The sequence below is a fragment of the Methylobacterium sp. E-025 genome (genome assembly GCF_022829705.1).
Classification (GTDB): domain Bacteria; phylum Pseudomonadota; class Alphaproteobacteria; order Rhizobiales; family Beijerinckiaceae; genus Methylobacterium.
This window is the reverse complement of sequence record NZ_JAKSYR010000171.1, coordinates 1-54,186: the sequence shown is the minus strand read 5'-3', so window position 1 is coordinate 54,186 and position 54,186 is coordinate 1. Positions and strand designations below refer to the sequence as shown.

Genomic DNA, 54,186 nt, shown 5'->3' with positions numbered 1-54,186 from the left:
GGCCCTGGCGCTGCTTGCCGCGGCCGTGCTGGCGATGTGGCTGGTGGAAGGCCGGCGCGGGCGGGCGGCGTAAACGACGAGTTCTCGCGTTGATATCGAAGCATCAGCGCGTTTCCCTCCCCCCTCTGCGGGGGAGGGTGGGCCTCGCGTCAGCGAGGGTCGGAAGAGGGGAGCGACCTCTCCGGACAACGCGCTCCCCTCTTCCGACACGCTTCGCGGGCCACCCTCCCCCGCAGAGGGGGAGGGAAGAGGCGGTGGCTTCACTCCTGCTCGCGCCGAGGATCACCTCAGCAGCCGCTCAGCCGCGCAGATCCGAAAAGAACCGCGCGATCTCGGCTGCTGCCGCGTCGGGCTTCTCCCGATGCGGGAAGTGCGCCGCGCCGGGGAACGGCGCGAGGTCGAGGTTAGAAAAATAGTCCGGCAGGCGGTCGGTCCAGGCGTAGGGGAAGAGCGGCGAGGAATCGCCCCAGCGGATGCAGGTCGGGACCGCGATGGGCTTCGGCGCGGGCGCCTCGCCGCGGATCATCGCGAGCCGCCCTTCGTTCTGGCTGAGATACCAGTCGAACCCGCCCTGCAGGTTGCCGGGCGCGAGGAAGTTGTCGACGAAGGCGTCGAGCACGTCGTCGAAGGCGTGCTCGTTCGGGCCGGACCAGTGCCGCAGGATGCCGCCGATATAGGTCCGGCAGGCCTCCCGCGAAGAGCCGACGAGATCGGCCGCGTAGGGCATCAGGTGGAAGGACTGGTACCAGATCTCGCGCAGCTTCTCGGGCGCGCCGAGGCGCGGGCCGATGCCGCCGTAGGGGCAGTCGAAGAAGAACAGCTTCCGCAGCCGCTCCGGCGCCATGTGCCCGAGCCCCTGCGCGACGTAGGCGCCGACGTCGTGCGAGACCACGCCGACGCGGGCGACGCCGAGCGCGTCGAGGAGGGCGAGGATGTCCTGCGCGTGGACCTTGACGCCGACCCCGTCGTTCGGCGCCGCATCGGGCTTCCCGGTCGCGCCGAAGCCGCGCAGGTCCGGCGCGATGCAGGTGAAGCGGTCCGACAGCCGCGCCATCACCGGCTCCCAGGTCAGCCAGAATTCCGGCCAGCCGTGAAGCAGCAGCAGCGGCGGGCCGCTGCCGAGCCTGGCAACGTGCATGTCGAGGCCGTTCAGCGGGATGGTGTCGTGGCGGATGCTCGGCATCGGTGTTCCTGTCCTGATCGGCTCCAACGCGCCGGAGGCCGTCGGGTTGTCGCCGGGCCGGCAGGGCGTGCGCGGACGCGCCGGGTTGGCGTGGCGGTGCGGTCCGTCCTAAGCAGGCGGGAACGGCCCGCCGAACGGCCGATGACCGACGAACCGGAGACTGCCCCCTCGTGACAGCGCATCCCGTGATCGGACGATTGTTCGCAGGCACCTTGGCCGCCGCCCTGGCGTTCGCCTGCCTCGCAGGACCCGCGGGCGCGCAATCCGAGCCGGCGCCGCCGGCGGCGGGTGCCGGCTGGGTGCACGCGGTGACGCTGATGGGCCAGCCGAAATACGGCCCGGACTTCAAGCATTTCGACTACGCCGACCCGGCAGCCCCCAAGGGCGGCCTCGTGCGCCTCGGGGCGCAGGGCGGGTTCGACAACTTCAACCTCGTGGTCTCGGGCCTGAAGGGCGACCTGGAGGGCGGGATCGCGCTGCTCTACGACACGCTCACCACCGAGTCGCTGGACGAGCCCTTCACCTCCTACGGGCTGCTCGCCGAGGCGCTGCGCGTCGCGCCCGACCTCGGCTCGGTGACCTACCGCCTGCGCGAGGCCGCGAAGTGGCACGACGGCGTCGCGATCACCACCGAGGACGTGGTCTGGTCGTTCGAGACCTTCAAGGCGAGCAGCCCGTTCTACGCCGCCTACTACCAGACCGTGGCCAAGGCCGAGGCCACGGGCCCGCGCGAGGTGACCTTCACCTTCTCCGAGACCGGCAACCGCGAGCTGCCGCAGGTGATCGGGCAGCTGCGCGTGCTGCCCAAGCACTGGTGGACGGGCAAGGATGCGCAGGGGCGCCCGCGCAACGTCACGGAGACGACGCTGGAGCCGCCGCTCGGCTCCGGCCCGTACAAGCTGGAAAAATTCGATCCCGGCCGCTCGGCGACCTACACCCGCGTCGCCGACTACTGGGGCAAGGACCTGCCCGTGAATGCGGGGCGCAACAACTTCGGCACTCAGCGCTACGAGTACTTTCGCGACGGGACGGTGCTCGTGGAGGCGCTGAAGGGCGACCTCTACGATTTCCGCGTCGAGAACATCGCCCGCAACTGGGCCACCGCCTACGACGACGTCCCCGCGGTGAAGGACGGGCGCCTGATCAAGGAGGCCTTCCCCGATCGCGGCAACGGCAACATGCAGGCGTTCATCTTCAACACGCGCAGGGACAAGTTCAAGGACCCGCGGGTGCGGCGCGCCTTCAACCTCGCGATGAACTTCGAGGAGATGAACCGCGCGTTGTTCTACGGCCTTTACAAGCGCATCGACTCGTACTTCTACGGCTCCGAGCTCGCCGCCTCCGGCCTTCCCGAGGGCGAGGAGAAGGCGCTGCTGGAGACGGTGAAGGACAAGGTGCCGCCCTCCGTCTTCACCGCGCCCTACAAGAATCCGGTGAGCGACACGCCCGAAGCCGTGCGCACGAACCTGCGCGAGGCGGTGCGCCTGCTGCGCGAGGCCGGCTACGAGCAGCGCGACGGCCGGATGGTGAACAAGGCCACGGGCGAGCCGCTCACCGTCGAGTTCCTCGAGTTCCAGAACACCTTCGAGCGGGTGATCCTGCCGTTCTCGGCGCAGCTGAAGCTCATCGGCATCGGCACCACCCTGCGGGTGATCGACCAGGCGCAGTATCAGAACAGGATGCGCAACTTCGAGTTCGACGTCACCACCGGCTCCTGGCCGGAATCGCTTTCCCCCGGCAACGAGCAGCGCGAGTACTGGGGCTCGGCCTCCGCCGACAAGCCGGGCTCGCGCAACCTCATCGGCATCAAGGATCCCGCGATCGACGCGCTGATCGAGACGGTGATCTTCGCCAAGGACCGACCGGGCGTCCTGACGGCGACCCACGCCCTCGACCGGGTGCTGCTCGCCCACGAGTTCGTCGTGCCGCAATGGGCCTCGAACGTCTCGCGGACGGTGCGCTGGAACCGCTTCGCGCACCCCGCCGTGCTGCCGCTCTACGGCTCGTCCGGCTTCCCGACGACCTGGTGGTACGACGCGGCGGCGGCCGCCAAGACCGGGGCGCCGCGTTGAGCGGCGTCTCCCGCCGCACCCTGGTCCTCGGCGCGGGCGCGCTGACGGCCGGCGTAGCCCTTCCCCGCGCGGCGGCCGCGGAGACCCAAGCTTCGCACGGTCTGTCGAGCTTCGGCGAGCTGAAATACCCCAAGGACTTCCAGCGCTTCGACTACGTGAACCCGATGGCGCCCAAGGGCGGCCGCTTCTCGTCGCAGCTGAGCCAGACCTTCGGGAACCAGGCGCCCGACACCTTCAACACCCTGAACGCCTACGTGCTGCAGGGGGAGGGGGCCGCCGGCATGAACCTCACCTTCGATAGCCTGATGGTGCGGGCGCTGGACGAGCCGGACGCGCTCTACGGCCTCGTGGCGCGCGCGGTGACGGTGTCCGAGGACGGGCTGGCCTACACCTTCGCCCTGCGCCCGCAGGCGCGGTTCCACGACGGCTCCAAGCTGACGGCGAAGGACGTCGCCTTCAGCCTCACGCTGCTGCGCGAGAAGGGCCACCCGGAAATCTCGGAGGTGATCCGGGACATGACGGATGCGCGGGCGCTCGACGACGAGACCGTCGTCGTCAGCTTCGCCCCCGGCCGCGCCCGCGACCTGCCGCTCGCCGTGGCGCAGCTGCCGATCTTCTCGGCGGCCTACTACGCCAAGCGCGACTTCGCGGCCTCCAGCCTCGAGCCGCCGCTCGGCTCGGGGCCGTACCAGGTCGGCCGCGTCGACGTCGGCCGCGCGATCGAGTTCGAGCGGGTGCGCGACTACTGGGCCGCGGACCTTCCGGTGATGGTCGGGCAGAACAACTTCGATGCGATCCGGTACGAGTATTTCCGCGATCGCAACGTCGCCTTCGAGGCGTTCAAGGGCGGCGCCTTCACCTTCCGCGAGGAGTTCACCGCGCGGGTCTGGGCCACCGGCTACGACTTCCCGGCGGCGACAGAGGGCCGCGTGGTGCGCACCACCGTGCCGGATGCCCGTCCCTCCGGGACGCAGGGCTGGTGGATCAACACCCGCCGGCCCCAGTTCCGCGATCCGCGGGTGCGCGAGGCGATCGGCCTGTGCTTCGACTTCGAGTGGACGAACAAGAACATCATGTTCGGCGCCTACACGCGCACGGCCTCGTTCTTCGAGAACTCCGTCCTGAAGGCGACCGGCACGCCGTCCCCGGACGAGCTGGCGCTGCTCGAGCCCCTGCGCAAGGACCTGCCGGCGGAGGTGTTCGGCGAGCCTTGGACGCCGCCGATCTCGGACGGGTCGGGGCAGGACCGCACGCTGCTGCGGCGGGCCGACGCGCTGCTGCGCGAGGCCGGCTGCACCCGCGACGGCGGCCTGCTCACGCTGCCCGGCGGCAAGCCGTTCGAGATCGAGTTCCTCGATTCGAGCCCGGCGCTGGAGCCGCATACCCATCCCTTCATCCGCAACCTCGGCCTGCTCGGGATCAAGGCGACGATCCGCACGGTCGACGCCTCGCAATACCAGTCGCGTCTCAAGGACTTCGACTTCGACATGACCTCGCGGCGCTACGCCAGCGGCGTCACGCCCGGGGCGGAGCTGCGCGAGACCTACGGTTCGCGCTCGGCCGCCACGGCGGGCTCCAACAACCTGTCGGGCATCGCGAACCCGGCGATCGACGCGCTGCTCACCGCCATCGCCGACGCGAAATCCCGCGACGCCTTGAACGCCGCGTGCCGGGCGCTGGACCGGGTGCTGCGCGCCGGGCGCTACTGGGTGCCGATGTGGTATGCCGGCACGCACAAGCTCGCGCTCTGGGACGTCTACGGCCATCCGGCGGAGGGCCCGAAATACGATCTCGGCGCCCCGGCCGTGTGGTGGTTCGACGCCGACAAGGCCAAGCGGATCGGCCGGAACTGACGCGCGGCGCCGGACCGCCGAGCCCCGGCCCTCGGGGCGTCGGCGACACAGGAGACACCTTCGTTGCTCGGCTACATCCTGCGCCGCATCGGCCTGATGATCCCGACCCTGTTCGGGATCATGCTGATCACCTTCACCATCGTGCAGTTCGCCCCGGGCGGGCCGGTGGAGCGGGTGCTCGCGCAGATGCAGGGGCAGGGCGACGGCACGCTTTCGCGCGTCACCGGCGGCACCGGCGACCTCGGCGGCGCGAGCCGGCCGGCCTCGGGCGGCGAGGCGAGCTCGCGCTACCGCGGGGCGCAGGGGCTGAGCCCCGACTTCATCGCAAAGCTCGAGAAGCAGTTCGGCTTCGACAAGCCGGCGCCCGAGCGCTTCGCCAAGATGCTGTGGGACTACGTCCGCTTCGATTTCGGCCGCAGCTACTTTCGCGACGTCACGGTCATCGAGCTGATCAAGGAGCGGCTGCCGGTCTCGATCTCGCTCGGCCTGTGGATGACGCTCCTGTCCTACGCGATCTCGATCCCGCTCGGCATCCGCAAGGCGGTCTCCGACGGGGCCCGCTTCGACCGCTGGACCTCGTTCGTCGTCATCGTCGGCTACTCCGTGCCGGGCTTCATGTTCGGGCTGATGCTGATCATCCTGTTCTCCGGCGGCTCGTTCTTCCAGTGGTTCCCCCTGCGCGGGCTGACCAGCGAGGGCTGGGAGACGTTCTCGACCTGGCAGAAGATCGGCGACTACGCCTGGCACATGGTGCTGCCGCTGACCGCCCTGGTGATCGGCGCCTTCGCGACCTCGACGCTGCTGACCAAGAACTCGTTCCTCGACGAGATCCGCAAGCAGTACGTGCTCACCGCGCGGATGAAGGGCCTGTCGGAGCGACGGGTGCTCTACGGCCACGTCTTCCGCAACGCGATGCTGATCGTCATCGCGGGCTTTCCCGGCGCGTTCATCTCGGCCTTCTTCACCGGCTCGCTGCTGATCGAGACGATCTTCTCGCTCGACGGCCTCGGCGAGCTCTCGTTCCGGGCGATCGTCGGGCGCGATTATCCGGTGGTGTTCGCCACCCTGTACATCTTCTCGCTGCTCGGGCTGGCGGTGAACCTGCTCTCCGACCTGATCTACGTCTGGATCGACCCGCGCATCGACTTTTCCGCCCGCGCCACCTGAGCGGCAACGATCAGGTCAGCGGCGACCAGGCCTCGGGGAGGCCGATGCTGGAGACGGCCTCGACGATGTGGTCGGGGCCGCCCTTCGGCGGCCAGTGCCCCGAGCCCTGCGCCGCGCGGCGCAGGGACGCCCGCTCCCCAAGGCTCGGGAAGCCCCAGATGTGGGTGATCCGCGGCGCGCCGTCGAGCGCGTACAGGTTAATCACGAGGTGGTCGGTGTAGGGCTTGGCCGGCGGCACGGCCGCCTCCCAGGCGTCGAGCGTCGGCGGCAGGCCGCCCGGCTTCAGGCGGTAGGTGCGGAACTCGTAGACGCCGCCGCGGGCGCCGGTGCGCACGGGCGGCAGGAACGGGAAGGCGGCGTAGCTGTCCATCTCCAGGGCGGTCGCGACACCGCCGGCGTTGAACGGGCTCGCGCTCATGAGAGCGCGACGGCGCTCGGCGCTCATGGCCTCCGGCGCCTCGAAGCCGCGCAGGACCAGGAGCCGGCCGAGCATCCCGATCTCGGTGCGCCAGCTCCCGAGCACGCTGCCGCCGGCCTCGGGCGCGCCGACCCAGGCTGCCGCCCCCTCGGAGGCGCGATCGAGCGCGTTCAGGGGGCATGAGAGCGCGGCGAGTTCGTAGAGCATGCCCATCGGCCTCCGGCTGATCAGCCGGGGATATGGGGCCGCGCGCCGTGCGGGCCCAGCACCCGCCCGACCGTCGCGCGCAGCGCGTGGCGGCTGCGATACCCCACCGCCGCCGCGACGTGCCCGGCCGGGCGTCCGTCGGCGGCGAGGGCCAGCGCGCGGATCACCCGCGCCCGCGCGCGCCAATCGCCGAAGCTGAGACCGGTCTCCTGGCGGAACCCGCGGGTCAGCGTGCGCCGGCTCGCGCCCGCGCGCGTCGCCCAGGCATCGAGGTCGTCAACCGAGCCCGGATCCTCGATCAGCCCGAGGCAGACCCGGCGCAGGCGCGCGTCGCGCGGCAGCGGAAGCGCCAGCGGCGTCTCCGGGGCCCGGCCGATCTCGTCGAGCACCAGGGCGGCGAGATGCCCGCCGCGGCCGGCCTCGTCGTAGAGCACCGGCTCCTCGGCGAGCGCCGCCAGCGCCGCGACTAGGAGCGGCGACACCGCGATCACCCGGCAGCGATCGAGAACGGCGAAGGCGCGCGGATCGAGATAGGCCGAGCACATCGCCACCGCCCCGTGCATCGCGACCGCATGCGGCAGCCGCGGCGGGATCAGCAGCGCGTGCCCCTCGGGCACGACCCAGGTGCCGTCGTCGGCCGAGGCCATCATCAACCCGGCGGTGGCGTAGAGCAGCTGTGCGCGCGGGTGGAAGTGCCGGTCGGTCCGACTCGCGGCGGCGAAGGCCTTGGGCATCACCGCGACCGACCGGGGCACGTCCTGGTAGTCGGCGGCATCGGTCGAGCGCGGCGGCATCGCGCATCCTCGCAAAGGGTCGCTTTCCGTCCGCGCATGCACGGGCGCGTCGAAGAATGGCCCGGCAGCGTACATTTGCGGCCCGACACCGTCCATCGGGTCAGGGTATGAGGCGGCGGTCCCGAAGGATACGCCGCGATGAGCCCGGACGATCTCTCCAGCCGCACCCTGCGCTTCGTCAACGTGGCGCACGCCCTCGACCACTTCGTGCTGCTGATCTACCCGACCGCGGTGATCGCCATCGCGAGCCAGACCGGCCTCGGCTACGGCGAGCTGATCGGGCTCGCAACCGGCGCCTTCGTCGCCTTCGGGCTGTGCTCGCTGCCGATGGGCTCGCTCGCCGACCGTTTCGGGCGGCGCAACATGCTCGCTGTGTTCTTCTTCGGCTACGGGCTGTCCTGCCTCGGGGTCGCCAGCGCCGCGACGCCGACCGCGTTCGCGATCTGGCTGTGCGTGCTCGGCCTCGCCTCGGCGATCTACCACCCGGTCGGCTCGACCATGCTGGTCACCCACGCGCGGCGCCTCGGGCACGACCTCGGCATCAACGGGGTCTGGGGCAATTTCGGCGCCGCCAGCGCCTCGGGCGCGACGGCGCTGCTCGCCACGACGCTCGGCTGGCAGGCCGCCTTCGTGGTGCCCGGCCTCGTGTGCCTCGCCTGCGGCACCGCCTTCGTCGCGATGGTGCCGGGGGACGGGGACGGCGAGGCGCGCAAGGCCGGCGGGGCGGCAATCATCCCGGTGACGCGGCCGATGGCGCTTCTGGCGATGTTCGGCGTGGCGATCTTCGCCGGCGGCATCACCTTCAACGTCACCACGATCTCGCTGCCGAAGGTGATCGACGAGGGCGTCGGGCAGGCCCTGTCGCTGACCCTGATCGGCTCGATCGCCACCGTGGTCTTCGTCTTCGGCGCGCTGACCCAGCTGCTGATGGGCCGCCTCGTCGACCGCTTCGGCCTGCCGAGCCTGTTCCTCGGCCTGTCGGTGCTGCAGCCGCTCGGCCTCGGCCTCGCGGCGGCGTCCTCCGGCCCCCTGTTGCTGCTCGGGCTGGTGCTGGCGATCGCCGCGATCTACGGGCAGGTCGTCATCAACGACGCGATGATCGCGCGCTACGTCCCGGCGCACCAGCGCGCGAAGGCCTACAGCCTGCGCTACTTCGTGGGCTTCACCGCGAGCGGCTTCGTGGTGCCCCTGATCGCCCTGCTGCACGACCGTGGCGGCTTCGGCCTCGTGCTCGGGACGGCGGCGGCCTTCGGCGGCCTGATCTGGGTCGCCGCCTTCGGGTTCTACCGGCTGGTGCGGAGCGACGCGCAGCCCGTTCTCGCCGCCGCCGCGTAGCGGCTGCGGGCGCCGTCGAAACCTGTTACGCCGAACCTCGTGCCAGCCCTCTCCCTCGTCATCCGCCCCGAGAACCCCGACGATGGCGACGCCATCGAGCGTCTGCACGCCCGCGCCTTCGGGCCCGGGCGCTACGCGCGCACCGCGTTCCGGCTGCGCGAGGGCTCGGCGCACCGGGCCGACCTCAGCGTCACGGCCTCGGTCGGCAGCTTCCTCGTCGGCTCGGTGCGGATGGCGCCGGTGACGGCCGGCGGCGCCGGCTTCCTCGCGCTGGGGCCGCTCGCCGTCGATCCGAGCTTCTCCGGGCGCGGCGTCGGCACGGCGCTGATGCGGGCGAGCCTCGCCGCGGCGACGGCGGCCGGCGAGGGCCTGGTGATCCTGGTCGGCGACGCGCCGTTCTATGCCCGGTTCGGGTTCTCGCCGGTGCCGGCCGAGCATCTGGTCCTGCCCGGCCCGGTCGACCCGGCCCGCTTCCTCGCCCTCGAGCTGAAGCCGGGCTTCCTCGCCACGGCCCGCGGGGCGGTCGCGGCGATCCGCACCGGCTGAAGCCTCGCTTAGAGCCGCGCGATGTAGGCGGCGAGGTCGGCGATCTCGTCGTCCTTCAGCGTCTGTGCGACCTCGTTCATCGCCGGGTCGTAGCCGGGCCGGGCGTTCGAGCGATACGCCGTGAGCGCCGCCTTGAGGTAGTCCTCACGCTGGCCGCGGATGCGCGGGAGCGCGTCGCGCCCCGTCAGCTCGGCCCCGTGGCAGGACTTGCACTGGTGCTTGGACACCAGCGCCTGCGCCCGCGCGAGGAGTGCCGGATCGGGCGGGCCGCCGGCAGGGACCGGTGCGGGCAGGGCGCCCACCGCGTCGGCGAAGCCGCGCAGGTCGTCGTCGGACAAAGCCGACGCCATGTCGTTCATCGGCGGCGCCTCACGCTGCCGCTCCCGGAACTGGAACAACTGCGTGACGACGTAGTCGGGCATCTGCCCGCCGAGCGAGGGCACGCCCTCGGTCCCGGAGGTGCCGCGCTCGCCGTGGCAGGCGAGGCAGGGCACCAGCCGCTCCCCCAGCGGGGCGGACGTCGCCGTCCCGAGGAGGAGCGTCGCGAGGAGGAGGGCCGGGGCGATCGCGCGGCTCATTGCGCGGCGCTGATCCGGTAGATCGCGCCGTTGTAGTCGTCCGAGACCAGGAGCGCCCCGTCGTCGGCCACCAGCACGTCGACGGGGCGGCCGACATACTTGTTGTCCTGCAGGAAGCCGGAGAGGAACGGCGCCACCGAGGCAACCTTGCCGTCGGAACCGAGGCGGGCCACCACCACGTCGCCGCCGAGCTTGCGCGTTCGGTTCCACGAGCCGTGCCGGGCGATGAACATTGCGTTCCTGTAGTCCGCCGGGAACATGGCGCCGGTGTAGAAGCGCAGGCCGAGCGAGGCGGTGTGGGGGCCCAGCAGCGCCGCCGGCGCCGTGAACTCGGCGCAGGAATGGCCCCAGCCGTATTCCGGATCGGTGAAGGTGCCCTGGTGGCAGTACGGGAAGCCGAAATGCTGCTTGCCCGGCTCGGTCAGCACGTTGAGCTCGTCGTTCGGGATGTCCTCCGACACCCAGTCGCGGCCGTTGTCGGTGAACCACAGCTGCTTCGTGATCGGGTTCCAGTCGAAGCCGACGGTGTTGCGCACCCCGCGGGCGATCACCTCGACATTCTTGCCGTCGAGGTCCATCCGCCGGATCTGGGCGTGGGTGTCGGGGGGCATCGTGATGTTGCCGGGCGATCCGACCGGGACGTAGAGCTTGTCATCGGGGCCGATGGCGATGAACTTCCAGCCGTGCGCCTCGTCCTTGGGCAGGTCGTCGTAGACCAGCACCGGCTTCGGCACCTCGTCGAGATGCGCCTCGATGCCGTCGTAGCGCCAGATCTTCGAGAGCTCGGCCACGAACAGAGATCCGTCGTGGAACGCGAGCCCGTTCGGCCGGTGCAGGCCGGTGGCGATGGTCTTGACCTCGCGCTTGCCGTCAGGCCCGACCTTCGCCGGGATCGCGTAGACCTTGCCGACCGCGCGGGTGCCGACGAACAGAGTCCCGTCCGGGCTCTGGCGCATCGAGCGGGCGTTGGCGAGCCCGCTGGCATAGACCTCGATCTTGAAGCCGTCGGGCACCGTCAGCTTGTCGAGCGGGAGCTTACCCAGCGGCGTCGCGAGCGGCGGCCCGGAGATCGGTGCGAGCTTGGCGGCGTCCCCGCCCTCGGGGCGCCCGTAGAGGGCGGAGCCCTTGTCGACGGCAGGGGCCGCGGGGGCGGCGGCAGCCGGGGCGGGGCTCGCCGGCTGCTGCGCCAGGGCGCCTTGCGCGGCGAGGCAGGTCGTCAACGCCAGCGCGGCGAGGCTTCGGCTCAGGACGGGTGTCACGCGGCGTCTCCCGGGCTCGGCGGGATCTCGGCGCGTTGCGCCGGCCCCCGCTCGTCATCGGATCCGTTATTCACGCTCCGACCGGCGAAGGCGAGCGCCCCGGGAAACAGGTTCCCCGCACCGTCACCACCGGTTGCATCCCGGCGCCGCTGCGGCGTGTCGAGCGGGCGCGGATGTCTCACCGAACCGGTTCGCGGGCCGGCGGCCCGCCCGGCGCAACCTTGCCTTTTGGCACCCGATCCCCGAGAAACCGGCTGATCCGGAAGCGTGAGCGCGGCCTCGGCGGGCGTCTCGCGGAACCGGCTCGTTCGAACCGCGTCGAGGAACCCGTCTCCATGCTCGATTACGCGCAGGCCCGACGCCTGATGGTCGACTGCCAGCTCCGGACCTTCGACGTGAACGACATCGCGGTGCTGGACGCGTTCGACGCGGTGCCGCGCGAGAACTTCGTGCCGCCGGGGGCGGAGCCCTTCGCCTACATCGACCAGAACCTGAAGCTCGGCGGCAGCGACGGCGACCTGCGCTACATGCCGGCCTCGATGCTGCTCGCGCGGATGATCCAGGCGCTGCGCATCGGCGGCGGCGTCCGGGCGCTCGATGTCGGCACCGGATACGGCTACGCCGCCGCCGTGATGGCGCGCCTCGGCGGCCGGGTCACCGCCCTCGAATCGGACCCCGCCCTGGCGGAGGCGGCGCGCGAGCGCCTCGACGGGACGCAGGTCGAGGTGGTGGAGGGGCCCCTCGCCGCCGGCTTGCCGAAGGCCGGCCCGTACGACGCGATCCTGATCAACGGCCGCGTCGAGGTGCGCCCGCAGGCGCTGCTCGACCAGCTGAAGGACGAGGGCCGCCTCGTCTGCGTCCTCGGTCGCGACAAGTCCGCCAAGGCGACCCTGTTCGTCCGCGCCGGCGACGCCTTCGGCGCACGCCCGCTGTTCGACGCGGCGCTTCCGGGCCTGGCGGCGTTCCGCGAAGAGGCCGGCTTCGCGTTCTGAGCGGTCGGCGCGCTCTCGGCATCGCGCTCCGATCGCGCGGGGGGGGGTGTCGCTTTTATGCGCCACGTCCCGACGATTCGAGGGATGGGCCGTCCTCGCCCTGGGCCACGTCTTCGTGAATGGGTTAAGGTCTGCCCCGGGGCGGGCGTGACCGGGCCGGCGCTCATGCGCCGTGGCCGTCGCAAGACGGGCAAGATGGTCTTCGAGAAACCGCAAGGGCTGATCGACGTGACACAACGCAAACCTGCGACGCGCCCCGCGCTTCGGCTGGCCGGCCTCGCCGTCGCCGCCGGGCTGACGGCCGGTCCGGCAGCGTCCGAGACGCTGGAATCGGCGCTCGCCAAGGCCTACGGCGGCAACCCGCAGCTCAACTCCAGCCGCGCCGGCGTCCGCGCGACCGACGAGGGCGTCGCGATCGCGAAGTCCGGCTATCGCCCGACCGCCAGCATCAGCGCCGACATCGGCTCCCAGTACCTCGAAGGCCGCGTCTCCGGAGCGCAGCTCGCGCAGACGACGACGCCGGGCGGTGCGGGCCTCACCGTCAACCAGACATTGTTCAACGGGTTCCAGACCGACAACAACACCCGCCGCGCCGAGTCGAACGTCTACAGCCAGCGCGAAAGCCTGCGCTCCACCGAGATGTCGGTGCTGTACGGCGGCGTGCAGTCCTACATGAACGTGCTCAGCAACACCGCGACGCTGGAGCTGAACCGCAACAACGTCGAGGTGCTGGAGGAGCAGCTCCGCCAGACCCGCGACCGCTTCAACGTCGGCGAGGTCACCCGCACCGACGTCGCCCAGGCCGAGGCGCGCCTCGCCGGCGCCCGCTCGCAGGTCAGCGTCGCGGAATCGGCCCTGCGCACCAGCATCGGCACCTATCGCCAGAACATCGGCGTCGAGCCGCGCCAGCTCGCCCCGGGCCGCCCGCTCGACCGCTACGTGCCGGCCAACCTCGATTCGGCCATCGCGATCGGCCTGCAGGAGCATCCGCAGATCCTCTCGGCGCTGCACGCGGTCGACGCGGCCGAGGCGCAGGTCAAGGTGCTCGAGGCCGCGCTGTATCCGACCGTCGGCCTGCAGGGCAGCGTGCAGCAGCGCTACGACCAGACCTTCCCCGGCGACAACTTCTTGTCGGCGTCGATCGTCGGGCGGGTGACGATCCCGCTGTACCAGGGCGGCCAGGAATACGCGCAGATCCGCCAGCAGAAGGAAGTCGTCGGCCAGACCCGCATCCAGGCCGACCTCGTCCGCGATCAGGTCCGCGCGCAGGTGGTCGACTTCTGGGGCCGGCTCGAGGCCGCCAAGGCACAGGTGATCGCCGCCCAGGCCCAGGTCCAGGCCAACGAGGTCGCGTTGAACGGCGTCCGCGAGGAAGCCCGCGTCGGTCAGCGCACGACCCTCGACGTGCTCAACGCGCAGCAGGAACTGCTCAACGCCCGCGTGAACCTGATCACCGCCCAGCGCGACCGGGTGATCTTCTCCTACGGCGTGGTCCAGGCGATCGGCCGTCTGACGGTGCGCTACACCGCGGTGCCGGTGGCGGTCTACAGCGCCAAGGTCCACTACGACCAGGTCAAGGATCTCTGGTACGGCGTCCGCTCGCCGGACGGCCGCTGAGGCGGCGTGATTCGCGCCCGCGACCCGAGGGTTCGGGCGGGCGCGGGCAAGCGGAATACGGGCAGGCGAAATAACGGCGCCCGGCGGGTGATTTCCCGAGGACTGTGCTCCGGCTGCGCTTGTCGCGTGCGCGCGGCGTGGAATACTCCATTCGACAGCCGTCTTTCGTCCCTCCCACCTTCTCGAGCGCCGTCCGGATGAGTGCAGCGAGCCCCAAGATCCAGGACAAGGCGGCGGAGAAGGCGCACGAGCCCTCCATGGAGGAGATCCTGGCGTCGATCCGCCGGATCATCGCCGACGATCAGGCGGTGAAGCCGCCCGAGCCGGCCGCGGTTCGCCCCCCCTCGCACGAGAACGACGACGTGCTCGACCTTGCCGAGATGGAAGAACCCGCGCCGCCGCCGCGCCCGGCCGCCAAGCCGGTGCCGCTGGAGCTCGAAACGCTCGATTTCGACGCGATGGAGCCGGAGCCCGAGCCCGAGCCGGCCCCCGCGCCGCGGGCCGCCGCGCCGGAGCCGGCGCGCAGGCCCGACCCCGCGCCGGAGCCCGGGCTGATCTCGTCCGCGGCCGGCGCCAGCGTCAACCAGGCCTTCAACCTGCTCGCCAACACGGTGTCGAGCCAGAACGCGCGCAGCCTGGAAGACCTCGTCCAGGACATGCTGAAGCCGATGCTCAAGGCCTGGCTCGACGACAACCTGCCGGTGATGGTCGAGCGGCTGGTGCGCGTCGAGATCGAGCGGGTCGCCCGCGGCCGCTGAGGTCGCGCGTGTCGCCGCCCGTGTTGACGGGAGGCCCGTGACGGGTTGAAAGCGGGCTCGAAATTCTCGAGACGGACCCGCGATCGCCCGCCCATGATGGACAAGACCTTCGACCCGGCCGGCGCCGAGGCGCGCGCCAGCGCCGCGTGGACGAGCGCCGACGCGTTCCGCGCCGGGCGGCCCGACCGGGCCGGTGCCGAGCCGTACTGCATCGTCATCCCGCCGCCCAACGTGACGGGCTCGCTGCATATCGGCCACGCCCTCAACAACACGCTGCAGGACATCCTCGCCCGCTTCGAGCGGATGCGCGGTCGCGACGTGCTGTGGCAGCCGGGCATGGACCATGCCGGCATCGCCACGCAGATGGTGGTCGAGCGCCGCATGATGGAGGCGCAGGAGCCGGGCCGCCGCGAGATCGGCCGCGCGGCCTTCCTCGACAAGGTGTGGGCCTGGAAGGCGGAATCGGGCGGCGCGATCGTCTCGCAGCTGAAGCGGCTCGGCGCCTCCTGCGACTGGTCGCGCGAGCGCTTCACCATGGGCGAGCGCGGCGCGCCCGACGAGCAGATGGTCCGCGCGGTCACGAAGGTGTTCGTCGACCTGCACGCGCAGGGGCTGATCTACCGCGACAAGCGCCTCGTGAACTGGGACCCGAAGTTCCAGACCGCGATCTCGGACCTCGAGGTCCAGCAGGTCGAGGTGAAGGGCCACCTCTGGCACTTCGACTATCCGGTGGTGGACGCGGCCGGCATCGAGACGGGCGACATCATCACGGTCGCCACGACGCGCCCCGAGACCATGCTCGGCGACACCGCCGTCGCCGTCCACCCCGAGGACGAGCGCTACGCCGCGCTCGTCGGCAAGCACGTGCGCCTGCCGCTGGTCGGGCGCCTGATCCCGATCGTCCCCGACGAATATTCCGATCCCGAGAAGGGCACCGGGGCGGTCAAGATCACGCCCGCGCACGACTTCAACGATTTCGAGGTCGGCCGTCGCCACGGCTGCCGCCCGATCAACATCCTGGACAGCGAGGCGCGGATCGCCCTCGACGGCAACGCCGACTTCCTGGCCGACGCGAACCCGGATGCGGAGGCGCTGGCCCTCCACGGCCTCGACCGGTTCGCAGCCCGCAAGGCCGTCGTCGCGCTGATGGAGGCGGCGGGACGCCTGCGCGAGATCGAAGCCAACACCCACGCCGTCCCGCACGGCGACCGCTCGGGCGTGGTGATCGAGCCCTACCTCACCGACCAGTGGTACGTGAACGTGAAGCCGCTGGCCGAGCGCGCGCTCCAGGCGGTGCGCGACGGGCGCACGCGCTTCGTGCCGGAGAATTCCGAGAAGACCTTCTTCCAGTGGCTCGAGAACATCGAGCCGTGGTGCATCTCGCGCCAGCTCTGGTGGGGTCACCAGATCCCGGTCTGGTACGACGCGGAGGGTGGCATCTACGTCGCCGGCAGCGAGGCGGAAGCCGAGGCGCAGGCCGCGGCCAAGCAGGGCTCGCCGGTCGCGTTGCGCCGCGACGAGGACGTCCTCGACACCTGGTTCTCCTCCGCCCTGTGGCCGTTCTCGACGCTGGGCTGGCCGGAGAAGACCGCCGAGCTCGCGCGCTACTACCCGACCAACACGCTGGTGACCGGCAAGGACATCCTGTTCTTCTGGGTCGCCCGCATGATGATGCTCGGCCTGCACGTCACCGACGAGGTCCCGTTCGACACGGTCTACCTGCATACGCTGGTGCGCGACGCCTCCGGCGCAAAGATGTCGAAGTCGAAGGGCAACGTCGTCGATCCGCTCGGGCTGATTGACCAGTACGGCGCCGACGCGCTGCGCTTCACCCTGACGGCGCTCGCCGCGCAGGGGCGCGACATCAAGCTCAGCCCGGCCCGCGTGGAAGGGTATCGCAACTTCGCGACGAAGCTTTGGAACGCCGCGCGCTTCGCCGAGATGAACGGCTGCGCCCTCGAACCCGCCTTCGATCCGAAGGCGGTGCGGGAGCCGCTGAACCGCTGGGCGCTCGGGGAGGCCGCGCGTGCCGTCGCCGAGGTCACCGCCGCTCTGGAGGCCTACCGCTTCAACGACGCGGCGGCCGCCGCCTACCGCTTCGTCTGGAACATCTTCTGCGACTGGACGATCGAGCTGGCCAAGCCCGTGCTCCAGGGCGAGGGCGTCGACCCGGCGCTGAAGGGCGAGACGCAAGCGACCATCGCCTTCCTGATCGACCAGATCGCGAAGCTGCTGCATCCGTTCATGCCGTTCCTCACCGAGGAGCTGTGGGCGATTAAGGGCGCGGCGCTGCCCGATCGCGGCCTGCTCACGCTCCAGCCCTGGCCCGACCTGTCGGGGCTGGCGAATGCCGAGGCCGAGGCCGAGATCGGCTTCGTGGTCGACCTCGTCTCCGAGGTGCGCTCGGCCCGCTCCGAGACCGGGGTGCCGGCCGGCGCGCAGGTTCCGCTGGTGATCGTCGGGGCCGATGCGGCGGTGCGGGCGCGGATCGGCGCCTGGCACGACACGCTGGTGCGCCTCGCCCGCCTCTCCGAGATCGGGTTCGCCGACGCCGCGCCGAAGAACGCGGTGCAACTGCTGGTCCGCGGCAGCGTCGCGGCCCTGCCGCTGGAGGGCATCGTCGACCTCGGCGCCGAGGTGGCGCGCCTGAAGAAGGAGGCCGCCAAGGCCGAGGGCGAGATCAGGAAGCTCGACGGCAAGCTCGGGAACGCCGACTTCGTGGCGCGCGCCCCCGAGGAGGTGATCGAGGAGAGCCGCGAGCGGCGCGAGGCCGAGGCCGAGCGGCTGGCCAAGCTTCAGGAGGCGCTGGCGCGGTTGAGCGACCCGGCGTCCTGAGCCTTGCGCCGGCTGGCGAAGGCGCTGGCCGGCATCGTCGGAGCGCTCGTCCTTGCCGTGATCCTCACGGCGCGGCCGGGCGACCCGGCCCTCTATCCGCCCGCGGAGGCGGCGCCGCAGGTGATCCACGTGGTCAGCCACGGCTGGCACAGCGGGATCGCGCTTCCAGTCGCGACGCTGACGGGGCCGGGGGCGGGGCCGGCGCTCCGCGACATCGCCGTGCGGTTCCGCGCCTACCCGACGCTCGAGTTCGGCTGGGGCGAGGCCCGGTTCTACGCGGCGACGCCGACGCTGGCGGAGTTCGACTGGCGGCTGGCGCTCGGCGCCCTGTTCACGCCCGGCGGCAGCGACGGCGTGATCCAGGTGGTCGGCCTCGACGCGAACCCACGCGCGAGCTTTCCGCACGCCGACATCCTGGCGATCCCGGTCTCGGCCGCCGGGCTGGAAAAGCTCCTCGCGCGGCTGGAAGCCGGCTTCGCGCTCGCCGGCGGCCATCCGGTCGACGTCGGCCCCGGCCTCTATGGGCCGAGCCTGTTCTACCGGGGCGCAGGCCGGTTCTCCTGGACCAACGTGTGCAACCACTGGACCGCCGGCCTCGTCAACGCGGCCGGCCTGCCCGTCGCGCCGGTGCTCGCGACGATGCCGCGCGGGCTCATCCTCGATCTCAAATGGCGCTCCGGCGCGACGGCGGTCCCGTGACGCTCGCGCCACGCTGCGCGCGCCGTCGTCGGCCCGGCGGCGTCCGGCCAACCTGTCGAAACGGTAATGCGCCCGTCACGGGCGGGTGAGGCGCCGGGCCTTAGGACAGGGTCATCGCCCGCCGAGCCGGCGGCGCCGAAGATGTCCCCGGAGACTTGTCGCATGTCCGTTCCGCAGACCCGCACCACCGCCCGCACCAGCCGCCGGGCCCTGGCCTCGGTCGCCGCCGCCGCCCTCATCGCGGGCGGCGCCCTCGGCAGCGGCTATCTGCCGGCCGCTACGCCGGCCCTCGCCCAGGCGCTGCCGCAATCCCCGATCGCCGCGCCGGAGCACCCGCCGGGCTCGTTCGCCAACATCGTCGACAAGGTGAAGCCGGGCGTCGTCTCGGTGAAGGTGAAGCTCGATGACTCCGCTTCCAGCGACGACGAGGACGGCCCGAGCGGCCAGCAGGGCCAGAACCTGCAGAACGTGCCGCCGCAGCTGCGCGAGTTCTTCAAGCGCTTCGGCCAGAATGGCCCGAACAGTGGACCGCCCGGCATGCAGCCGCAGCACCAGGGCCCGCGCGGCGCCGTCGGCTCCGGCTTCATCATCTCCGCCGACGGCTACGTCGTGACCAACAACCACGTCGTCGACCACGCCAAGACCGTGCAGGTGACGCTCGACGACGGCCGGACGCTGGACGCCAAGGTGATCGGCAAGGATTCCAAGACCGACATCGCGCTCCTGAAGATCAAGGATTCCGGCAGCTACCCCTACGTCCAGTTCGGCAAGGCGGCCCCGCGGGTCGGCGACTGGGTGGTGGCGATCGGCAACCCGTTCGGCCTCGGCGGCACGGTGACCGCCGGCATCGTCTCGGCCCGCGGCCGCGACATCGGCGCCGGCCCGTACGACGACTTCCTGCAGATCGACGCGCCGATCAACAAGGGCAATTCCGGCGGCCCGACCTTCAACGTCAACGGCGAGGTCGTGGGCGTGAACACCGCCATCGCCTCGCCGTCGGGCGGCAGCGTCGGCCTCGCCTTCGCCATCCCCGCCGAGACCGTGCAGGCGGTGGTCGATCAGCTCAAGACCGACGGCAAGGTCGCCCGCGGCTATCTCGGCGTGCAGGTCCAGCCGGTGACGCAGGACATCGCCGAGGGGCTCGGCATGGCCAAGCCGAAGGGCGCCCTGATCGATCACGCCGAGGACGGCACACCGGCGGCCAAGGCCGGCCTCAAGTCCGGCGACGTGATCGAGTCGGTCAACGGCAACCCGATCAACGACGCCAAGGAGCTGTCCCGCAAGATCGCGGGGCTGAAGCCCGGCGCCAAGGTTGAGATCGCCTATCTCCGCGGCGGCAAGTCCGACAACGCGACGATCACGCTGGGCGCGCTCCCGACCGACGGGTCGAAGGTGGCCTCCTCGGACACCGGCATGGCCGGCGGCCAGCCGCGGCTCGGGCTGAGCCTGGCGCCGGCGGCGGAGGTCGGCCTGTCCGATAGCGGCGTCGCGGTGGTCCAGGTCGATCCGGACGGTCCGGCCGCCGCCAAGGGCATCGAGCAGGGCGACGTCATCCTCGACGTGGCCGGCAAGAGCGTGACCCGCCCCTCGGAGGTCGCCGAGCAGATCCGCACGGCCGAATCCAGCGGGCGCAAGGCGGTGCTGATGCGGGTGAAGAGCAGCAAGGGCGTGACCCGCTTCGTCGCGATCTCGCTGACCAAGAACGACGGCTGATCCGACACGCGCGCCGGGGCCTCGCCCCCGGCGATCCCGATCGACCCACGCACGGCATCGGCAGGACGCGGACGCGTTTGGCCGGTGCCGTCTCGTCGTGACCGCTCGCTCGCGCCGATGGAACGGATCTTGAACCGGATCGGCCGGGGCCTGCTTCGGAATCCGTTTCCGGGCGCGCTATAGTCGGCTCCGCGAACTCCACGGGATCCGCGACCGGATGGCGAGCGTCGACCTAAACTCCGATCTCGGCGAGGGCTTCGGCGCCTATGCCTGCGGCGACGACGCGGCGATGCTCGCCATCGTCACCTCGGCCAACGTCGCCTGCGGGATGCATGCGGGCGACCCGGAGATCATGGCCGAGACCTTCGCGCGGGCGAAGGCGAACGGCGTCGCCGTGGGTGCCCATCCGGGCTTTCCCGACCTCTGGGGGTTCGGGCGGCGGCGGATGCCGTTCACCGCGCCCGAGATCGAGCGCCTCGTCGCCTATCAGATCGGCGCCGCCGAGGCGCTCGCGGCCTATGCCGGCCATCGCATCGCCTACGTGAAGGCGCACGGGGCGCTCGCCAACCTCGCAGCCGCCGAGCGCGACGTCGCCGACGCGATCGCCCGGGCCGTGCACGCGGTCGACCGCGACTTGGCGCTGCTCGCCATCGCGCTGACGGCGCAGGTGCCGGCCGGCGAGGCGGCGGGCCTCGAGGTCCACCAGGAGATCTTCGCCGACCGGGGCTACGCCGAGGACGGCCAGCTGATCGCCCGCGGCCGGCCCGGGGCGATGATCGACGGCGCGGAGGAGGCCGCCGGCCGCGTCCTCGCCATGGTGGAGGCCGGCGCGATCGTCACCGCGCAGGGCACCCGCCTGCCGACGCCAATCCGCTCGGTCTGCGTCCACGGCGATTCCGCGCACGCGGTCGCCACCGCCCGGGCGGTGCGCGACCGGCTCGAGGGCGCCGGCATCCGCCTCGCCCCGTTCCGGGCCTGAAGAGGTGGGACCGCCTCCGCGCCTGCTCGATGCCGGGGAGGCGGCGCTCGTCGCCGAGTTCGGCAGCGCGGTCGATCCGGCGATCAACGACCGGGTGCTGGCGCTCGACGACGCCCTGCGCGCCGACCCGCCCGCCGGCCTCCGCGAGACCGTGCCGACCTACCGCTCGCTGATGATGCACTACGATCCGCTCGTGCTCGATCGCGCGGCGCTCGCTGCGCGGGTCGTCGCGCTCGCGGACGCTGCCGGTGCGGGCCGAGCCGCGCCGACGCTCTGGACGCTGCCCTGCTGCTATGCCGAGACCAGCGCGGGCGAGCCCTGTGGCGAGGACGTCGCCGCCATCGCCGAGCGCACCGGCCTTTCCGCGGCGCGGGTGGCAGGCCTGCATGCGGGGGCGACCTACCGGGTCTACATGTACGGGTTCGCGCCGGGCTTCGCCTATCTCGGCGGCCTGCCGAGGGAACTGGCGGTGCCGCGCCGGGCAAAGCCCCGTTCGCCGCATCCGGCCAACGCGCTCCTCGTCGGCGGAGGGCTCGCCGCAATCGGCACCGTGCCGATGCCGACCGGTTGGTACGTGATCGCGCGGACCCCGGCCCGGCTCTACGCGCCCGAGCGCGACGAGACCTTCCCGGTCGCCGCCGGCGACCGCATCCGCTTCGCGCCGGTGGACGCCGCGACCTTTTCGGCCCTGGAGCGGCGCGCCGCAGCCGGCGAGGTCGTGGCCCGGCGCGAGGCCTATGCCGGGGACCCGGCGCCGTGAGCCCGCGCCTCGCGATCCTCGCCGCCGGGCCGAGCGTGACGCTGCAGGATGCCGGGCGCCACGGATACCTGCGCTACGGCATCACCTCTGCCGGGCCGATGGACGCGCTCGCCTTCGACACCGCCAACCGCGCCGCCGGCAACCCGCCCGGCGCCACGGCGATTGAGGTCTCGGCCGGCGGCATCACCGTCGCGGCGAAGGGCGGCCCGCTCGGCCTCGTCCTGGCGAGCACGGGCTTCCGCATCGCCCTCGACGGCCAGGCGCTGCCGGCCGCCGTCGCGCTGACGCTGGAGCCCGGCCGGACGCTCGCGGTGCGGGCGGGCTCGGCCGCGTCATGGTGCTACCTCGCGGTGTGCGGACGCATCGCCGTCGCGCCGGTGCTCGGCTCGACCGCGACCCACACCCGGTCCGGCCTCGGCGGCCTCGATGGCCGCGCGCTCGCGGCCGGCGACAGCCTCGCGATCGACGCGGCGCGCGCCGGCGCCGGCGATCCGCAGGCCCTGGTCGCGCCCTGGCTCGACCGGCCGGCCGACACGATCCGCGTCGTGCTCGGGCCGCAGGACGACGCCTTCGCGGCGGACCAGATCGCGGCGTTCCTCGACGGCCCGTGGACGGTCGCCGGGCGCGGCGACCGCATGGCCTGCTTCCTCGACGGCCCGCGCCTGACCCATGCGCGCGGCCACGACATCGTCTCCGACGGCATCGCCATGGGCGCGATCCAGGTGCCGGGCGAGGGGCTGCCGATCGTGCTGATGGCCGACCGGCAATCGACCGGCGGCTACCCGAAGATTGCCACGGTGATCGGCCCCGACCTCGGGCGGCTCGCCCAGGCCCAGGCCGGCACCCGGCTGCGCTTCGCCGCGGTCTCGATCGCGGACGCCGTCGCGGCCCGCAGGGCGGAGGCCGCGTGCCTCGCGCCCGAGATCCGGGTGGAGCCGGTGGTCCGCACCGCATTCCCGTCCGAGCTGCTGCTCGGGCTGAATCTCGTAGATGGCGTCGTCGACGCACGCCGCTGATCGCGCAGGCGGTTGGACGAAGACTTGCTTGGGCGCAGCCGCATGGATCTCGATACGATCAGCTCGGTCCTCACCCCGCGGGAGCCCGGCTCGCTGCCGGGCTGGCGCGCGGGCGACGCGTGGCTCGCCGGCGGCACCTGGCTGTTCTCGGAGCCGCAGCCGCATCTCGCGCGGCTGATCGACCTCACCGCCCTGGCGCTTCCGCCGAGCGCGGCGACCGAAGCGGGCTTGATCCTGTCGGCGACCTGCACGATCGCCGAGCTGGACCGGATCGAGCTGCCGCCCGCCTGGATCGCCGCGCCGCTCGTTGGGCAGAGCTGCCGGGCGCTGCTCGGCTCGTTCAAGATCTGGAACCGGGCGACCGTGGGCGGCAACCTCTGCCTCGCGCTGCCCGCCGGGCCGATGATCGCGCTCGCCGTGGCGCTCGACGGCGTCTGCACCATCCGCACCGGCGCGGGCGGCGAGCGCCGGATGGCGGTGGCCGAGTTCGTGCTCGGGCCGCAGGCGACCGCGCTCGCCCCGGACGAGGTCCTGCTGCGCCTCGACATGCCGGCCTCGGCCCTCAAGCGGCGCGCGGCCTTCCGCCGGATCTCGCTGAGCCCGAACGGCCGCTCCGGCGCCCTGCTGATCGGCACGCGGGACGCCGACGGCACGCGCGTCGTCACCGTCACGGCCTCGACCCGCCGCCCGGTGCGCCTCGTCTTCCCGGCGCCGCCGAGCGCCCGCGACCTCGCCGACGCGATCGCAACGCGGATCGACGACGCGCTCTGGTACGACGACGTGCACGGCGCGCCGGATTGGCGCCACCACGTCACCGGCCTCCTCGCCGAGGAGATCCGGGCCGAGCTCAGCGAGGGCGCATGAGGATCGTCGTCAACGGCCATGCCGAGGAGGTGGCGCCGCGTCCCGGCCAGTGCCTGCGCACGCTGCTGCGCGAGCAGGGCTGGTTCGGCGTCAAGAAGGGGTGCGACGCCGGCGATTGCGGCGCCTGCACGGTCCACCTCGACGGCGAGCCGATCCACAGCTGCCTGCTGCCGGCGTTCCGGGCCGAGGGGCGCAGCGTCACCACCATCGAGGGGCTGTCCGGCCCGTGCCGGCCGGGGCAGGGGGTGCCGGACCGGGCGCCGGATCGGGCGCCGGACCCGCTGCACCCGATGCAGGCGGCCTTCGTCGCGGCCCAGGGCTTTCAGTGCGGCTTCTGCACGCCCGGGATGATCATGACGGCGGCGTCCCTCGACCAGGGCCAGAAGCGCGACCTCGGCGCGGCGCTGAAGGGCAATCTCTGCCGCTGCACCGGCTACCGCGCCATCCGCGACGCCATCGCCGGCATCGCCTCGGCCGAGGCGGCGACCGCGAGCGACCCGATCGGGCGCAGCGTGCCGGCGCCCGCGGCGCCGGACATCGTGTCGGGCCGCGCCGGCTACACCTTCGACCTCGCCATGCCGGGCCTGCTGCACATGCGGGTGCTGCGCTCCGAGCACCCGCACGCGCGGATCGTCGCGATCGATCGCGCGGCGTCCCTAGCGCTCCCGGGCGTCGTCGCGGTGCTCACCCATGCGGACGTGCCGAACCTGCGCTTCTCCACCGGCCGGCACGAGAACCCGGCCGACGACGCGCCCGACACCCGCGTGCTCGACGACACCGTCCGCTTCGTCGGCCAGCGCGTCGCCGCGGTGGTCGCCGAGACGGAAGTCGCGGCCGAGGCCGGCGTGCGGGCGCTCGCTGTCGCCTACGAGCCGTTGCCGGCGGTGTTCGACCCGGAGGATGCGATGCGGCCCGACGCGCCGCGCGTCCACGGCGGGGTCGTGTCGGGGGCGGACGCGCCGCCGCAGGCGTTCCGCGCGAACCTCGCGGCCGAGGCGCACGGCCTGGTCGGTGACGTCGAGGCGGGTTTTGCCGAGGCGCACCGCATCCACGAGGGCACCTATCTCTCGCAGCGGGTGCAGCACGCCCATCTCGAGACCCACGGCGCGATCGGCTGGCGGGACGCGGACGGCCGCCTCGTGATCCGCTCCTCGACGCAGGTGCCGTTCCTGACCCGCGACGCGCTCTGCACGCTGTTCGGCCTCGACCGATCGCAGGTGCGGGTGATGGCGGCCCGCGTCGGCGGCGGTTTCGGCGGAAAGCAGGAGATGCTCACCGAGGACCTCGTCGCGCTGGCGGTGCTCCGCACCGGGCGCCCGGTGAAGTGGGAGCTCACCCGCCAGGAGCAGTTCACCGCCACCACCACCCGCCATCCGATGCGGGTCCGGGTGAAGCTCGGCGCGCGGGCCGACGGCACGCTCACCGCGATCCAGCTCGACGTCGTCTCGAACACCGGGGCCTACGGCAACCATGCCGGCGGCGTGCTCCACCACGGCACCAACGAGGTGATCGGCGCCTATCGCTGCCCGAACAAGCGCGTCGACGGCTACGCCGTCTACACCCACACCCTGCCGGCCGGCGCCTTCCGCGGCTACGGCCTCAGCCAGACGATCTTCGCCGTCGAATCGGCGATGGACGAGCTCGCCCGCGACCTCGGCCTCGACCCTTACGCGATGCGCCGCCGCAACGCGGTGCGGCCCGGCGACCCGATGGTCTCGACCAGCCTGGAGCCGCACGACGTCGAATACGGCAGCTACGGCCTCGACCAGTGCCTCGACCTCGCCGAGCGCGCGATGGCGGCCCCCGGCGGCGACCCGGCTGGGGAGGGCTGGCGTGTCGGCGAGGGCATGGCGATGGCGATGATCGACACGATCCCCCCGCGCGGGCATTTTTCGGACGCGCGCATCCGCCTTTCCCTGTCCGGGCCACCCGATCGCGGGTCCCTTCTTCCAGGGGGAGCGGGACAGGGTGAGGGGCGTGGCCTCTCCGGAGAGTTCTCATCCCTCACCCCAGCCCTCTCCCGCACGGGAGAGGGGGTCCGTCGGGCTGATGGCGACCCTTCCGACGGCGCCGTCTACGAGCTTCTCGTCGGCACCGCGGAGTTCGGCAACGGCACCACCACCGTGCATGCGCAGATCGCGGCGGCCGCCCTCGGCACCGCGCCGGACCGCATCCGCATCCGCGCCTCCGACACCGACGCGGTCGGCCACGACACCGGCGCCTACGGCAGCACCGGCATCGTCGTGGCGGGTCGCGCGACACTGAACGCGGCGGAGGCGCTCGCCCGCGCGATCCTGACCCGGGCGGCGGCGCAGGCGGGCGCCGCGGCCGCCGACTGCCGCCTCGAAGCCGACCACGTGATCGTTCCGGGGGGCCGCATCGCGTTGGCCGACCTCATCGCCGAGGGTCCGCTCGAAGCGGAAGGCCGGGCCGACGGCTCGCCGCGCTCGGTCGCCTTCAACGTCCAGGCGTTCCGGGTCGCCGTGCATCCGGGGACCGGCGAGGTCCGGATCCTGCGCAGCGTCCACGCGGCCGATGCAGGCCACGTGATCAACCCGATGCAGTGCCGCGGGCAGGTCGAGGGCGGCGTCGCGCAGGCCCTCGGCGCGGCGCTGTACGAGGACGTGCGTCTCGACGAGGCCGGCCGCGTGATCACCCAGACGTTCCGGAACTACCACATCCCGGCCTGCGCCGACGTGCCGGCGACCGAGGTGCTGTTCGCTGACACCCATGACAGCATCGGCCCGCTCGGCGCGAAATCGATGAGCGAGAGCCCGTTCAACCCGGTCGCCCCGGCGCTCGCCAACGCGATCCGCGACGCGACCGGCGCGCGGCTCACCGCGACGCCGTTCGCGCCGGACCGGATTTTTCGGGATGTCGGGGCGGCCTGACCTTCAGCCCGGCACGATGCTCCGATCGAGCACGCGGCCCTGGCCCGGCACGGACAGCACCCGGCCCTCCTCGGCGACGACCTGCCCGCGCGCGATCGTCATCACTGGCCAGCCGGTCACCGAAAACCCCTCCCAGGGGGTGTAGTCGGCGCCGTGATGGAGCGCCACCTGCGTGATCGTCTCGCGGCGGTTCGGGTCCCACAGGGTCAGGTCGGCGTCGAAGCCGGGGCCGATCGAGCCTTTCTTCGGATACAGGCCGTAGAGCTTGGCGTGGTTCGTCGCGGTGAGCGCGGCGAACTGGTTCAGCGAGATCCGCCCCTTCGACACGCCCTCGGAGAAGAGCACCGGCAGCCGGGTCTCGATGCCGGGGATGCCGTTCGGGATCCAGCGGAAGGAGGTTCTTGCGCGCGGGTTGAGCTTGCCCTGGGGGTCGTCGTAGCGGAACGGGCAATGGTCGGAGGAGACCACGTCGAAGATCCCGCGCTGCAGGCCGGACCAGATCGCCGCCTGGCTCGCGGCATCCCGCGGCGGCGGCGAGCAGACGTACTTCGCGCCCGACATCGGGTCGTCGCCGATCCCCTTCATGTCGTCGGCCGTCAGCGTCAGGTATTGCGGGCAGGTCTCGGCATGGATCTTCAGGCCGCGCCCCTGCGCCCACGCGATCTGCTCCATCGCCTGCTCGCCCGAGACGTGGACGATGACGATCGGCAGGTCGACCAGCTCGGCATGGCTGATCGCCCGATGCGCCGCCTCGCGCTCGACCGGTTGCGGCCGCGACAGCGCATGGCCGAAGGGCCGGGTCTCCCCGGCCTTCTCCAGGCGCTCGCCGAGGTAGCGGATCGCGTCGTAGCCCTCGGCATGGACCATCACGCGGGCGCCCTCGCGCCGGGCGACGTCGAACACGTCGAGGATCTGCCGGTCGTTCAGGACCAAGTCGTCGTACGTCATGAAGACCTTGAACGAGGTGTAGCCGGCGGCGATCAGCGCCGGCAGCTCCTGCCCGAGCACCGCCTCGGTCGGGTCCGAGACGATCAGGTGGATCGCCGCGTCGACGTGGCATTGCCCCTCGGCCAGACCGCGATAGGCCTCGGCCGCCGCGCGCAGGGAGCCGCCGCGCGGCTGCAACGCGAACGGCATCACGCAGGTGTTGCCGCCGGCGGCGGCCGCCCGCGTCGCCGAGGCGAAGTCGTCGGCCATGACGATGCCGGGCCCCGAGGGTTGCGCGATGTGGACGTGGCTGTCGATGCCGCCCGGCAGCACCAGCAGCCCGGACGCGTCGATGGTCCGGGCCGCGTCCGCCACCCGCTCGGCCACCGCGACGATGCGGCCGTCGCGGATGCCGATCTCGGCACGCAGCGTGTCGGCGGCGGTGACGACGGTGCCGCCGCGGATCGCGAGATCGAAGTCGGGCATGGTTTCGCCGCCTCTCGGGTGGAACCTCGGTCCTGTCCACCGGTCCGGCCGCCCTGGCACGATGCGTGCCCGGATCGCCTCCATCCGCCCGCGAGAGTGCCCGACCCGATGTCCCCAGCGCCGCTCAACCGCTTCTCCGTCGCGCCGCTCGCGCAGATGACGCGCCGCCTCGCCGACGTGGCGTCGGGCCGGGTCGAGCCGGACCTCGTGATCGCCGGCGCGCGGGTGCTCTCGACTTATTCCGACCGCATCCTGCCCGAGCGCGAGGTCTGGATCGCGGGCGGCCGGATCGCCGCGGTGAAGCCCGCCGGCAGCCATCGCGGCGGCGCGGCGCGGTTCGATGCGGGCGGCGGGCTGATCGCGCCGGGCCTCGTCGACCCGCATCTGCACATCGAAAGCAGCATGATCACCGCCTGCGCCTACGCCGAGGCGGCACTTCTGAACGGCACGACGACGATCGTCTGCGACAGCCACGAGATCGGCAACGTGCTCGATGCCGACGGCGTCGCCTGGATGCTGGAGGATGCCCGCGCGGCGGCGCTCAACATCTACCTCACCGTGCCGAGCACGGTGCCGGCGACGACGCCGGAGCTGGAGACCGCCGGCGGCGACCTCACCGCCGAGAAGATCGCCGCCCTGTTCGACGCCTGGCCCGAGGCCTTGGGCCTGGGCGAAAAGATGGATTTCGTCGCGGTCGCCGAGGGCGATCCCCGCGCCCACGCGATCATCGCGGCTTCGCTGTCGCGCGGGCGCCCGGTCTCGGGCCACATCTACGGCCGCGACTTCGTCGCCGCCTACGCCGCGTCCGGCGTCACCGACACCCACGAGGCGATCGACCGCGACATCGCCGACGACCTGCTCGACGCCGGCATCTGGATCTTCCTGCGCGGCGGGCCGCCGACGACGCCGTGGCACTCGCTGCCGAAGGCGATCGGCACGGTGGTCGATTACGGCGCCGCCTGGAAGCGAGTCTGCTGCTGCACCGACGACCGCGACGCCGAGGACCTCCTCGCATACGGGCTCGACTGGGTGGTGCGCGAAGCGGTGCGGATGGGCATCCCGAAGCCGGCGGCCTGGTCGATGGGCTCGCTGCACCCCGCGACGCGCTACGGCCTCGACGGGGAGGTCGGCGGCCTCGGCGGCGGCCGGCGGGCCGACCTCGTGCTGCTCGACGACGACCTCGTGCCGCAATCGACCTGGTACGGCGGCGAGCTGGTGGTCGAGAACCGCACGATCACGCCGCGCCTCGACGCGGCCCTGTCGCGCCCCTACCGCTACCCGGCGCGCGCCTACGCCACCGTCCACCTGCCGGTGCCGGTGCCGTCGCTGATCCCGACGCTGCCGGAAGCCCCCTGCACCGTCAACGCGATCCGCACGACGCTGCCCGGCATCGAGCTCGTCCACGAGCGCGTGGCCCTGACGCCTTCCGCGGACTGGCCGACGACGCTCGCCGAGAACGATCTGTGCCACGTCGCCGTGGTGGAGCGGCATGGGCTCGGTGGCCACGCCGCGCACGGGCTGCTGCGCGCCTTCGGGCTGAAGCGCGGCGCGGTGGCGAGCAGCGTCGGCCACGATTCGCACAACCTCATCGTCGCCGGGCTGAACGAGGCCGACATGCGGGTCGCGGTCGACGCCGTCGCGGCGCATCAGGGCGGGGTCTGCGTGGTCGAGGACGGCGCGGTCGTCGCGATGGTGCCGCTGCCGGTGGCGGGCCTGCTCTCGGACAAGCGCGTCGGCGCGGTCGCCGAGGAGGTCCGCGCCCTGAAGGTCGCCTGGGAGCGGGCCGGCTGCACCATCCCCTACATGGGCTTCAACCTGATCCCGCTCTCGGTGATCCCGCAGATCCGCATCACCGACAGGGGCCTGGTGCTGGTGCCGGAGATGCGCCAGGTGCCGCTGTTCGAGCCGGCCTCGGAGAGTTTCCGCCCAATCAGAGCAGGAAGTCGAGCAGCGTCCGGTTGAAGGCTTCCGCCCGCGTGACGCTGTGGGCATGGCCGCCCTCGGCCACGAGGTCGAGGCGGGCCTTGGCGAGGCCGGCGGCGAGGCGTTCGGGGGCGGTGTACGGCACCAGCACGTCGTCGCGGGCGGCCATCACCAGGGTCTCGTGCGGGATCGCGCCGAGCCGCCCGGCCAGGGTGAAGCGCTCCAGCGCAACGATCCGCGCGAGCACCGTCTCGGGCCCGGGGAAATGCGCCAGTGCATGCGCCTCGTCCGCCGCCACCCGCGCGGCATTCTCGGACAGCCACGGGGCGGGATAGAGGAAGATCGCCTGCGCGCGGACGAAGGCCTCGGGGCCGGCATGGTTCAGGAGCGCCTTGCGGGCGGAAAAGCACCGCAGCGTCGCGGAATCGATCGCGTCCCAGCCGTTGATCACGACGATGCGCCCGACGCGCGTCGGGTGGTTGAGCGCCAATTGCAGCGCGATCAGCCCGCCGAGCGCGTGCCCGACGACGTCCGCCCTCGCGGTGCCGGTGGCGTCGAGGACCGACAGCGCGTCCTCCGCCATCGCCGCGATGTCGTGGCCGGGCTCGAGCGGGCCCTTCGAGCGGCCGGTGCCGCGATGGTCGTAGGTCAGGACGCGGAAGTGCGGAACCAGCGCGGGCATCTGCGGCGCGAAGTAGCCCGCCATCCCGCCGAGCCCCGGCGAGAGCAGGACGGTCCGCGCGCCGTTGCCGGCGACGTCGTGATGGAACGGCATCAGACCGAGGTGTCGACGGCGAGCGCGCCGACCGGCCTGCCGACATGCGCCACAGAGGCGATCTCGACCAGCGCGTCCGGCTTCACCAGCCCGCACTGGATGCAGTAGCGCGCCGGCTTCTCGCCGGGGAAGTATTCGGCATAGACCGCGTTGATCGCCGCGTAGTCGGCCCAGTCCTTCAGGAAGACGTGGTTGAAGGTCACGTCGTCCATGGTCCCGCCGGCGGCCGCGACGACGCCCTTGATCGTCTCGAGCACGTGGCGGGTCTGGGCCGAGGCGTTTCCCACATGGACGACGTTGGCGTCGGCGTCGAGCGGCAGCGTGCCCGAGACGTAGAGCACGCCGTCGGCCAGGGTTCCGGGCACGTAGGGCGCCAGCGGCTTGCCGGTGCCGGGCGGGATCACGACGGTCTTGGGCATTGTGTTCGGGACTTTGCGTTGGCGATCACTCGGCAGCTTCGGTGCGACGCGGCTCGGCACAGAGGGCCCTCTCGAAGGCCGCCACGTCCGAGACCCAGCCGAAGAACGTCTCGATGTTGAGGAGCGCGCCCTCCTGCAGGCTCGGCGGGCCGGCCTGGTGGGTGGCGTCGGCCAGCACGATGCCGAAATATTCGAGGAAGAACCCGTCGCGCAGGGTCGATTCCACGCAGACGTTGGTGGCGATTCCGGTGAAGACCAGGGTGCGGATGCCGCGCGCCCGCAGGGTGCTGTCGAGCGCCGTGTTGTAGAAGCCGCTGTAGCGCGGCTTGCCCATGACGATGTCGCCGGGCTGCGGCTTCAGCGCGTCGACGAGGTCGTAGTCCCAGGTGCCGCGGGTCAGCAGCCGGCTGTTCAGCCCCGGCTGCCGGCGCATGGTCTTCAGCGCGTTGGACTTGTGCCAGTTCGGCGAGCCCGGCCCCCCTGCCTCGACGTAGTCGGCGTCCCATCCGTTCTGGAACCACAGCACGACGATGCCGGCCGCCCGCGCGGCCGCGACGGCGGCGGCGATGCGGCCGATCACCGGCCCGGTCTGCGACACGTCGAAGCCGGCCAGATCGAGGTAGCCGCCCTTCGTCGCGTAGGCGTTCTGCATGTCGACGACGATGAGCGCGGTGGCCTCGGGCGCGAAGGCGATCGGCTCGGGCCGCGCGGGCAGCGTCACGCCGCCGAAGCGGCCGGCGGCGTCGCGGTATCCGGCGGGCGCCTCCATCACGCGACCTCGGAGAGCGGCGCCGCAGCCGCGGCGACGTGCCGGCGGGTCTGCATCAGCGGCTGGATCTTCTGCCCGAAATCGTCGAGCCCCTTCAGGAAATCGTCGAACACCAGCAGCACCCCGCCGGTGCCGGGCACGGTCATCACCGCGTCGAGCATCCGCGCCACGCTCTCGAACGAGCCGACGAGGGTGCCCATGTTGATGTTCACCGCCGAGGTCGGGTCGGCCATCTGGCGCACGTTGGTGTCGGCGCCGGACTTCGTGTCGGCCGCGCCCTGCACGCCGAGCCAGGCGATCGCCTCCTGGTCCGCGCCCGCTTTGTAGTGCTCCCACTTGGCGTGAGCGGCGGCGTCGGTCTCGTCGGAGATCACCATGAACAGCACGTAGGAGGAGACGTCGCGGCCGGTCTTCGCCTTGGCGGCCTCGAGGCGCGCAACCGTCGGCGCGAAGGCGGTAGGGGTGTTCACGCCCTTGCCGAAGCAGAAATTGTAGTCGGCGTAGGTGGCGGTGAAGGCCATGCCGGCCTCGCTCTGGCCGGCGCAGATCACCTTCATCGCACCTCGCGGCCGCGGGCTCAGGCGGCAATCGTCCATCTGGAAGTATTGGCCCTTGAGGTCGCTGCGCCCGGTCTCCCAGAGCTCGCGCAGGATCTGCGCGTATTCCGAGAGGTACCGGTACCGGTCGGCGAAGAAGGCGTCGCCGGGCCAGAGGCCCATCTGCGAATATTCCGGCTTCTGCCAGCCCGTGATCAGGTTGAGGCCGAAGCGTCCCTCGGAGATCGAGTCGATCGTCGCGGCCATCCGCGCCGTGATTGCGGGCGGGAAGCACAGGGTCGGCGCCGTGGCGTAGAGCTTGATCCGCGAGGTGACGGCGGCGAGCCCGGCCATCAGCGTGAACGATTCGAGGTTGTGGTCCCAGAACTCGGTCTTGCCGCCGAAGCCGCGCAGCTTGATCATCGACAGGGCGAAGTCGAGGCCGTAGCCCTCGGCCTTCAACGTCACCGCCTTGTTGAGGGCGAAGCTCGGCTTGTATTGCGGCGCGTTCTCGGAGAGCAACCAGCCGTTGTTGCCGATCGGGATGAAGACCCCGACATTCATCGCTGCGGCGGGTTCGTCCATCGGCCACCTCTTCCGAACGCGACCCGACCCGCTCGCGGCGGGCCCGAGACGGGGAACGGTAACCGCTCGAACCAGCCCGTCAAATCGCGGACGCGGCTCTGCACAAAATCTCCGCGGGTTGCTCAGGCGATGCGCGCGATCCGCCCAGACGGGAAGCGATCCCGGGTGCGGATCGAGCCGCCCGGATGCGCGAAACGCCGCCCGCGATCTGGTAGACCGGGCATCACGTGCCCTGCCCGATGGACGCCGCGATGCGCGAGACGCCTGCCCCGAACGCCGCCACCTCACTCCGCGCCGCCACGAACCGGGCGTCCTATCCGCGCCACGTCCCGATCGGCACGCGCTGGGCCGACAACGACGTCTACGGGCACGTCAACAACGTGGTCTACTACGCGTTCTTCGACACCGCGGTGAACGGCCTGCTGGTCGAGGCCGGCGTGCTCGACATCGCGCGATCCCCGGTGATCGGCCTCGTCGTCGAGACCGGCTGCCGCTACCACGCGCCGATCGCCTTCCCGGACGTTGTCACCGCCGGCGTGCGCGTCGCGCGGATCGGCCGGTCGAGCGTGCGCTACGAGATCGGGCTGTTCCGCGGCGACGCCGACGAGGCCGCGGCCGAGGGCTTCTTCGTGCACGTCTACGTCGACCGCGCCACCCGCCGGCCCGTCGCGTTGCCGGAGCCGCTGCGCACGATTCTGCAAGGGTGGACCAGCGCCGCGGAGCCGTCCCTGCCGTGACACCTCCGCCCCCCCTTGCTATGGCGCGGGGATGAGACACCGTCGCATCGTCGGGCGCCGGTGCGAGCGGATTTGACACGATCATGAACATCTTCGCCCTGTTCGAGGCGCGCGTGCGCGAGGCCGTCGAGGCGCTGGTCCGCGGCGGGACGCTGCCCGAAGGCCTCGACCTCGCCCGGGTCGTGGTCGAGCCGCCGCGCGACGCGAGCCACGGCGACCTCGCCACCAACGCCGCCCTGGTGCTCGCCAAGGAGGCCAAGACCAACCCGAAGGCGTTGGGCGAGGCGCTGGCCGCCGAGCTGCGCACGGACCCGCGCGTGATCGGAGCCGAGGTCGCCGGCCCCGGCTTCATCAACCTGCGCCTCGCGCCCGCCGTGTTCCACGACGTTCTGCGCGGCGTGCTGGCCGATCCCGCCGGCTATGGGCGCGGACGGATGGCGGGCGGCCCGGTCAACATCGAGTACGTCTCGGCCAACCCGACCGGCCCGATGCATGTCGGGCACGGCCGCGGGGCGGTGTTCGGCGACGCGCTGGCCAACCTCCTCGTCGCCGCAGGCCGGCAGGTGACGCGCGAGTACTACATCAACGACGCCGGCGCCCAGGTCGACGTGCTCGCCCGCTCCGCCTACCTGCGCTACCGCGAGGCGCTGGGCGAGGAGGTCGGGGCGATCCCCGAGGGTCTCTATCCCGGCGACTACCTCGTCCCGGTCGGCCAGGCTCTAGCCGAGACCCACGGCCGCGCGCTGCTCGGACGGCCGGAGGCCGAATGGCTGCCGGTGGTGCGCGAGACTGCCATCGCCGCGATGATGGCGATGATCCGCGGGGACCTCGCCGCGATCGGCATCCACCACGACGTGTTCTTCTCCGAGCGCACCCTGCAGGGGGAGGGCGGCGGCGCGGTCGCCGCGCTGCTCGCGGAGCTGCGCGAGAAGGGCCTCGTCTACGAGGGACGCCTGCCGCCGCCCAAGGGGCAGGTGCCGGAGGATTGGGAGGACCGCGAGCAGACACTGTTCCGCACCAAGGATTTCGGCGACGACACCGACCGGCCGCTGCTGAAGTCGGACGGCTCCTACACCTACTTCGCCTCCGACATCGCCTACCACCGGGCGAAGTACCTCGCCGGCGCCACCGAGCTGATCGACGTCCTCGGCGCCGACCACGGCGGCTACGTCAAGCGCATGCAGGCGGCGGTGAAGGCGGTCACCGACGGGCGGGCGAGCCTCGACGTGAAGCTGTGCCAGCTGGTGCGGCTGTTGCGCGCGGGCGAGCCCGTGAAGATGAGCAAGCGCTCGGGCGAGTTCGTGACGCTCCGCGAGGTCATCGACGAGGTCGGCCGCGACGCGATCCGCTTCATGATGCTCTACCGCAAGAACGACGCGACCCTCGATTTCGACCTCGCCAAGGTGGTCGAGCAGTCGAAGGACAACCCGGTCTTCTACGTCCAGTACGCCCATGCCCGCATCCGCTCGGTGCAGCGGCAGGCACGCGAGGCGTTCCCCGACTTCGATTCTGCCGATGCGGCGGCGCTGGGTGATGCGGACTTCGCGCTGCTGTCCGATGCGGGCGAGGCCGAGATGCTGCGGCTGATCGCGCAATACCCCCGCGTGCTGGAGGCGGCCGCCGCCGCCCACGAACCGCACCGGATCGCGTTCCACCTCTATGAAACGGCGAGCAGCCTGCATAGTTTCTGGAACAAGGGCAAAGACTTGCCGCAATTACGGTTTGTTAATCCAACCGACCGAAAGTCGACTCGGGCGAGGCTGGCGCTGATCGAAGCGCTGCGAGGCGTCCTGGCATCCGGTCTCGCCGTGCTTGGCGTGAGCGCTCCGGACGCGATGCGATGAGTGCGCCCCCTAAGTCGGCGTAGGATAAGGATGCTGCCATGACGAACGCTTCGCGTGCGCCTGTCGATTTCGACGCCTTCGCGCGCGATCTGCAGCAGCCTTCGCCGGCCCCGCGGGCCGTCGAACCTGCCGCCCAGAAGCCCGACCCGCTGGCGGAACTCGCCCGCATCGTCGGCCAGGACGATCCTTTCCGCGCCCTCCTCGCCGCCCGCGACGACCGGCGCGAGCCCGCGCCCCAGGCGTCCGCCCATCGCGGCCGCCAGGAGCCGAGCTTCGGCAACGAGGCCGCCCATCATCCGAACGATTACGCCGAGCCGCAGCGCAACACCCCGGCCGACGCGTTCGACCAGTATCTCGCCTCGGTCGACCACGGCTCCGACCAACCGGTGGCCTACGGCGACGCGCAGACCTACCAGGACGGCGGTTCCGAGGCCTACGACCAGCGCAGCCTGAAGCGGGTGAAGCCGCGCCGGCGGCTGGTCACGGTCGGCGCGGGCGTCGCCGTCGTCGTCGTCGCGGTGACCGGCGCACTGACCTACAAGGGCCTGAGCCGCGGCGGCAGCGGCGGCGGCGTGCCGGTGATCCAGGCCGACACCTCGCCGGTGAAGGTCGCGCCGAAGGTCGCCGACGGCGTCGAGATCCCGGACCAGAACCGCCAGATCTACGAGCCCAAGGCCAAGGACAGCCAGATCCGCATCGTCAACCGCGAGGAGCAGCCCCTCGACGTGGCCCAGGCCGCCCGCGCGGCGCAAGGGCAGGATCGGCCGGCACAGGATCGCGGCGAGACGGCCAACCTCACGCCGGGCTCGGCCTCGTTCGACGTGTTCGGCCAGCCGCGCAAGGTCCGCACCGTCGTGGTCCGGCCGGACACCCCGCCCCCGGCGGTCCAGCGCGAGGCCCAGGCGGAATCGTCCCCGATCTCGCCGGTCCCGACCATGACGCTGCCGGGCGACGATGCATCTGCCGCACGCCCCAAGCCCGGCCGGATGGCGGCGGCTTCGACGCCGCAGATGCCGAGCCAGACCGCGACCGCGCAGCCGCCCTCGCAGCCCGCCGCAACGCAGGCGCCGCCGGCGCCCGAGCGCACGCCCGCTGCGGCGGTCCCGCCGCCGGCCAAGCCGAAGGCACCGCAGCGCGTCGCCGCCGTCGCGCCCGAGGCCGCCGTCCCGGTCGAGGCCCCGGCCACGACGGCGACCGTGAGCAACGCCGCCGTCGGCGGGTTCTCGGTCCAGCTCGGCGTCCGCACCAGCGCCAAGGAAGCCCAGACCGCCTTCCGCGAGATGCAGGGCAAGTACAGCCAGCTCGCCGGCAAGCCGGAGCTGATCCGCCAGGCCGAGGTCAACGGCAAGACGATCTTCCGGGTCCGCGTCGGGCCGCTGGCCAAGGCGGAAGCCACGAGCCTCTGCACCGAGCTTCAGGGCGCCGGCGGACAGTGCTTCGTCGCCAAGAACTGAGCCCGCCTCCACAAAACCCGCGTCGGCGGATCGCCTGAGATCGGCGATCCGCCGGGGCCGCGCCTGAGTCGCCGGCGCAACACCCGAGCGTGCGCGGACCGATGGTCCGGCAGACGTCGCGGTTTGGCCTTGCGGCGCGGGCATCTCCTGTCGGACGCTCGCCACGGATTCGTATTCTTCGTCCGGGCAGGCGATGCCCGCAACCCAACCCTCCCGGGAAGACCGTCCCCGATGACCTCCCGTGCCCTGATCCTCGGCTGCGCCGGCAAGACCCTGTCGCCGGACGAGACCGCGTTCTTCCGCGACGTGCGGCCCTGGGGCTTCATCCTGTTCAAGCGCAACATCGGCACGCCGGACGAGGTCCGGGCGCTGACCGCGTCGCTGCGCGCCACGATCGGCCGGGACGACGCGCCGATCCTGATCGACCAGGAGGGCGGCCGGGTTCAGCGCATGGGGCCGCCGCACTGGCCGGCCTACCCGGCCGGCGGGCGCTTCCGCCGGCTCGACGGGGCGGCCGCCGCGATGGCGCGGCTCGGCGCGCGCCTGATGGCGCACGACCTCGCCGACGTCGGCATCAACGTCGACTGCGCGCCCGTCCTCGACGTGCCCGAGCCCGGCGCCCACGACATCATCGGCGACCGCGCCTACGCCACGACGCCGCAGCAGGTGGCCGAGATCGGCCGGGCGGTGGCCGAGGGCCTGATGGCCGGCGGGGTGCTGCCGGTGATGAAGCACATCCCCGGGCACGGCCGTGCCGCCTGCGACAGCCACCACGGCCTGCCGGTGGTCGAGGCGAGCCTCGAATCCCTCGCGGCCCAGGATTTCCGGCCCTTCCGCGCCCTCGCCGACCTGCCGATGGCAATGAGCGCCCACGTGGTATTCACGCAGATCGATCCCGACCGGCCGGCGACCCAGTCGGCGCCCGTGATCGCCGACGTGATCCGCGGCGCGATCGGCTTCGACGGCCTGCTGATGACCGACGACCTGTCGATGCATGCCCTGACCGGGCCGTTCCGCGCCCGGGCCGAGGCGGCCTTCGCCGCCGGCATCGACGTGGCGCTCCACTGCAACGGCGACGCGGACGAGATGCGCGCCGTCGCGGAGGGCACGCCGTCGCTGGCCGGTGCCGCCCTGCGCCGCGCGGAGGCGGCGCTCGCCCGGCTCGGGGGCGCCCGCGACGGCCTCGACCTGCCGCTGGCCCGTGCGCAATTCGCCGCGGCCCTAGCGCAGGCCGCCTGACGGGGCGCGGTCCCCGCATGGGATTGCCGGGGCGATCCGGGTTTGACCGCTTGTGTTAACCCGGCGCGGTCCCTAGGTTCTGCCCGAAATTCAACCGCGGACACGTGCCGACGCGGACACGTCTCTCACGATGCGTGACCCGTGGCGCAGGAGGTTGCCATGGGCAGCATGAGTATCTGGCACTGGGTCGTCGTCGCCGTCATCGTGATGCTGCTGTTCGGCCGCGGCAAGGTCTCGGACCTGATGGGCGACGTCGCCAAGGGCATCAAGGCGTTCAAGAAGGGCATGGCCGAGGACGAGGCGCCGACGCAGGCCGCGACCCCGCCCGTCGCCCCGGCCGAGCCCGTCCGCACCATCCCGCACGCGGGCGAGACCAGCCCCGGCACCGCGATCCCGGCGAGCCACCTGCCGCAGGGCGAGCGCAAGCCCGTCTGAGGAGGCCCGGGCCCGCGCCCCCGCGTGTGGGGGCACGGCTCATTTCCCGAGGCCCGTCGGCGCCGTGGCGACGGGCCCGAGGCTGCAGGACCGTCGACGACATGCTGGACATGAGCTGGGGGGAGGTGATGCTGATCGGCGGCGTCGCCCTCATCGTCATCGGGCCGAAGGACCTGCCGAAGGCGCTGCGCACCGTCGGGCAGGTGACGCGGAAGGTCCGCCGCATGGCGGGCGAGTTCCAGATGCAATTCAACGAGGCGATCCGCGAGGCGGAGCTCGACGACGTCCGCAAGGAGGTCGACGGCATTCGCGACACGGTGCGGGGCGCGAGCGGCGGCTTCAACCCGGTCCAGACCATCCGCGACGAGCTCAAGGGCGCCGTCGAGGCCCGCGCGCCGAAGCCGAGCTCGGCGACGCTGGCCGACGCCACCGCGCAGCTGAAGGCGGCCGAGAGCGCGGCCCCGACGACCGGCGGCGCCTACGACGTGCCGAAGGCCCTGGAACAGCCCGTCGCCCAGCCCGTCGCGGAAGTGCAGGCCGCCCCCGAGCCGCTTCCCGTCCCGGGCTCCGTCGACGACCCCTACGGGCCGGCCCCGGACCCGACGCCCGCGCCACACGGCCCGGCCCCCTCCGCACCGGCCGCAGGCCATTAAGCGATGATCGACCAGACGGACGAGGCCGAGATCGAGGCGTCGCGGGCGCCGCTCCTCGACCACCTGATCGAATTGCGCGCACGGCTGATCAAGTCGCTGATCGCGTTCGTGATCATGTTCTTCGGGTGCTTCTTCTTCTCGCGCGAGATCTACAACATCCTCGTCCACCCCTACGTCTCGATCGTCGGGGTCGAGAACGCCAAGCTGATCGCGACGCACTTCCTCGAGCAGGTCTTCACCAACATCAAGCTCAGCGTCTTCGGCGCGGCGTTCCTCGCCTTCCCGGTGATCGCGACGCAGATCTACGCCTTCGTCGCCCCGGGCCTGTACCGCAACGAGCGCAAGGCGTTCATGCCCTACCTCGTCGCCACGCCGGTGTTTTTCGTGCTCGGCGCGCTGGTCGTGTTCTTCCTGGCGATGCCGCTGCTCATCAAGTTCTCGGTGTCGCTGCAGCAGGTCGGCGTCGCCGGCGAGCCGACGATCGCGCTGCTGCCGAAGGTCGACGAGTACCTCTCCCTGATCATGACGCTGATCTTCGCCTTCGGCATCGCCTTCCAGCTGCCGGTGATCCTGACGCTGCTCGGGCAGATCGGCATCATCGACGCCAAGTTCCTGCGCGAGAAGCGGCGCTACGCGATCGTCCTCGTCTTCGTCGCCGCCGCCGTGCTGACGCCGCCCGACGTGATCTCGCAGCTCTCCCTCGCGCTGCCGATGCTGCTGCTCTACGAGGCCTCGGTGTTCTCGGTGTCGCGCATGGAGACGCTGCGCGCCCGCCGCCGCATCGCCGAAGGGCTCGACCCGTAGGACCGAGCCGCGACGCCGGGCGTCGATGACGACGGGGCATGACCCGGCTGCGGGTGAGGCTCGATTCCAAGGATCCCGGGCGGGGCTTGCTCCGGTTCGACGCTCCGTGCCGCAGCGACCGGGCCCCTCAGAGACCGGGTCCTTTGGCGGCGCCGAATATCCTGGCCGGCCGACCGCCGACCGTCCCCTGAACCACCACGACCCAGGCATCCGCCTCCGCGACGCGGGCCGCCGTTCGGGGCACCTCGAACCGCACCGCCTGGCCGGTCCAGGGCCCGAGGCGCTGCAGGCCGCGCACGACGTTGACGTAGGTGGCGGTTCGGCCGCGGTTCTCGCCGCCGCCGATCGCGACCGGGCGGCTGCGCAGGACCGGAACCAGCCAGACGTCGCCCTTCAGATCCGCCTTCGGTACCGGCTCGGCCCCGATCTCGATCACGATCCGCTCGTCGCGCTCCTCGCCGCGGACCGGCACGGGGAGACCGCCGCGGGCGTTCGCCTCACGCAGCAGCTTCTCCAGGGCGGCCCTGTCCGAGGCGACGGTCGAGGCCGAGCCGTTGATCACGGCCTGGGGGGTGAACATCTGGCGCGCGCCGTGCACGCCGGAATAGGCATGCTGCCGCTCGCCGAACGGGCGCTGAGCCAGGGTGTCCTTCCAGCCGAGATAGTCCCAGTAGGTCACGGGAAGCGTCAGCGCGAGGATGCCGGGCTGGCGGGCGAGGTCGCCGATCACCGGATCGGCCGAGCGGCAGGCGGCGCAACCCTGGCTGGTGAACAGCTCGACCACCGCGCGCAACGGCTCGGCCGCAGCCGGACCACACGGCAGGCTGGCGGCCAACGCCGCGAGCAGGACGCGGATCGGGACGAACGCGTGGGAACGAGCGTGGGTCGCCGTCATCGCCTCAGGAGAGCGCACGCGACGCCGGCTGGGAAATCACGTTGGCTTGAGGCTCGGCGACCTCGGTCGCACGCGCCTTCGGCAGCATGTTCGGCCGCCAGCGCCGGTGCATCCACAACCACTGCCCGGGTCTCTCGCGCACCCAGCCCTCGACGATCGCGGTCATCGCCTGCATCGCGCCGGCCACCGCGATCTGCCCGTCCGCGTCGCGCGGCAGGTCGAGGGGCGGGGTCAGCTCGAGCCGAAACCGGCCGTTCGGAAGGCGTACCACGCGCGCGCCGTGCACCGGGCAATCGTAGTGGCGGGCGAGCTTGGCGAGCAGCGGGTTCGCCAGGCACGGACGCCCGAAGAACGACACCACGACGCCGCGGGTGAAGTGCTGGTCGATCAGCTGCCCGAGATGGCCACCGCGCTCGACCACGCCCTGCATCGCGAAGGCGCCGCCCGGCCCGGAGGCGGCGAGCCCCCCCATGGTCTTGCGCCGGACCTCCTGCACGAGGCGCGCCGCGGCCGGGTTGTTCGGCGCGCGGAACACCGCGGTGGTCTCGAGATCGAACTTCGCCGCGCAGATCGCCGGCAGCTCCCAGTTGGCGAGATGGGCCGAGAACACGAGGCCCGGGCGGCCGTCTTCGCGCAGCGCCAGGAAATGCTCCAGGCCCTCGACCTGCATGCGCTGGGTCGCGGGGTCGGCGGGGTCGAAGTCGAACAGCGTGTCGAGATGGGCGTACTCGGCGCCGGTGCGGCCGAGATTGTCCCAGGCGGACCGCGCGATCCCTCGGATCTCGGCCTCGGACGCGTCGGGGAAGGCGGCGCGCAGATTCGTCAGCGCCGTCCGGTGCGAGGGCAGCCAGGGCCCGAGCGCGCGCAGCAGCGCGCCGCCGGCATCCCCCGCGCGCTCGGGGCCGAGGACCCGCGACAGCCAGAACACCGCGCGGATCAGCGGCAGCATCGCATAGCCGGCGAGCCGCGGCAGGTTGCGCTTCAGGGTCAGGGCGAGGCGCAGCAACGGGTCACTCTCGGGTGGGAGGCGCCCCGTCGAGGCGGGGCGCGGGCGCGGCGGGCGACGCCGCGCGGGAAGCTCCGCGGGCTTAGATCATTTCATCGCGACAGGGGAGGGCGTCAGAAGCTCACGAGGATCTTGCCGAAGACCTGGCGCGATTCCAGCCGTTCGAGCCCCTGCGCGAAGTCCGCCAGAGGATAGACGGTGTCGACGACGGGGCGGATGCCGTCGGCCATCTTGTCGAGCGATTCCGCAATGTTGGCGAGCCGGCAGCCGAACGAGCCGGTGATGCGGTATTGCTGCTGGAACAGCTGCATCAGGTTCATCGTCGTCGAGACGCCCGAGGTCGAGCCGCAGGTTACGAGGCGGCCGCCGCGCTTGAGGCAGAGCAGCGAGCCGTTCCAGGTGTCGGGGCCGACATGCTCGAACACCACGTCCACGCCCTTCCGCTTGGTCAGCCGGCGGACCTCGCCCTCGAAGCGCTCGGTGCGGTAGTTGACGACGTGGTCGGCCCCGAGCGCGGCGGCCTTGGCGCCCTTCTCGTCGTCGCCCACCGTCGTGTAGACGGTGCAGGCGATGGCCTTGGCCATGCGGATCGCCGCGGTGCCGATCCCTGAGCCTCCGGCATGGACCAGGATGCTCTCGCCGGGCTCGAGCTTGGCGTTGTCGAACAGCATGTGCTGCACCGTGCCGAAGGCGATGCCGGCGCAGGCCGCGTCGGTGAGGCTGACCGCGTCGGGCACCTTGACGACGAGCCGGGCCGGCATGGTGACGAACTCGCGGGCGAAGCCGTCGATGTGGAACCCCATCACCCCGCCGACATCCTCGCAGAGGTTGTCGCGGCCCTCGATGCAGGCGCGGCATCGGCCGCAGGTCATCGCGCCGTAGAGCGCGACCTTGTCGCCGGCTTCGAGCCCCTCGACGCCCTCGCCGAGCTCGGCGATCTCGCCCGCGGCCTCGGCGCCGACCGTCAGCGGCAGACGCCGCTTGGCGAAGGCCATCCCGCGAAAGCCCCAGACGTCGATGAAGTTCAGGCCGACCGCGCGGACGCGCACCCGAACCTCGCCGGGACCGGGGGGAGGGGGCGCCTCGACCTCGGTCAGGCGCAGGTCGCGGTCGCCGAAGAGTTGCAGGGCTTGCATCGGATGACTTTCAAACGCTTGGCCGGCCCCGCCCGGACCTCGGCCGATCCCAATCACGCCCGCATCCCGAGGTGCTCGCGCCAGCGGGCCTCGAAGGAGCCCTCCAGCGGGCGGAGCGATCCCTGGAGTTCTCCTTCGAGGCCTCCGCTTCGCTCCGGCACCTCGGGATGAGGGCGCGGGGTGGCCGTAACATATCTCATCCGTCCGCAGCACCAGCGCATGGCGGTGCGACAACGCCGAGATCGTCACGGGCTGCCGCGTCCTGCTCACTTCGCCATTCCTCGAGGCGAGGATCGAGACCGACGAGATGCAGGGACGGGTCGGTCGATTCCGCATCGCTTGGAGCCCGAGCTGCCATCACATCGGCCTGGGCGACCGAATCCGAGACGGGGATCTCATTCCGGCGTGAGGTAGCGCCGCCGCGCCCAGCCCACGACCCGGCCGACCTTGACCCGGCACCACGTCGTGCGGCTCGGCGTGTCGTTGGTGCAGCCGACGACGAGCGCACGGGCGCGGATCTCGCCGACCACCTCGGCCGCCGGGTCGGGCTCGGCGCGGATGCTCAGCGTCTCGCCGCGCGGCAGGCCGTCGACGCGGTACGGGACCGGATCGGCGCGCACCGCACCGGTGCCGAGGTGAAGCAGCAGGCCGGCGAGGGCCGGACGGACGAGGAGCGAGGCGCGCATGATCAGCGGTGGACGCCCATCATCGCCGTCAGGCCGCCGTCCACCGGCAGCACCGCGCCGGTGACGTAGGCGGCGGGATCCCCCATCAGGAAGGCGGCCAGCGCCGCCACCTCCGTCGGGTCGGCGAAGCGGCCGGCGGGAATCTGGCGCTCCATGCCGGCGCGGTGGGCGGCGTATCCAGCCATCATCGGGGTGTCGACGAAGCCCGGCGCGATCACGTTGACGGTGACGCCGCGCTTGGCCGACTCGATCGCCAGGGTGCGGCAATAGGCGATCAGCGCACCCTTGGTCGCCGCATAGGCCGCGTTGCCGGTGTTGGCGCGCAGCGCCGCCACCGAGCCGATCGCGACGATGCGCCCGGCCCGCGCCCGGATCATCCCGCGCACGAGGCTCTTGGCGATCCGCGTCAGCGAGAAGAAATTCACCTGCATCAGGGCCTCGGCACGCTCCTGATCGAGCATCGCGGCGAGCGCGTCGTAGGATTGGCCGGCATTGTGGACGAAGCCGTAATAGCTCTTCGCCTCCGCCGCCTCGCAGAAGGCGTCGAGGGCGCCGCGGTCGGCAAGATCCAGCGGGATCGCCTCGAAATCCGCGTCGGGATGGCGGTCGCGCAGCTCGGCGAGCAGGGCCTCGGCCGGCGCCTGCGACGCGCGGAAGGTGAAGTCGACGCCGTGCCCGGCGGCCGCCATCGCCCGCACGATCGCCGAGCCGAGGCCCGAGGCGCCGCCGGTGACGAGGATGCGGCGAGCCGCGGTCGGTGCCGCGCTCATGCCGGCTCGGACCCGAGCACGAGGCAGGTGTTCTGGCCGCCGAAGCCGAACGAGTTCGACAGGACGCGCGCCACGGGCAGGTCGCGCGCCGCGGTGACGATGTCGAGCGGGATCGCCGGATCCGGCACGGCGTAGTTGATCGTCGGAGGAATGCGCCCGTGCCGGATCGTCAGCAGCGAGATCACGGCCTCGATCGCCCCGGCGGCGGTCAGCGTGTGGCCGAGCATCGACTTGTTCGAGGTCACCGGGATGCGCGCGGCGGCGTCCCCGAACACCGCCATCAGGCCCATCGCCTCCATGCGGTCGTTCTCGGGCGTCGAGGTGCCGTGGGCGTTGACCGTGTCGACCGCCTCCGGCCCGATCCCGGCATCGTCGAGGCTGGCGCGGATCGCCGCGATGATCGGCGCGCCGTCGGGGCTGGAGCGGGTGCGATGGAAGCCGTCGCCCTTCTCGCCGCAGCCCAGCACGTAGCCGAGGATCGTCGCGCCGCGCGCGACGGCCGAGGCCGCGTCCTCGAGCACGAGCGCGGCCGCGCCCTCGCCCATGACGAAGCCGTCGCGATTCTTCGAGAACGGCTTCGAGGCGGTCTCCGGCGGGTCGTTCTGGGTCGACAGCGCCGAGAGCAGCGAGAAGCGGATCAGCGATTCCGGGTTCACCGAGCCGTCGGTGCCGATGCAGAGCGCCGCCGTCATCTCGCCGCGCCGGATCGCCTCGACGCCGAGCTGGATCGCGGTGGCGCCCGACGAGCAGGCGGTGGAGAGCGAGATCGGCGAGCCCTTGGTGCCGAAGCGGTCGGCGATGCGGTCGGCCACGGTGCCGAAGATGAAGAGGTCGTGCCACGCGTCGAACTTGCGCGAGGCCGCCGCGTGCTGGAGACCGGCATAGGTCACCGGCCCGTCGCCGCCGCAGGCCTCCGCCAGGGCCTGGCGCTGCGGCCATTCCATCTCGACCGGCGGCACCGCGATGAACAGGGCGCCTGGGAAGTCTCCGGCCGCGCCGATGCCGGCCTGCGTCACCGCCTCCTCGGCCGCCACGCGGGCGAAGCGCTCGGAGAGGGCGGGGGCGACCAGTGGATCGGTGTCGAGGAAGTCGACCGTGCCGGCGATGCGCGTGCGCAGCCCGTCCGTCGGGAAGCGCGCGATCGCGTGGATGCCGGATCGCCCCTGCGTCAGGGCGGTCCAGGTCGCGTCCTGGCCGTGCCCGAGGGAGGAGACGATGCCGAGACCGGTGACGGCGACGAGCGGGCGACCGCGGGCGTCGCGATGGGAATGTCCTGCCATGGCGCCGTCTTAATCGGTTTTTTTCGGCCGTGCATCCCGCGGCGTGACGGACCGGGCTCGGCCGTCAGACCCACTCGCCCCGGCGCATCACCGGCACGGACTGCCCGTCGGCGGCGATGCCGTCCACGTCGACCTCGGCCGAGCCGATCATCCAGTCGATGTGGATCAGGCTGCGGTTGGCGCCGCGTGCCGCAAGGTCGTCCTCCGAGAAGTCCGCGCCACCGCCCACGAAGCACTTCGAGTAGGCCTGGCCGAGGGCGATGTGGCTCGCGGCGTTCTCGTCGTAGAGCGTGTTGTAGAACAGCAGCCCCGATGCCGAGATCGCCGAGGAAGCCGGCACCAGCGCGACCTCGCCCAGGCGGCGGGCGCCCTCGTCGGTGTCGAGGACGCGGGCCAGCACGTCGGCGCCCCGGGTGGCGGCCGATTCGACGATGCGGCCTTCCGAGAACCGCACCTGGATGCCCTCGATCAGCGTGCCCTGGTACGAGAGCGGCTTGGTGCTGGCGACGTGGCCCTCGACCCGCGCCCTGTGCGGCGTGGTGAAGACCTCCTCGGTCGGGATGTTGGCGTTGCAGGTAATGCCGCTGCGCGAGGTCGCCGCGCCGCCGCACCATTCGTGGTCGTCGGCGAGGCCTACGGTGAGGTCGGTGCCCGGCCCCCGGAAGCGGATCGCCGAGAAGCGGTGTCCGTTCAGCCTGTCCTTGCGCGCGTGGAGGTGGGCGTTGTGCGCGGCCCAGGCGGCGACCGGATCGGGGCCGTCGACGCGGGAGGCGGCAAACACCGCATCCCAGAGCTTGGCGACCGCCTCCGCCTCGGGGAGGTCGGGGAACACCGTGCGGGCCCAGGCCGGGGTCGCGGCCGAGACGATGGTCCAGTTCGTGGCGAAGTTGGCGATCAACTCGAGCGCCGGCACGTAGGCCTTGGAGCGCGACCGGTTGGCGCGGGCGACCTTCTCCGGATCCTGGGCCGACAGCAGCGACGGATCGTCGCCGCTGATCGCGAGGCGGGCGGCGCCGTTGCGGTAGGCCTCCGCCATGCCCGCATAGAGCCACCCGGCGGCGGTATCGAAGGCGGCGTCGGAGGCGTGGGCGAAGCGCGCGAGCGTCGCGGCGTCGTCGCCGAGCAGGGTCGTCACCAGCGACGCCCCGGCGCGGTAGGCCTCGGCGGTGATGGCACGCGCCAGCGGCAGCGCGTCGAGGGGCGCGGTCAGGACGAGCTCCTGCCCGGGCTGGAGGTTGAGCCCGACCCGGACCGCAACCGTCGCGAGCCGGTCGAGCCGCTCCTCGTGCGCCGACCTCGCGACCGGCGGCTCAGCATGCGCGTTCATCGCGACCCCTTCGAAACGTCCGATCCTGTGGTGCAAGATCGGTGCGGGGTCCATTGAGTCAAGCGGCGCGGGACCAGGTGATCTCGCCGAGGCTCTCGCGGAAGGCGAAGCGCATCAGGTGGTCGGAGACGACGTTCTCCAGGCGGGTCAGCCCGGCGGGATCGGACGTGGCGATCCGCATCAGCAGGGCGTCGGGCTCGGCGTCGAAGGTGCAGACGCGGTCCTCGCTGAACGGCACGGTGCCGTGCTCGGGGGTCGCCGAAACCGGGAACTTGTGGCTCCAGTGGCGGCAGAGCTGCTGCAGGTAGCGGCTCGCCTCGGCGGTCTGCACGCGGGCCTGAGAGGTGGGCATCTCGATGGTCTCCTTGAAACGTCTCGTCGCGAGCCGGCAGTCGCCTTCGCGACTGCGAAGGCAGACGGGGACCCAAGCAAGTGCCGGACCCTGGCGCCGGGCGCCGCGACCGGGGTTGACGATAAAACGCAACCTCAGCCGTTAACGCCCCGCTAACGCAGGGAAACCCGCACGCTCCCGGTCTTCTCCCGACCGGTCGCGATTCGAACCTTGGACCGGCCGGAGAGCCGATTTATGGCGCGATGCGTCATCGCATCATGGCAAGACATGGTGCGTCGCACAATCGAAATCCAGCCGGCTCGGCACTCCGCGGCGGTCGGCTCAGGGCAGGGCGGGCTGCGGATCGTCGGAGAGGGCGACGACCTTGCCCGGGTTGAGCCGGTCCTGCGGGTCGAGCCCGGCCTTGATCGCGCGCATCAGGTCGAGGGCGACCGGGTCGGCGTAGTGCTGCAGCTCGTCGCGCTTGATCAGGCCGACGCCGTGCTCGGCGGCGATCGAGCCGTCCATCGTGGTCACGATGTCGTGGACGATGCGGTTGAAGTCCGCCCAGGTGCCGAGGAACGCGGCCTTGTCCATGCCGACCGGCTGGCTCAGGTTGAAGTGCATGTTGCCGTCGCCGACATGGCCGAAGGCGCAGACCCGCAGGCCCGGCATCGCCGCCTCGCAGGCCGCGCTCGCCTGCTCGACGAAGTCGGCGAGCCGCGACAGGGGCACCGACACGTCGTGCTTGATCGAGCCGCCCTCGTAGCCCTGCGCATCCGAGAGATGCTCGCGCAAGGCCCAGAGCGCGAGGTTCTGCGCCTCGCTCGCCCCGAGCGTCGCATCCTCCACGAGCCCGTCCTCGATCGCCTCGGAGAGCGCCGCCTCGAGCTCGGCCCGGGTGTCGGCGTCGGGCCGGGCGGAGGCGAGCTCGATCAGGGCGTAGGCGCCGTGCTCGCCCGCGAGCGGGCGGACCGTGCCGGGCATGTGCCGCAGCACCATGTCGAGCCCGACCGGCGGGATGAACTCGAAGGCGGTGAGGTCCCGGTCGGCGCGCTTGCGCAGGCGCGCGAACAGGTCGAGCGTCACGCGGGCCGAGGGCAGCCCGACAAACCCGACCGTGCGCGAGGCGGGCTTCGGGAAGAGCTTCAGCACCGCCTTGGTGATGATGCCGAGGGTGCCTTCCGAGCCGACGAACAGGTGCTTGAGGTCGTATCCGGCGTTGTTCTTGCGCAGAGCCTTGAGGCCGTTCCACACCCGGCCGTCGGCGAGCACCACCTCGAGCCCGAGGACGAGGTCGCGGGCGTTGCCGTAGGCCAGCACCGCGATCCCGCCGGAATTGCACGCCAGCGCGCCGCCGATCCGCGCCGATCCGCGCGAGGCGTAGGAGAGCGGGAACAGCAGCCCGGCGGCGTCGGCCGCGTCCTGCACCTCGGCGAGGATTGCGCCGGCCTCGACCACGATGCTGGCGTTCACCGGATCGAGCGCGAGGACGCGGTTCATCCGCGCGAGCGACAGCACCACGCCGCCATGCGGAACGCCGCCGCCGACGAGCCCGGTGTTGCCGCCCTGCGCCACCACCGCGACGCCCGCCGCCGCGCAGGCCTCGACCACGAAGGCGACCTCCTCGGTCGAGCCCGGCCGCACGGCCGCGAGCGCCGAGCCGCGGTAGAGCTTTCGGGACTCAACGAGATACGGGTCGAGGTCGGACGGGTCGGTCAGAACATGGGGGGCCCCGAGGCGCGCGCGCAGGGTTTCGAGGAGGGTGTCGGCGGACGGGGCCGGGGCGAGGGCGGGTTCGGTCATGATCGGTTCTTCAGCGGGGATTCTCTCGCGGACGCGGCCGCGATGCAAACGCTGCGGGCTGGCATGGACCGGTCGGTGGCCTAAGACTAGCCGCAGCGGGCGCCCGGTCCACCCGATGCCCGAACGACGACCCGCCCCTGTCTCACGAGGCACGCCATGCTGTCCGTCATCCCGAACCCGCCCCGCGTCGCCCTGCCGGTCGCCGGCAGCACGGACCTGTTCCCGGTGCGCCGGGTCTACTGCGTCGGCCGCAACTACGCGGCGCATGCCCGCGAGATGGGGAAGGACCCGGACCGCGAGCCGCCGTTCTTCTTCATGAAGCCGGCCGACGCGTTGCAGCCCTGCGGGCCCGAGCCGACGCGGCACCCCTATCCGCCGCGCACCGAGAACTACCATTTCGAGATCGAGCTGGTGGCGGCGCTCGCCAGCGGCGGCCGCGACATCCCGGTCGAGGCCGCGCGCGATCACGTCTACGGCTACGCCATCGGCCTCGACATGACCCGGCGCGACCTGCAGGACGAGGCCAAGGCCCTGGCCCGGCCATGGGACCTCGGCAAGGCGGCCGACCTCTCCGGCCCGATCGGCCCGATCCATCCGATCGCCGAGATCGGCCATCCGGCGGCCGGACCGATCACCCTCTCGGTCGACGGCGCCGAGCGCCAGCGCGGCGACCTCGGCGACATGATCTGGTCGGTCGCCGAGCAGATCTCCTACCTCTCGGCCTATTTCGCGCTTGAGCCGGGCGACCTGATCTTCACCGGCACGCCGGCCGGCGTCGGCCCGGTGCGGCGGGGCGAGCGCATGGTGGGGGCGATCGCGGGGCTGGGCGAGATCGTCCTGGACGTGGCCTGAGCGGCCGCGCGGCTCCGCCGATGACGAAGCTCCTCGACCGGCCGCTGGCGCGCCGCCTGTTCCACCTCGGCGCGCTGGCGGCGCGCGGCATGACGCTCGGCGTCCGCGGCGCGGCCTTCGACGCGCAGGGCCGGGTCTGCCTCGTGCGCCACACCTACGTCAGCGGCTGGCAGCTGCCGGGCGGCGGCGTCGAGCGCGGCGAGACCGCGCCGGAGGCGATGGCGCGCGAGTTCCGCGAGGAAGCCGAGATCGCCGTCGATCCCGCGGTCGGGCTGCGCCTGCACGGCTTCTACCGCAACCGCGCGGCCTCGCCGCGCGACCACGTCGCCCTCTACGTCGCCCCGGCCTTCACGGTGCTCGGGGAGAAGCGGCCCGACCGCGAGATCGCGGCCTGCGCCTTCTTCGCCCTCGACGCCCTGCCGGACGCGACCACCCGCGCGACGGTGGAACGCCTGCGCGAGATCCGCGACGGCCGTCCGCCCGCCGATCTCTGGTGAGATCGGACGGACGCGAAAAATCCTCGCAGCCGGCGCTTGCAACGCCGGTTGGAATGGTGTTTAGAGAGCGCCGCCGGGGCCGCCGGGCACGAGAGTTTCCAGCGAGCCAGCATTGTGAGCGGGTGTAGCTCAGGGGTAGAGCACAACCTTGCCAAGGTTGGGGTCGAGGGTTCGAATCCCTTCGCCCGCTCCAATTCAGGTACTGATCGAACTGCAAGAGCTAGCTCAGGCCGGCTTTTTGCGTTTCGGGACCGTCTTCGGAAATCGCGGCCTTTCATGATCGAGCCGGCCGTCGCGCCTCGTGCGTGTGGGCCGCGCCTTCCCGCTCGATCATCGCGGCGCGCGCGATGCGTCTTCGTTCAGAATGCCGCGCAGGGCTTTCCGCCGGGCAGCACGACTTCCTCGCGCCCGAGATAGGTCTTGCCGGCCCGCACCGGCCAGGTCTTGCTGACCACGAACGTCCAGCGGTTCAGGACGGGGAAGACGCCGAACACGGCGGTGTAGGGCAGGCGCAGCTCGGCCATCACCAGACGGTCCCCGGGGCTTGCCGTTCCGGCCGGCGCGGGGCCGATCGTCGAGCCGACCGCGCGCTGCGTGTCGTTGCGCGCGACGCTGGAGCAGACCTTCGCCACGGGGGTCGACCCGTCGAGGTAGATCCCGCCGGCGGTGAGCACGATGCCTGCACGGCCGAGGTCGTACGGGCTCGAGACGGCCTGTGCGGCGGCGTAGACGTCGGCGATGTCGGTCACGTCGGCGCGCGAGATCAGGTCCGCCATCGTCGTCGCCGCGAGCGAGACCCGGCGCCCCGTGGTGATCGCGCGCGGAAGCTCGATCGAGGCCATGAACATCAGGACCAGGATCGGGGCGATGAAGGCGAACTCGACGCCGCTGACGCCGCCTTCCGCACGCGCGAACCGCCCGAGGCCGCCCCGGCCCGCCGTCATTGGCAGGGCTTCGCGTCGTAGGCTTCCGCCCGGAAGATCACGGTCGAGACGAGGAGCTGGCGGTTGTCGGCGAGGCGACGCCCGGTGAAGTCGAGGAACGCGAACAGCCGCAGGATCGGGACGGCCGCGCGGATCGCGATCACGTCGTCCCCCGTCGGGCACTGGAACTGGGTGCCGAAACTCTGCGAGACGGTCTTGGTCTGTGTGTCGTAGGGCTCGGACACCTGCGAGCCCTTGAAGGTCTCCGCCCGCGTCACGTCGAGGCGGACGTCCCGGCAGGCGAAGAACAGGCTGGAATTGCCGCACATCAGCTGCCGCAGGCGCTGTGCCGGATCCGAGCCGTCGGCCCGGTCTTGGAACTCGCCCGTCCGCAGCAGGCGCGACGCCCGGTCGACGGAGACGTCGAGGGTCTGCTGGGCCAGCACGACCACGCCGGATTCGGCGACGACGCCGAGCAGGGCGATGAAGGGCAGCGCCAGCATCGCGAACTCGACGGCGGCGACGCCGCGACGGTCGGCCAGCAGGCCCGCTCGGATCGGAGCCGCCGCGGGCACGAACCGGACCCGCGCCCATGCGTGAACCGATGCGCGGCGAAGCCACGCCCGGAGATCCGCAGCGCGAGCGGCGATCGAGCCGACGGGTCCGGGCCGATCAATCGGCAACGTGCAGCGTGTCCTGGGCGTCCGACGCATTCTCGGCCTGAAGGGCATCGGATCGCCGATCGTCGGCCCGGTCCTACCCCGAATGGACCGCAGTCTACGGTGGTAGAGCTTTAAAATTCCTGAGGCCGGGCAAGGCAATCGCAGCGGCGACGACGCGATCCGAGCGGCGAACAGGCCTACAACCTGGGGTAATACCGATATTCGATGCCGGCCGGGCGCCACGGTCGATGTCGTCGACAGGCCGCCGCAAATTTCTACCTGTAGATGTAGATTCAGGCTCGATCCTTCAACGGTTCTCGTCCGGAGACGAGCATCAACCCTAGAAATTCAATCCTTGATTGTTTTCATCGAGTCCTGCACGCCAGACGCGATCACTCTGCGCCCGCCTCCATCCGATCGGATCGAGAGGGCCTTTCATTAATCCGAAGCCTGTAGACCCGTCGGTTCAAGATGGGCCGAGGAGGCGGTCGGGATGGGGAGCGGGTGGCGAACGGGGCATCGCGGCGGCGTGGCGTTCGCGTCCGCGGCGTCTCGCTTCCGGGCGTTCGGAGCCGACGGACGCGGCGCCGTGGCCGTCATCTTCTGCCTCTGCGCGACGGTGCTGCTCGGCCTCGTCGGCGGCGGCGTCGACTATGCGCGCCTCGCGGCCCGGCGGAACCAGTTGCAGGCCGCCGTCGACGCCGGAGCGCTCGCCGGCGGCAACGCCCTCAAGCTTGCCCTGTCGAGCACCGCCGCGGTGGTCGGCGTCACCGAGCAGACGGTGCGATCGGAGGCGAAATCGCCGCCGGACCGGCCGCTGACCGTGCAGGTCACGGTCGCGCCCGACAAGACCAACGTCGCGGCGATCGCCGCCGAGAGCTACAATCTGTCCTTCGGCAGCTTCGTCGGGATGCCCGCCGCCAAGCTCGCGGTGAAGGCGCAGGCGAGCGTCGTCGGTCGGATGCGCCTGTGCATGCTGGCGCTCGACCCCTTCGCCGCCGGCGCGTTCAACCTGCAGAAGAACGCGCAGGTCACCGCCACCGATTGCGCCCTCTACTCGAACTCCGTCTCGGGAACGGGAATGGTGGGCCAGGACAACGCGATCGCCAAGGCGCAGACGATCTGCTCGGCCGGTGGCTACCTCGGCGTGCGCGCGAACTTCAGCCCGACGCCGCAGACCGGGTGCCCGGTGATCGAGGATCCGCTGAAGGACCGCGCCGCGCCGCCGATCGGCGCCTGCGCGACGCTGCCGTTCCCGCTCAACCTGCTCAACGTGCTCGCGATCAAGACGATCGACAGAGACATCACCCTGGAGCCGGGCACCTATTGCGCCGGCCTGCACATCACCAAGGACGCCGTCGTCACGCTGAAGCCTGGCATCTACGTGATGAAGGACGGTCCGCTCGTCGTCGACAAGAAGGCGACGCTCACCGGCACCGACGTGGCCTTCTACTTCACCGGGAACAACGGCGGCCTGGTCTTCGACAAGAAGACCACCATCAGCCTGACCGCCCCCACGACCGGGATCATGGCTGGCCTGCTGCTGTCGGAGGATCGCGGGGTCATCCTGCCGATCGATCCGACGGCGCTCGTCGAGACCCTGCTCGGGGACATCATCAGCCCGACGCCGCCGCCGCTCGCCTTCACCAAGCCGGTGCGGACCTACCGCATCATCAGCGACAACGCCCGCACCATGCTCGGCACGATCTACCTGCCGGCGGGCCGCCTGGTGATCGACGCATCCAGGCCGGTGGCCGACCAGTCGGCCTACACCGTGATCGTGGCCCAGCAGATCAACCTCTACGAAGGCCCGAACCTCGTCCTCAACGCGAATTACGGCGCGACGAGCGTGCCGGTGCCGAAGGGCGTCGGCCCGGTCTCCGGCCGGCTGCT

General features: G+C 71.8%; 48 protein-coding genes and 1 tRNA gene. 28 read left to right on the top strand and 21 right to left on the bottom strand.

All coding sequences use genetic code 11. The annotated features are described in order from the left end of the window. Positions 1-298: 298 nt before the first annotated feature. Complete coding sequence (locus MKK64_RS25205) at positions 299-1,183, bottom strand: alpha/beta fold hydrolase (protein WP_243938327.1); 885 nt, start codon at positions 1,181-1,183, stop codon at positions 299-301. Positions 1,184-1,353: 170 nt separating this feature from the next. On the opposite strand from MKK64_RS25205, the gene MKK64_RS25200 reads away from it, so the two are divergent. The 3 genes from MKK64_RS25200 to MKK64_RS25190 all read left to right on the top strand — a co-directional run bounded on the left by MKK64_RS25200 (position 1,354) and on the right by MKK64_RS25190 (position 6,275). Then, a complete protein-coding gene (locus MKK64_RS25200) occupies positions 1,354-3,255 on the top strand; it encodes an extracellular solute-binding protein (protein ID WP_243938326.1) in 1,902 nt (633 codons plus the stop codon). Beyond that, positions 3,252-5,108 carry an extracellular solute-binding protein gene (locus MKK64_RS25195; RefSeq protein WP_243938323.1) on the top strand — a complete coding sequence of 619 codons (1,857 nt, stop codon included), beginning with the start codon at positions 3,252-3,254 and terminating at the stop codon, positions 5,106-5,108. The genes MKK64_RS25200 and MKK64_RS25195 overlap by 4 nt, the downstream gene beginning before the upstream one ends. Before the next feature lie 63 nt (positions 5,109-5,171). Further along, positions 5,172-6,275, top strand: a complete 1,104-nt coding sequence (locus MKK64_RS25190; RefSeq protein ID WP_147843590.1) for a microcin C ABC transporter permease YejB — start codon at positions 5,172-5,174, stop codon at positions 6,273-6,275. Positions 6,276-6,285: 10 nt separating this feature from the next. On the opposite strand, the gene MKK64_RS25185 is transcribed toward MKK64_RS25190, so the two are convergent. Beyond that, the gene (locus MKK64_RS25185; RefSeq protein WP_243938321.1) at positions 6,286-6,900 is read right to left on the bottom strand and encodes an NIPSNAP family protein; all 615 of its coding nucleotides are present in this window, start codon (positions 6,898-6,900) and stop codon (positions 6,286-6,288) included. A gap of 20 nt (positions 6,901-6,920) precedes the next feature. After that, a complete protein-coding gene (locus MKK64_RS25180; RefSeq protein WP_243938319.1) occupies positions 6,921-7,694 on the bottom strand; it encodes an AraC family transcriptional regulator in 774 nt (257 codons plus the stop codon). A 138-nt stretch (positions 7,695-7,832) separates the two neighbouring features. Here MKK64_RS25180 and MKK64_RS25175 point away from each other — a divergent pair, with 138 nt between their 5' ends. Together MKK64_RS25175 and MKK64_RS25170 are read left to right on the top strand one after the other, a co-directional pair. Further along, complete coding sequence (locus MKK64_RS25175; RefSeq protein WP_243938317.1) at positions 7,833-9,029, top strand: MFS transporter; 1,197 nt, start codon at positions 7,833-7,835, stop codon at positions 9,027-9,029. A gap of 39 nt (positions 9,030-9,068) precedes the next feature. Then, positions 9,069-9,575, top strand: coding sequence for a GNAT family N-acetyltransferase (locus MKK64_RS25170; RefSeq protein ID WP_243937471.1), 507 nt, complete (start codon positions 9,069-9,071; stop codon positions 9,573-9,575). Positions 9,576-9,583: 8 nt separating this feature from the next. Here the strand turns inward: MKK64_RS25170 and MKK64_RS25165 are convergent, their stop codons facing one another. Beyond that, positions 9,584-10,153, bottom strand: a complete 570-nt coding sequence (locus MKK64_RS25165; RefSeq protein WP_243938315.1) for a c-type cytochrome — start codon at positions 10,151-10,153, stop codon at positions 9,584-9,586. Further along, the gene (locus MKK64_RS25160) at positions 10,150-11,412 is read right to left on the bottom strand and encodes a PQQ-dependent sugar dehydrogenase (protein ID WP_409568010.1); all 1,263 of its coding nucleotides are present in this window, start codon (positions 11,410-11,412) and stop codon (positions 10,150-10,152) included. The genes MKK64_RS25165 and MKK64_RS25160 overlap by 4 nt, the downstream gene beginning before the upstream one ends. Before the next feature lie 335 nt (positions 11,413-11,747). Between MKK64_RS25160 and MKK64_RS25155 the strand changes: the two genes are divergently transcribed. The 11 genes from MKK64_RS25155 to MKK64_RS25105 all read left to right on the top strand — a co-directional run bounded on the left by MKK64_RS25155 (position 11,748) and on the right by MKK64_RS25105 (position 26,536). Next, positions 11,748-12,404: a protein-L-isoaspartate O-methyltransferase family protein gene (locus MKK64_RS25155; RefSeq protein WP_147729888.1), complete on the top strand. Its 657-nt coding sequence runs from the start codon at positions 11,748-11,750 to the stop codon at positions 12,402-12,404. A 195-nt stretch (positions 12,405-12,599) separates the two neighbouring features. Continuing rightward, positions 12,600-14,021, top strand: coding sequence for a TolC family outer membrane protein (locus MKK64_RS25150; RefSeq protein ID WP_147844490.1), 1,422 nt, complete (start codon positions 12,600-12,602; stop codon positions 14,019-14,021). A 197-nt stretch (positions 14,022-14,218) separates the two neighbouring features. Then, positions 14,219-14,779, top strand: a complete 561-nt coding sequence (locus tag MKK64_RS25145; protein WP_243938313.1) for a PopZ family protein — start codon at positions 14,219-14,221, stop codon at positions 14,777-14,779. 93 nt (positions 14,780-14,872) lie between these two features. Further along, positions 14,873-17,614: a valine--tRNA ligase gene (locus tag MKK64_RS25140; RefSeq protein ID WP_243938311.1), complete on the top strand. Its 2,742-nt coding sequence runs from the start codon at positions 14,873-14,875 to the stop codon at positions 17,612-17,614. Positions 17,615-17,617: 3 nt separating this feature from the next. After that, complete coding sequence (locus tag MKK64_RS25135; protein ID WP_243938309.1) at positions 17,618-18,313, top strand: DUF2459 domain-containing protein; 696 nt, start codon at positions 17,618-17,620, stop codon at positions 18,311-18,313. Positions 18,314-18,475: 162 nt separating this feature from the next. Beyond that, positions 18,476-20,026 carry a Do family serine endopeptidase gene (locus MKK64_RS25130; RefSeq protein ID WP_243938307.1) on the top strand — a complete coding sequence of 517 codons (1,551 nt, stop codon included), beginning with the start codon at positions 18,476-18,478 and terminating at the stop codon, positions 20,024-20,026. Between the two features lie 217 nt (positions 20,027-20,243). Next, a complete protein-coding gene (locus MKK64_RS25125; RefSeq protein ID WP_243938305.1) occupies positions 20,244-21,005 on the top strand; it encodes a 5-oxoprolinase subunit PxpA in 762 nt (253 codons plus the stop codon). A 4-nt stretch (positions 21,006-21,009) separates the two neighbouring features. Further along, the gene (locus tag MKK64_RS25120; RefSeq protein WP_243937480.1) at positions 21,010-21,765 is read left to right on the top strand and encodes a 5-oxoprolinase subunit B family protein; all 756 of its coding nucleotides are present in this window, start codon (positions 21,010-21,012) and stop codon (positions 21,763-21,765) included. Next, positions 21,762-22,781 carry a biotin-dependent carboxyltransferase family protein gene (locus MKK64_RS25115; protein WP_243938303.1) on the top strand — a complete coding sequence of 340 codons (1,020 nt, stop codon included), beginning with the start codon at positions 21,762-21,764 and terminating at the stop codon, positions 22,779-22,781. Before MKK64_RS25120 ends, MKK64_RS25115 begins: the two co-directional genes overlap by 4 nt. Before the next feature lie 42 nt (positions 22,782-22,823). Then, positions 22,824-23,645: an FAD binding domain-containing protein gene (locus MKK64_RS25110; protein ID WP_243938301.1), complete on the top strand. Its 822-nt coding sequence runs from the start codon at positions 22,824-22,826 to the stop codon at positions 23,643-23,645. Then, positions 23,642-26,536, top strand: a complete 2,895-nt coding sequence (locus MKK64_RS25105; protein ID WP_243938300.1) for a molybdopterin-dependent oxidoreductase — start codon at positions 23,642-23,644, stop codon at positions 26,534-26,536. Before MKK64_RS25110 ends, MKK64_RS25105 begins: the two co-directional genes overlap by 4 nt. Positions 26,537-26,539: 3 nt before the next feature. Here the strand turns inward: MKK64_RS25105 and hydA are convergent, their stop codons facing one another. Continuing rightward, on the bottom strand, positions 26,540-27,949 hold the full coding sequence (hydA, locus tag MKK64_RS25100; RefSeq protein WP_243938298.1) for a dihydropyrimidinase: 1,410 nt from the start codon (positions 27,947-27,949) through the stop codon (positions 26,540-26,542). A 108-nt stretch (positions 27,950-28,057) separates the two neighbouring features. Between hydA and MKK64_RS25095 the strand changes: the two genes are divergently transcribed. Then, on the top strand, positions 28,058-29,911 hold the full coding sequence (locus MKK64_RS25095; RefSeq protein WP_243938296.1) for an adenine deaminase C-terminal domain-containing protein: 1,854 nt from the start codon (positions 28,058-28,060) through the stop codon (positions 29,909-29,911). Here MKK64_RS25095 and rutD read toward each other — a convergent pair. The 4 genes from rutD to rutA are packed head-to-tail and all read right to left on the bottom strand — an operon-like array spanning position 29,880 to position 32,935. Continuing rightward, positions 29,880-30,647, bottom strand: coding sequence for a pyrimidine utilization protein D (gene rutD / locus MKK64_RS25090; protein WP_243938294.1), 768 nt, complete (start codon positions 30,645-30,647; stop codon positions 29,880-29,882). The genes MKK64_RS25095 and rutD overlap by 32 nt on opposite strands. Next, positions 30,647-31,066, bottom strand: coding sequence for a pyrimidine utilization protein C (gene rutC / locus MKK64_RS25085; protein ID WP_243938292.1), 420 nt, complete (start codon positions 31,064-31,066; stop codon positions 30,647-30,649). Before rutC ends, rutD begins: the two co-directional genes overlap by 1 nt. A 25-nt stretch (positions 31,067-31,091) precedes the next feature. Beyond that, complete coding sequence (gene rutB, locus MKK64_RS25080) at positions 31,092-31,835, bottom strand: pyrimidine utilization protein B (RefSeq protein ID WP_147727584.1); 744 nt, start codon at positions 31,833-31,835, stop codon at positions 31,092-31,094. Further along, a complete protein-coding gene (gene rutA / locus MKK64_RS25075) occupies positions 31,835-32,935 on the bottom strand; it encodes a pyrimidine utilization protein A (RefSeq protein ID WP_243938329.1) in 1,101 nt (366 codons plus the stop codon). The genes rutB and rutA overlap by 1 nt, the downstream gene beginning before the upstream one ends. A 272-nt stretch (positions 32,936-33,207) precedes the next feature. On the opposite strand from rutA, the gene MKK64_RS25070 reads away from it, so the two are divergent. From MKK64_RS25070 to tatC, 7 genes are all read left to right on the top strand, one after another. Next, positions 33,208-33,693: an acyl-CoA thioesterase gene (locus MKK64_RS25070; RefSeq protein WP_243938290.1), complete on the top strand. Its 486-nt coding sequence runs from the start codon at positions 33,208-33,210 to the stop codon at positions 33,691-33,693. A gap of 83 nt (positions 33,694-33,776) precedes the next feature. Beyond that, positions 33,777-35,537: an arginine--tRNA ligase gene (gene argS, locus MKK64_RS25065; protein WP_243938288.1), complete on the top strand. Its 1,761-nt coding sequence runs from the start codon at positions 33,777-33,779 to the stop codon at positions 35,535-35,537. Between the two features lie 38 nt (positions 35,538-35,575). Continuing rightward, entirely contained in the window at positions 35,576-36,991 is a 1,416-nt protein-coding gene (locus MKK64_RS25060) for an SPOR domain-containing protein (RefSeq protein ID WP_243937490.1), read from the top strand. Between the two features lie 231 nt (positions 36,992-37,222). Then, positions 37,223-38,230 carry a beta-N-acetylhexosaminidase gene (nagZ, locus tag MKK64_RS25055; RefSeq protein ID WP_243937491.1) on the top strand — a complete coding sequence of 336 codons (1,008 nt, stop codon included), beginning with the start codon at positions 37,223-37,225 and terminating at the stop codon, positions 38,228-38,230. Between the two features lie 159 nt (positions 38,231-38,389). Continuing rightward, complete coding sequence (locus MKK64_RS25050; RefSeq protein WP_147727044.1) at positions 38,390-38,665, top strand: twin-arginine translocase TatA/TatE family subunit; 276 nt, start codon at positions 38,390-38,392, stop codon at positions 38,663-38,665. 101 nt (positions 38,666-38,766) lie between these two features. After that, positions 38,767-39,318, top strand: a complete 552-nt coding sequence (gene tatB / locus MKK64_RS25045) for a Sec-independent protein translocase protein TatB (RefSeq protein WP_147727045.1) — start codon at positions 38,767-38,769, stop codon at positions 39,316-39,318. A gap of 3 nt (positions 39,319-39,321) precedes the next feature. Beyond that, positions 39,322-40,122 carry a twin-arginine translocase subunit TatC gene (gene tatC, locus MKK64_RS25040; protein WP_147727046.1) on the top strand — a complete coding sequence of 267 codons (801 nt, stop codon included), beginning with the start codon at positions 39,322-39,324 and terminating at the stop codon, positions 40,120-40,122. 127 nt (positions 40,123-40,249) lie between these two features. On the opposite strand, the gene MKK64_RS25035 is transcribed toward tatC, so the two are convergent. The 9 genes from MKK64_RS25035 to MKK64_RS24995 all read right to left on the bottom strand — a co-directional run bounded on the left by MKK64_RS25035 (position 40,250) and on the right by MKK64_RS24995 (position 49,359). Next, positions 40,250-41,017 carry a DUF1223 domain-containing protein gene (locus tag MKK64_RS25035; RefSeq protein WP_243938286.1) on the bottom strand — a complete coding sequence of 256 codons (768 nt, stop codon included), beginning with the start codon at positions 41,015-41,017 and terminating at the stop codon, positions 40,250-40,252. Between the two features lie 4 nt (positions 41,018-41,021). Next, positions 41,022-42,023: a lipid A biosynthesis lauroyl acyltransferase gene (locus MKK64_RS25030; protein ID WP_243938284.1), complete on the bottom strand. Its 1,002-nt coding sequence runs from the start codon at positions 42,021-42,023 to the stop codon at positions 41,022-41,024. A 113-nt stretch (positions 42,024-42,136) separates the two neighbouring features. Continuing rightward, positions 42,137-43,159, bottom strand: coding sequence for a zinc-binding dehydrogenase (locus MKK64_RS25025; RefSeq protein ID WP_243938282.1), 1,023 nt, complete (start codon positions 43,157-43,159; stop codon positions 42,137-42,139). Between the two features lie 395 nt (positions 43,160-43,554). After that, positions 43,555-43,845, bottom strand: coding sequence for an SH3 domain-containing protein (locus MKK64_RS25020; protein WP_243938280.1), 291 nt, complete (start codon positions 43,843-43,845; stop codon positions 43,555-43,557). 2 nt (positions 43,846-43,847) lie between these two features. Beyond that, on the bottom strand, positions 43,848-44,615 hold the full coding sequence (locus MKK64_RS25015; protein ID WP_243938278.1) for an SDR family NAD(P)-dependent oxidoreductase: 768 nt from the start codon (positions 44,613-44,615) through the stop codon (positions 43,848-43,850). Next, a complete protein-coding gene (locus MKK64_RS25010) occupies positions 44,612-45,895 on the bottom strand; it encodes a beta-ketoacyl-ACP synthase (RefSeq protein WP_243938276.1) in 1,284 nt (427 codons plus the stop codon). The genes MKK64_RS25015 and MKK64_RS25010 overlap by 4 nt, the downstream gene beginning before the upstream one ends. Positions 45,896-45,959: 64 nt before the next feature. Next, on the bottom strand, positions 45,960-47,222 hold the full coding sequence (locus MKK64_RS25005; protein WP_147843218.1) for an aminopeptidase: 1,263 nt from the start codon (positions 47,220-47,222) through the stop codon (positions 45,960-45,962). Between the two features lie 58 nt (positions 47,223-47,280). After that, a complete protein-coding gene (locus MKK64_RS25000) occupies positions 47,281-47,574 on the bottom strand; it encodes a DUF2218 domain-containing protein (protein ID WP_147727054.1) in 294 nt (97 codons plus the stop codon). A 321-nt stretch (positions 47,575-47,895) separates the two neighbouring features. Next, complete coding sequence (locus tag MKK64_RS24995) at positions 47,896-49,359, bottom strand: FAD-binding oxidoreductase (RefSeq protein WP_243938274.1); 1,464 nt, start codon at positions 49,357-49,359, stop codon at positions 47,896-47,898. A gap of 156 nt (positions 49,360-49,515) precedes the next feature. Between MKK64_RS24995 and MKK64_RS24990 the strand changes: the two genes are divergently transcribed. From MKK64_RS24990 to MKK64_RS24980, 3 genes are all read left to right on the top strand, one after another. Next, positions 49,516-50,211, top strand: a complete 696-nt coding sequence (locus tag MKK64_RS24990; protein WP_243938272.1) for a fumarylacetoacetate hydrolase family protein — start codon at positions 49,516-49,518, stop codon at positions 50,209-50,211. Positions 50,212-50,231: 20 nt separating this feature from the next. Next, positions 50,232-50,708 carry an NUDIX domain-containing protein gene (locus MKK64_RS24985; protein ID WP_147858682.1) on the top strand — a complete coding sequence of 159 codons (477 nt, stop codon included), beginning with the start codon at positions 50,232-50,234 and terminating at the stop codon, positions 50,706-50,708. A gap of 118 nt (positions 50,709-50,826) precedes the next feature. After that, positions 50,827-50,901 (top strand) — tRNA-Gly (locus MKK64_RS24980). 166 nt (positions 50,902-51,067) lie between these two features. Here MKK64_RS24980 and MKK64_RS24975 read toward each other — a convergent pair. Both MKK64_RS24975 and MKK64_RS24970 read right to left on the bottom strand, forming a co-directional pair. Further along, positions 51,068-51,652 carry a TadE/TadG family type IV pilus assembly protein gene (locus tag MKK64_RS24975; protein WP_243938270.1) on the bottom strand — a complete coding sequence of 195 codons (585 nt, stop codon included), beginning with the start codon at positions 51,650-51,652 and terminating at the stop codon, positions 51,068-51,070. Beyond that, complete coding sequence (locus tag MKK64_RS24970; RefSeq protein WP_243938268.1) at positions 51,649-52,206, bottom strand: TadE/TadG family type IV pilus assembly protein; 558 nt, start codon at positions 52,204-52,206, stop codon at positions 51,649-51,651. Before MKK64_RS24970 ends, MKK64_RS24975 begins: the two co-directional genes overlap by 4 nt. Positions 52,207-52,786: 580 nt before the next feature. On the opposite strand from MKK64_RS24970, the gene MKK64_RS24965 reads away from it, so the two are divergent. Next, positions 52,787-54,186, top strand: a 1,400-nt coding sequence (locus tag MKK64_RS24965; protein WP_279593368.1) for a pilus assembly protein TadG-related protein, incomplete at its 3' end; no start/stop codon positions are given.

Bases quoted from the DNA above. Each gene is read 5' to 3' on its own strand.
- MKK64_RS25185 (WP_243938321.1), bottom strand. From the start codon at position 6,900: ATGCTCTACGAACTCGCCGCGCTCTCATGCCCCCTGAACGCGCTCGAT.
- MKK64_RS25095 (WP_243938296.1), top strand. From the start codon at position 28,058: ATGTCCCCAGCGCCGCTCAACCGCTTCTCCGTCGCGCCGCTCGCGCAG.
- MKK64_RS24995 (WP_243938274.1), bottom strand. From the start codon at position 49,359: ATGACCGAACCCGCCCTCGCCCCGGCCCCGTCCGCCGACACCCTCCTC.
- MKK64_RS25175 (WP_243938317.1), top strand. From the start codon at position 7,833: ATGAGCCCGGACGATCTCTCCAGCCGCACCCTGCGCTTCGTCAACGTG.
- tatC (WP_147727046.1), top strand. From the start codon at position 39,322: ATGATCGACCAGACGGACGAGGCCGAGATCGAGGCGTCGCGGGCGCCG.
- MKK64_RS24990 (WP_243938272.1), top strand. From the start codon at position 49,516: ATGCTGTCCGTCATCCCGAACCCGCCCCGCGTCGCCCTGCCGGTCGCC.
- MKK64_RS25105 (WP_243938300.1), top strand. From the start codon at position 23,642: ATGAGGATCGTCGTCAACGGCCATGCCGAGGAGGTGGCGCCGCGTCCC.
- rutA (WP_243938329.1), bottom strand. From the start codon at position 32,935: ATGAATGTCGGGGTCTTCATCCCGATCGGCAACAACGGCTGGTTGCTC.
- MKK64_RS25025 (WP_243938282.1), bottom strand. From the start codon at position 43,159: ATGCAAGCCCTGCAACTCTTCGGCGACCGCGACCTGCGCCTGACCGAG.
- MKK64_RS25140 (WP_243938311.1), top strand. From the start codon at position 14,873: ATGATGGACAAGACCTTCGACCCGGCCGGCGCCGAGGCGCGCGCCAGC.
- MKK64_RS25060 (WP_243937490.1), top strand. From the start codon at position 35,576: ATGACGAACGCTTCGCGTGCGCCTGTCGATTTCGACGCCTTCGCGCGC.
- MKK64_RS25020 (WP_243938280.1), bottom strand. From the start codon at position 43,845: ATGCGCGCCTCGCTCCTCGTCCGTCCGGCCCTCGCCGGCCTGCTGCTT.
- MKK64_RS25155 (WP_147729888.1), top strand. From the start codon at position 11,748: ATGCTCGATTACGCGCAGGCCCGACGCCTGATGGTCGACTGCCAGCTC.
- tatB (WP_147727045.1), top strand. From the start codon at position 38,767: ATGCTGGACATGAGCTGGGGGGAGGTGATGCTGATCGGCGGCGTCGCC.
- MKK64_RS25145 (WP_243938313.1), top strand. From the start codon at position 14,219: ATGAGTGCAGCGAGCCCCAAGATCCAGGACAAGGCGGCGGAGAAGGCG.
- MKK64_RS25150 (WP_147844490.1), top strand. From the start codon at position 12,600: ATGGTCTTCGAGAAACCGCAAGGGCTGATCGACGTGACACAACGCAAA.
- MKK64_RS24975 (WP_243938270.1), bottom strand. From the start codon at position 51,652: ATGACGGCGGGCCGGGGCGGCCTCGGGCGGTTCGCGCGTGCGGAAGGC.
- rutD (WP_243938294.1), bottom strand. From the start codon at position 30,647: ATGCCGTTCCATCACGACGTCGCCGGCAACGGCGCGCGGACCGTCCTG.
- hydA (WP_243938298.1), bottom strand. From the start codon at position 27,949: ATGCCCGACTTCGATCTCGCGATCCGCGGCGGCACCGTCGTCACCGCC.
- MKK64_RS24985 (WP_147858682.1), top strand. From the start codon at position 50,232: ATGACGAAGCTCCTCGACCGGCCGCTGGCGCGCCGCCTGTTCCACCTC.
- MKK64_RS25010 (WP_243938276.1), bottom strand. From the start codon at position 45,895: ATGGCAGGACATTCCCATCGCGACGCCCGCGGTCGCCCGCTCGTCGCC.
- MKK64_RS25005 (WP_147843218.1), bottom strand. From the start codon at position 47,222: ATGAACGCGCATGCTGAGCCGCCGGTCGCGAGGTCGGCGCACGAGGAG.
- rutB (WP_147727584.1), bottom strand. From the start codon at position 31,835: ATGGAGGCGCCCGCCGGATACCGCGACGCCGCCGGCCGCTTCGGCGGC.
- MKK64_RS25130 (WP_243938307.1), top strand. From the start codon at position 18,476: ATGTCCGTTCCGCAGACCCGCACCACCGCCCGCACCAGCCGCCGGGCC.
- MKK64_RS25125 (WP_243938305.1), top strand. From the start codon at position 20,244: ATGGCGAGCGTCGACCTAAACTCCGATCTCGGCGAGGGCTTCGGCGCC.
- MKK64_RS25070 (WP_243938290.1), top strand. From the start codon at position 33,208: ATGCGCGAGACGCCTGCCCCGAACGCCGCCACCTCACTCCGCGCCGCC.
- MKK64_RS25035 (WP_243938286.1), bottom strand. From the start codon at position 41,017: ATGACGGCGACCCACGCTCGTTCCCACGCGTTCGTCCCGATCCGCGTC.
- MKK64_RS25165 (WP_243938315.1), bottom strand. From the start codon at position 10,153: ATGAGCCGCGCGATCGCCCCGGCCCTCCTCCTCGCGACGCTCCTCCTC.
- MKK64_RS25015 (WP_243938278.1), bottom strand. From the start codon at position 44,615: ATGAGCGCGGCACCGACCGCGGCTCGCCGCATCCTCGTCACCGGCGGC.
- MKK64_RS25000 (WP_147727054.1), bottom strand. From the start codon at position 47,574: ATGCCCACCTCTCAGGCCCGCGTGCAGACCGCCGAGGCGAGCCGCTAC.
- rutC (WP_243938292.1), bottom strand. From the start codon at position 31,066: ATGCCCAAGACCGTCGTGATCCCGCCCGGCACCGGCAAGCCGCTGGCG.
- MKK64_RS25050 (WP_147727044.1), top strand. From the start codon at position 38,390: ATGGGCAGCATGAGTATCTGGCACTGGGTCGTCGTCGCCGTCATCGTG.
- argS (WP_243938288.1), top strand. From the start codon at position 33,777: ATGAACATCTTCGCCCTGTTCGAGGCGCGCGTGCGCGAGGCCGTCGAG.
- nagZ (WP_243937491.1), top strand. From the start codon at position 37,223: ATGACCTCCCGTGCCCTGATCCTCGGCTGCGCCGGCAAGACCCTGTCG.
- MKK64_RS25110 (WP_243938301.1), top strand. From the start codon at position 22,824: ATGGATCTCGATACGATCAGCTCGGTCCTCACCCCGCGGGAGCCCGGC.
- MKK64_RS25180 (WP_243938319.1), bottom strand. From the start codon at position 7,694: ATGCCGCCGCGCTCGACCGATGCCGCCGACTACCAGGACGTGCCCCGG.
- MKK64_RS25205 (WP_243938327.1), bottom strand. From the start codon at position 1,183: ATGCCGAGCATCCGCCACGACACCATCCCGCTGAACGGCCTCGACATG.